A 50,343-nucleotide genomic window follows, 5' to 3' on the forward strand; every position below is an offset into this window, starting at 1 on the left:
TAGACAGCGCATCCAGGCTGATTCCCGGCTTGAAGAAAGGTATCGAATATAAAGACGCCGCAACTCCGCTGACTTATGAAAGATTCACCCATAATACAGATGGAGCGAGCTCCGCATGGAGTTGGAATCCTAAGAAGAAGTTCTATAAAAACACCATGAGCGTGAATATAGAAACACCTGTGAAAAACCTTTATATCGGCTCCTGTTGGGCGATGCAGATCGGTGGTGTACCCGGCGCCCTTGCAGCAGCTTACCAGTGTACCAAAAAGATAAAGTGAAACCGATAAATTTAGTAGCAAGTGTAAAATTTCAAAACTCTTGCTACTTTCTTGGTTTAGACTCAGTAAAAGTATCATGTTGATTTTCTGCTGTTTGGGTAAATAAATCTTAGACTATATAATAAACTATTAGACAGTAAAATAAAGTTCCAGGCTGAAAGAGTAGAGTTATTCTGCTCTTCCCCTTTTTTTTATTGCCATTTGCTATTCATCATTAAAAGAGAAAGGAAGTGAAATGTTATGAATAATTTAGTAATAGATTTATTATTAACAAAAACGTAACAAATATTTAATATGAATATTACAATCTTCAACTTGGCAACAAGTTATGATGTTATTGTAGGGGAAACATAAGGGAAGGTTATTAGATGAAAAGAAAAAAGAGAACCGAGATATTGCTCAAAGGATCAATTGAAGTTACAACAAAGTTGGCACAAGAAATATTGAATAAATATGATATCAAGACTATTGCGGAACCGAATTATGGTTTAGTAATGGTCAAAGTGAGGGAAACCTCCAGGAGAAGCCAGTTCTATTTGGGTGAAGTTTTTGTTACGGAATGCAAGGTACTGATCGACAGGCGCTTTGGAATTGGCATTGTCAAGGGGCAAGCGCCGGAGCTTGCCTACTATCTGGCTGTTATAGACGCAGCTTATAATGCCGGTCTGCCGGAGACGAAAGATTGGACTGCTGCCTTGTTGCTTGAGGAAGAGAGAATCAAACAGCGCCATGAAGTTTTTAAAAACAAGGTCTTAAAGACAAAAGTCAGTTTTCAAACTATGGATGTCTAAAACGGGAGAGGTATAAACCATGCCATTGAATTTGGTTCACGACCTGCAAAGAGCCTATAGAAAGACGGTAGATGCCATGTCCAGGCCCGGGTTGATCAGCAGTATTAAAGCCCAGGCGGACAAGGTTGATCTGGAGATAGGTTGCTTTAAATCTACAATAGTACTGGCGCTGATGTTGTTTGATAATGAAGTAACATTTAAAGTGATTTCTGAACGTGAAGCTGAAATTACCAAACTATTAAACCAGCTGACATACGGTAAAGCCACGGAAGCACAAATCGCCGATTTCATTTTCGTTTTGCATGACGCCGGACCGTTGGATTTCGAGAAAGCGCTTATTGCGGCGCATCCCGGAAATTTGATGGACCCCCACAAATCAGCAACTATTATCGTGGAAGCTAATGCTCTGAGCAATGAGCGTGATTTAGCCCTGACTGGTCCCGGGATAGACCGGGAAAGTCACGTAAAAGTGCAGGTAAAAGGCAACTGGGTCGATCTGCGGGCTGAAAAAAACTCTGAATATCCGTTGGGAATCGATCTTATCTTTACAGATCCTGACCATAACCTTTTGTGTATTCCAAGAACAACTCAAATTGCGAAACAGGTGGTTGGATAGATGGGTTATGTTGCCGTAAAGGGCGGGACTGTCGCCATTGAAGAATCAATTAAACGATTAAAGTATGAGCGATTGAAAAAGGCCCAAATATTGGATATTAATAAAATTGAAGGCGGTATGCGCTGCCTGATCGATCAGGTTATGTCGGAGAGCAGCATCTACAGTGAAACCCTTGCGGCGATCTCGATCAAGCAGGCGGAAGGAAGCCCTGAGGAAGCAGTTTTTTTGATGAGGGCTTACCGTTCAACTTTACCCAGAAAACATTATTCGCGTACGGTTCACTCAGAAAACATGCTGGTCGAACGAAGAATCTCGGCAAGTTTTAAAGACATTCCCGGCGGGCAGATTCTAGGGGCTGCCTACGATTATACCCATCGCTTGATAGATTTTGAGCTGAATGATGAAACAGAAGAAGATGTCGTTAACTGGCTCGATGATTTTGCCAGGGACCATGGAAATAGCAATGACAGTACCGATTTGGCCAATCTTCCCAAGGTACTCGATTACTTGCGGGAGGAAGGCCTGATTGCGGCTTGTGAAAACAACGATAGTGAACCGGATGATATTACCAGGGAAAGTGTGCATTTTCCGGCCAGCCGCAGCGCCAGGCTGCAGATTTTAACCAGGGGGCAGACAGGCGCCGTTACATCATTGGGGTATGCGGCCCTGCGTAGCTATGGAGCTCTGCATCCAACGGTCGGAGAATTGCGTATTGGAAATTTACCTGTATATGTGGATAACCCGTTCAACGAAGCAAATGAGGACGATGACGCTTATTTTATCGGCGATATAAAAGTCACGGAAGTAGAGACCTTGTTCCCGGAACCCGCCCAAAAAGAAAATGGCTTTAAAGGTATTCAATTCGGTATAGGCTATGGCATCTGTTACGGACAAAATGAAACCAAAGCAATTGCCATGAGTATTCTCGACCGTTGTCTGGAAACAGGTAATTCAGAGTATCCTACCCATAACGAGGAGTTTGTCCTGTTGCATATCGATTCAGTTGAATCCACAGGATTTATCTCCCACCTGAAATTACCGCACTATGTAACTTTCCAGTCAGAGCTTGACAGTGTCCGGAAGTCTAAAAAGGTAAGAGAAAACAATGAGGGGCTCAAACCATGAAAATTAATTATAATTTTGCTTTTTTTGATGAAGGCTCCAAAAGAGAGATTAGAAGAGCCACCCTCAAAGCGATTGCCATTCCAGGGTACCAGGTACCCTTTGCTTCCCGTGAGATGCCGATCGCCAGAGGCTGGGGAACAGGCGGCCTGCAGTTGACTCTTTCCCTGGTGGGGAAGGAAGACGTGGTGAAAGTAATCGACCAGGGCTCCGATGAATCAGTCAATGCCGTTAACATTAAAAAGTTAATCACAGCTACCACCGGTATCACTGTAACTGACGCCACAGAGGAGGCAACTATCATTCAATCAAGGCACCGGATTCCGGAAATTCCCCTGCGGGAAGGTCAGATTCTGGTCCTTCAGGTACCGCTGCCGGAACCATTGAGATACTATGAACCGAGTGAATATGAGACCAAAAAGCTGCATGCGGAAAAAGAATACAGCGGGGCCTGGCTCATGCTGTTTGAGCAAATCATGAACCACGGCCATATGTCGACAGGGGCGGATCACCCGGTTATGGTGCATGACAGGTATGTTATGGCTCCCAGCCCCATCCCGAGATTTGACAATCACAAGATGAATAATTCCAAAGCTTTAATTCTGCTGGGGGCAGGCCGCGAAAAGAAAGTTTACGCCGTACCTCCGTACACCAGGGTGAGGTCGCTGGCTTTTGAAGATTTCCCTTTCGTGGCGGAATCTTTTCAGGGTAAGTCTTGCCGGTTATGCGGGGCAAAGGGAGTATACCTGGATGAAATACCGGATGATGCGACGGGAAAAACCTTATATCAATGCAACGATACCAGCTTTTGTATAAAGAGATTAAATGGAAAGACTTGCTGAGGTAAGTGAAATGATAGCTTTTGAACAACCTGCCTTGTCGGTCAGCCTTTTAAACAAACGATATGGAAACGGCTGTGCCAAATGCAGGAGCAGCCATGGGGAGGGCCTGATTAAAAATTTTTGTCCTGTCTGCGGTACGGTGTATGCGTGCCGGGATATCACCCTTGAGGTGTACGCGGGAGAAGTATTAGGAGTGGTCGGGGAAAGCGGCAGTGGCAAATCGACCTTGATGCAGTGCCTGTATTTCGATCAGGATGTCAGTGGCGGCGAGGCTTATATCAGTGCTTACAAGAACGGCCGGGTTAATATCTTTACAGAATCGTCCCAGCAGAAAAGGTATATCCGCAACCATATCATGGGGAAAGTCTATCAGAATCCGGTGATGGGCTTAAAAATGAATTTTTCAACGGTTGGCAATATCGCCGAGAAACTAATTGCAGCCGGCAATCGAAACGTGGGCAAGATGGAAGTTGGCGGGATGCAACTGCTGGAGCACGTCAATATACCGGTACACCGGGTCAAAGAAGCACCGAAGAATTTCTCGGGAGGCATGCGGCAGCGGGTGCAAATTGCCAAAGCCTTATCAAACAATCCGCCGCTCCTGCTGCTGGATGAAGTAACCACGGGGTTGGATCTGTCGGTGCAGGCCAGTGTCCTGGACCTGATCAAAAATATTCAGCGCGAGCTGAAAATCAGCGTGGTCATAGTTTCCCACGATTTGGGCGTGATCCGGATGTTGGCAGATCGAACTGTAGTGATGCTGGATGGCCGGATTGTTGAACATGGCTTGACTGATCAAATCCTGGAAGATCCGCAACACAGCTATACGCAACAGTTAGTTCAATCCTTGCTGGTTTAAGGAAAGGTTGATTAGGAGAAGATGAACAAGAGACTTGGTAAAGAACCGTATATCCATGAAAACTGCCGGCTGATCAATACGGAACTGGGAGAATATACCGAGGTCGGGATTTACAACTATCTGGAAAACGTATTCCTCCATGATTATTCCTATACAGGCGAGTTTTGCATCATCCAAAATACTGTCATCGGCAAGTTTGCCAACATTGCGGCCATGGCCCGCATCGGCCCGACCGACCATCCGATGGACAGGCCAAGTTTGCACCACTTTACCTACCGACGGGTAATGTATGGCTTAGCTGAAACAGACGATGATAAGTTCTTCAAATGGCGGGCGGAGCAAAAATTATTCATCGGTCATGATACCTGGATTGGCCACGGAGCGATCGTCATGCCCGGTTTGACGGTAGGCAACGGTGCGGTAGTTGGCGCCGGCGCAGTTGTGACCAAAGACGTCGAGCCCTATACCATTGTTGTTGGTGTGCCGGCTAAACCAATAAAGCAAAGATTTCCGGCACATGTCGTCCAAAAGCTGGAGGAGATCAAATGGTGGGACTGGTCCTATGACACCATCCGGGAAAGACTTGATGACTTTCACTTGCCGATCCATGAATTCGTTGATAAATATTATCTCTCATCTGATTCAGCGGCCGGCGCTAAATGGTAAATTATCCTGTCAATGCTGTGAAAATCAATATTTAAGGTATGCGGGTGATTAAATGGAAGAGATCCTGGCAATCGAGCATTTATCGAAATCCTTTACTATACATAATTTGGACAAACACATCGAAGCTCTTCACGATATTAATATTGTTATAAAAGAAGGTGAATTTGTAGGTATAACAGGGAAGAGCGGCAGCGGGAAATCAACTGTCTTTAAGTGTATTTACCGTACGTATGCCCCGCAGAAAGGAGGGATCTGGTACAATTCCAAAGAGTTCGGGCCAATTAACTTAATGGAAGCATCTGATAGAGAGGTCATTTATTTAAGGAAACATGAGATTGGCTATGTATCACAGTTTTTAAACGTCATGCCCCGGATTACCGCCCGTGAACTGATAAAACATGCGGTTTTGGAAAAGGGATATGAAGAAGATTATGCAGAGCGGGAAGCTGAAAAAATGCTGGAGCATTTTGAATTGGGCAGAGGGTTATGGGACAGTTATCCGGTTACCTTTTCCGGCGGTGAAAAATTACGTCTAAATATTGCCAGGGCCATGGTCAAGCGCCCCAGGTTGTTGCTTCTGGATGAACCAACTGCGAGTTTGGATTATGAATCCAAGTTAAAAGTAAAAGAATTGATTGAACAATTGATCAGAGAGGGAACAACAATGCTGGGAATCTTTCACGATCTTGAATTCATGGCAAACTTGTGCAACCGGAAATATACGATGCAGAATGGTAAATTAGTTGACACCAAATATTGTAGCCAAATTTAACCTTGTTTTCCTGAGATTTAACGGTTGTCTAATATGGACCTAACCATTATCAGGTAAGATGGATATTGAGATTATTTGCATTGATCCCATCATAAAGGTTTATCCCTTTATATTGAAATTCAATGTAAGTAATAAAAAATCAGAATGAAAAGGAGTTTTAAAATGAAAAAAGTCTCTTTTATTGCACTCGCCGTTGCTCTTGTATCATTATTTCTAGCGGGTTGCTCATCCACTTCCAATACCTCATCGGTCAAAGAGCCTGATACCATCACCATGGCCTGGTTGCCGAATAACGCGTCCGATGATTTTAAAGAGGCACGGGCTGAAATCAACAAGATTATTGAAAAAGCGACGGGCAAAAAAGTGGAAGACAAATTGACCACCGATTATGCCATTACTATTGAGGCCATAGCCAGCGGCAATGCGCAATTAGCCTACGTAGGAGCTCAACAATACATAGAGGCTCACAAGAAAAACGATAAGGTTCTTCCCCTGGTGGTTAACAGCGGGAATTCAGGAACTTTAGACGATGCCTTGTATTATAGCAGGATATTGGTTAAGAAAGGCAATGAGGACCAATACAAATCCGGCGACGGATATTCCATCGACAATATTGCCGGGAAAAAAATGTCTTTCGTTTCCACCAGTTCGACCTCTGGATGTAAAGTGCCCTCATCAGCTATTATGGCAACTTTTACCAAGAAAGACCAATGGAAAAATCTGAAGCAAGAAGATCTGCTTGAAGGCGGTAATGGTAAGTTTTTCAGCCAGGTACTCTTTGGAGGTTCCCACCAGTTGTCTTTAGTGAACCTGCTTACGGATAAAGCCGACGTCGCGGCGGTTGATGATATCGACGTAGCTACCTATGTTGACCTCACTTCCGGAGTTGCCAACACGCCTGGCGCTGTCTACACGGTCAAGAAGGACGCTGACGCTCCGTTTGACAAACTGGCAGGCGCGCAATACGTGGTGATTAAGGCAGTTCCGGTCTTGAACCCTCCCTTCGTGGTCAATACCGGCGCGTTGAGCCAGAAAACCATTGATGCTTTAACGCAGGCATTTACCTCCGATGAAGTTGCCAATAATACAAAGATTTTCTTTCCCAAAGGAGGTAAAGGTTTCTTCTTTCAGCCGCAGCGTTTTGTGACAGTAGAAGATGCCTGGTATGACCCGATCAGGGACCTGAGCAAATAAGAAGTCTTGTTGGTTAATGAATGGAAGGATAGTTCTAAAACTTAGGCGAATTTGCTTCGAGCTTATCCGCCGTACCTCCGCTTTTTAAGGACGGAGCCTTACGGCGGGTTAGCGACAATAAAAAGTGAAGGAGGCTGGAGTGTGGCATTATTGGAATTGAAAAATGTCACCAAGTATTATAACGGTACGACACCGGCCCTGGCCGAGGTCAGTTTCACGGTCCGGGAAGGCGAATTTGTTTCCGTGATTGGTCCTTCCGGAGCCGGCAAGTCCACTCTTCTTCGCTGTATTAACCGCATGATTGAATTGAGCAGAGGGGAAATCTCATTCGACGGGGTCATTGTTTCAAAACTTAGAAAAAGAGATTTGAGAAAACTAAGAACTAAGATCGGCATGATCTTTCAGCATTATAACCTGGTGGACCGGCTGACTGTGATCGAGAACGTGCTCCATGGCAGGCTTGGTTACAAATCAACGCTGGCGGGCGCCCTGGGCCGGTACAGCCGGGAGGAAAAAAATCAGGCGTACCGGATTATCAAAATTTTAGGTCTGACTGACCAGGTTTATAAGAGGTGCGATCAGCTAAGTGGAGGACAAAAGCAGCGCGTGGGGATCGCCAGAGCCCTGGTACAAAATCCTAAAATGATCCTGTGTGACGAGCCGATTGCTTCGCTGGATCCCAATGCTGCGAAGATTATCATGGATCACCTGAGACTTGTTTCCACAGAATTGGGTATAACTGTGCTTGTCAATATGCACCAGGTCGATGTAGCCCTGAAGTATTCGGATCGCATTATCGGCGTCAATAAGGGGAAAGTCGTTTTTGACGGCCTGCCGGAAGACCTGACGGCTGAGCAGATCTCTGATATTTACGGATCAGAGTCTGGAGAGTTGATTATTGATCTGGGAGAGAAAAATGCAAGCTGATATTTTTGCCAAACGCAGGAACGAAGGCCTGATCTTCTTTGCCTTGTTGGCTGTTCTGACGGTAGGTTCGATCATTATTACCCGGTACGATGTGTTGAAAGGCTTTACCAGTATCGCCAAAGCTTTAGTTTGGGGAATTTCCAATTTTTATCCAGATGCCGCGTCGATGCTGAAACTGGCTGATATTTTACTTAAATTACGGGAAACGGTGCTGATGTCCATCGCTTCCACCACCGTTGCCGCTGTTCTTGCTATACCCTTAGCGTTGGCCGGTTCCCGTACGACCAGGATAAACGGTCTATTCAGTATCGTCAGCCGGGGTATTGCTTCACTCTTTCGCAACATTCCCCTGGTGGCCTGGGCCATGGTGTTGATGCTGGCTTTCAGCCAAAACCCGCTGACAGGTTTCCTGGCCCTGTTTTTTGGTTCGCTCGGGTTTCTAACCAGGGCGTTCATGGAAACCATCGACGAAGTGAGCAATAACTCGGTGGAAGCCGTACAAGCTACCGGCGCAGCTTATCTCCATGTTATATTTCAAGCGGTTATACCTTCCAGCCTGCCCCAAATGATCAGTTGGTTGTTATACATGATTGAAACCAATATCCGCAATGCCACCCTGGTGGGGATTCTCACCGGTACCGGAATCGGCTTTTCTTTTGATTTGTATTACAAAAGGCTGGACTATCATACTGCGAGCCTGGTTGTAATTTTGATCGTAATCACGGTTATTGCCATCGAATTCATATCAAACAAGATAAGAAGGGTGATTTTGTGATGCAAATCGAGGAATCGATCAAAGGATGGAAGCAATTGGGCAGCGACTACGTTGCGGAAAGGGGGCGCGCACCCAGCCGGGGAAGGGGAGCATACGGCGGAATGTCTCCGGCTTATGACGACATGGACCTAGCCGCCGTCAAACCCTTGAACCGGTCGTCTCTGGCGATGCGGACAACCCTGCTGGTTTTGGCGGTTTTGACCCTATATGCTTTATCCACCATCGATTATAAGAGTATCGACATCCCAAAGGCTTTTGCCGGTACTGTAAGCAATTTCAAAACAATATTTATGCAACCATATTCGCACCGTTTTAGCTGGTGGGAAGCTGCCTACGAAGTGGTGGTGACGATCGGGCTGGCATTTTTGACCACTTTGTTCGGCGCCGTAATCGCCCTGGTTTTGGGGCTGCTGGCCGCCCGGAATTTGGCTCCGAAACAAGTTACCGATATAATCAAAGGCTTTGTCGCCTTTATCCGGGCCGTGCCCACTATCTTATGGGTGTTGATATTTGCTGTGGCTGCCGGGCTGGGCAGTGCGGCGGCGGTTATCGGCATGACTTTTCATTCGGTCAGCTATTTGACCAAGGCCTATTCCGAGTCTTTTGAAGACCTGGACCGAAGCGTGATTGAAGCTTTAATGGCCAGCGGCGCCAATTGGTGGCAAATTGTTTTTCAGGCGGTTATACCATCCTCTGCAACCTATTTACTGTCCTGGACTTTCTTGAGGTTTGAAATCAACTTTGCCAATGCCGTTGCCATGGGCGCTGCTGCCGGCGCAGCCGGTATAGGTTTTGATTTGTTTATGGCCAGTGAATTTTATTTCGATTTACGGGAAATAGGGTTAATCACTTATCTTATTCTAGCCTTTGCCATCGTCCTGGAGGCTGTTTCCACGAATATGAAGGGGAAGATCCATAAAAGGGCTTAATGGCAAGATTGGCTGGATGAAACAATAAACTTGCTAAAACCGGGGAGAAAATGAAATGAGAACAAAGAAGACCTGCATTCATAGTGCAAATATCATTTTGCCGGAAAAAATTATCAGGGGCTATATTCTAATTGACGGCAACAGGATTTCCGAGGTGGAGGAAAGCGGTTTGGCCAGGGTTTACGCCCATCCGGACGTGAGGATGATTGATGCTGAAGGTTGTTATGTTATGCCGGGTCTGATCGACATGCACTGTGACGCCATTGAAAAAGAGATGCAGCCAAGGCCTAATACCATGTTTCCCATCAATATGGCCTTCTATGAGCTGGAAAAAAAGCTTGTCGTCAGTGGAATAACCACCATGTACCATTCCCTTTGCTTAAGTGACGAATGGGGAGTACGGGATAAAGACATGGTTTTAGGTATTATCAGCAGCATCAACAGGCTCAAAAAGACACGCACAATGCTCAACCACAAAATACACATTAGATATGAGCTGACTTTCCTCGAAGGGATAAGTATTCTCGAAAGCATGATCAGGGAAAAGAACATAGACTTTATTTCATTTATGGACCATACGCCCGGCCAAGGACAGTTTAGGGATGCGGAAACTTTGAAGAGCTTTACTATGCAAATGTATGGCAGGGAAGAAAAGGAAGTCGAAGCTTCATTAGATAAAACTATAGAGTACCAGACCATGATCAATTGGTCCAGGCTGGTTGGTTTGGCTAAATTGGCGAGAACCAAAGGGATTAGATTGGCTTCCCATGATGATGATACAAAAGAGAAAATTGAGATGCTCCTTGCCTGTGAAGGTGTCGTAAGTGAATTTCCCATTAACCTTGATACTGCCCTCTACGCCAGATCAAAAGGTGTCCAGGTATGCGTGGGAGCTCCCAATATCATCCGGGGCAAGTCGCACAGCAACAATATGAGGGCCATTGATGCTATCACCAGTCATGCGGCTGATATCGTATGTTCAGACTATCTGCCCAGCGCCATGCTTCCGGCAATTTTCCACCTCACCGGAAAAGGAGTTAAACTGACTGAATCGGTTAAGATGGCAACCTTAAATCCGGCCATGGCTTTGGGAATCGAGCAAGAAGTCGGAACTGTAGAAGTGGGAAAATATGCTGATTTAATCATAGTTGAATTGTATCAGGATTATCCCATAGTGCGTCAAACACTGGTGGGTGGGACTACGGTTTACCAATCCAATTTTCAGGTATTTAACAGCGAAAGAGTTGAAAATATATGCTGATCAGAGAGGCAAGAGAGACTGATCTCACGGAAATATTAGAGCTCTTAAAAGATATGGATGGGGAAGAGGCGCTTTCTTCCGGCGATGCGCTGTCAATATGGCGCAATATAAACAGGTATCCATACTATAAGATCTTTATAGCCGAAGACGACAAAATCATCATCGGCGCCTGCAGTCTGATCGTTATTGACAACCTGGGCCATAAAGGCGCTAAGCTTGCTGTGGCGGAGAATGTGATCGTGAGTCCGGCTCACAGGGGACGCGGCGTCGGCGCCCGGATGATGCGATTTGTCATGGAACGTGCAAAAGAAGAAAATTGTTACAAGCTTATGCTATCCAGCAACAAAAAAAGGGTTCTTGCGCACAGGTTCTATAAACAGTTGGGCTTTGAGCAACACGGGATCAGTTTTATGATCGAGGTGAACAAAAATGATTGATTTGCACGTGCGTACAAAGACATTCAATTAAATCCTAAATAAACAGAAGGTTATTGCTGATGAAGAAGATTATACAAAATGGAAGAATAGTGTCGCCAGGGGGTATTATTGAGGGTTCGATCATTCTTGATGATACTAAAATTAGCCGCATCATTGAAGGCGATAGCTCTTTATCAGGGCTAGACACGAACAGAGGCGCGGAAACTATTGATGCAGGCGGTTGTTACATTATGCCCGGCCTGGTAGACTTCCACTGCGATCTGTTGGAGTATGCCATTCAGCCAAGAAAGAAAGTATTTTTCCCCATAAACCTGGCCTTGCACTCCATCCAGGCGCAATTTCTGGCGGCCGGGATCACTACCGTTTTCCACCCGGTGTCCTTTGCCGGCGAGCCGGGTTTAAGGTCAAATGATATGGGGCAGGAAATTGTCAGGGCCATTGCCCGCTTCCGCCGGGAAGAGACTGCCATGCTTCGCCATTTCATACATGTACGCTATGAATTAAATAATAAAGCTGGGCTGCATACTGTTGGCAGAATTTTTGAGGAAGGGTTGGTAGATCTTTTTTCGGTTACGGATCACTCACCCAGGTACGCAAAGTTTAAAACTTATCATGAGTATAAGAGTTATATTGAAAAAAACAGCACTTTAACAGCCGAACAACTGGAAGCTTATACTAAAGCTCAATGGGAAATGCCGGAGGAAGTTGATAATGAGGTTGAACAACAGCTATTGATGTATGTGGCTAAACATAATGTTCCATTTGCGACCCATGACGACGATAGCCCTCAGAGGGTGGATGCCTACAGGCACAGAGGAGCGACTATCAGCGAATTTCCTTTAAATGAAGAAGCCGCAAGACACGCGCTCAATCATAAAATGTATTCAGTTGTCGGCGCCCCAAACCTCTTAAGAAATAAATCACATACCAATAATCTTTCAGCACGCTATGCGATCCATAACGGTCTGGCCAATATTATTTGTTCAGATTATTATTGTAATGCCCTACTGGCTTCAGTATTCATTCTTTTTGAGGAAGGGATAAGCCTTAATGAAGCAGTTTCCTATGCCGCGTTAAACCCGGCTAGGGCGGTTGGCCTGGGAGACAGGCTCGGTTCTTTAGAAGAAGGCAAGGAAGCGGACATTATCCTGGTCCATCATACGCACGGGGAACTTCCAGTTGTGGAAAGAGCCATGGTTGAGGGCCGATGGAGATATGGAGCATGATTAAAAAGAGCAAAATTGACGGTTTAAATGTAGTTAATGTTAACGGAAGTCCCCGGAAAATAACAATTCTCAGGTGTCGAACGTATGAATAATGAAGAGCTAGGTATGTTTGGTTTTGCTGAAGGTTTAGTGAAATCTGCAGGCTTAAAATTACTGGAAAGCCGGCATTCTGACATAAAAGTAAGGGAAAAGACATCCCAGATGGATCTTGTTACGGATCATGACCTTTTAATAGAGAGTTTTTTGGCAGAGGCTATTATAGAAAAGTATCCGGGACATGACATACTGACCGAAGAAAGCCGGGCCTGGTCAAGGGCGGCAAGTGATGGCTATACGTGGGTGATCGATCCGATTGACGGTACCGTCAATTACTATCGTTTTGGAAAGGATTATGCGATTTCTCTGGCATTGTACAGGGATGCGTACCCGGTTTGGGGTCTGGTCTATGATGTCGCAAACGGTGTAATGTATGGTGCAAGTCATGCTGAAGGGGCAAAGATCAATGGAAGAAGCTTAAGTACCCTGCCTGAACGAAAGGAAAGGTTAAGTAAAGCAGTCGTTGCCATGAGTTTGAGGACAATGGCAGAAATGGCCGGTTTGGGTATGGATGTTTTAGATATGCTGTCCAGGGTGCAGGCGCACAGATATTTAGGGTGTGCTTCCCTTGAATTGTGCAAGGTTGCAAATGGAGAATATGATTTGTTTATTTCTTCAAATGTCTATGAGTGGGATGTCGCAGCAGCCAGGATTTTTTTGGAAGAACGTGGAGGGGTTATCCTCTCCCGGGCAAAAGACAAAAATAACTCCCGTTGCGGCAAGCTTTTTATCGCTGCTTTCCGTTCCCCGTTAATTTGGAAAGAAGCTCTGACTTACTTTCCGAAATGTATCAGGAATAAGTATTGTTTTTAATTGCGGAAGGGGTTTGGGCATTGTCAGGTGAGATGTTAATAGTGGACAAATTAGTTTTTCAGATTATCTCAGGCAAATACAATGCCCATGATAAACTGCCGTCTGAAAATGTGATTGCAGACCAATACAAGGTACCAAGAATTACAGCCAGGAAAGCCTATGAAAGGCTTGAAGAATTAGGCTATATTTATAAAAAACAGGGAAAAGGAAGCTATGTAAAAGACAGGCATAAACAAATTGAGCTTGTCCTTTCCGGTGATGTAAGTTTTAGCCAAAAAATGATTGAAAAAGGTTATGATTTTCAGTCAAACAATATATTTTGCAAGGAGATTAAATACAATAAAAAGATTTATGATTTTTTAGCGGCTGATCATGATGACCGGATTTATAAAGTAGGGAGATTGAGATTTATTGATCAACAACCTATCGCCATTCACATTTCCTATGTTGCCAAATCGGTATTCAACGATATTGATACTGTGGGTATGAATATTACGTCCATGTTCAAATATTACAACAGTAAAGGTTATAATGAATTTTGTTCAAAACCCAGCATCCTAAGTGTTTCATTTCCAACGAAATCCCAACGGGAGCTGTTGGGGTGTACATATTTAATACCGCTTTTGATCTTGGAATCCGGCTGTATTGATAAAAGAAGCTGTAGAGTATTGGAGTACACCAGGATTTTATATCGAAGCGATTGCTTTTCATTCTCTATGCCAACCCAACACCAGATGCCTTAATGGTTATGCTGTGATTACTACACTTAATGCCTCCTGAAAATATTTTAGGGCAGTTTCTATTGCGATAAGAGTTGTAAGTCATTAGTATACATTATCTCGTAAATTCAAGCATCAATTTTCCCCTCTCACGCTCTTTATGTCAGAGGATTTCTAACTGGAGAAGCAAAATGTCTTTGACATGAATTCCCTTATATGGTGGCTGTTTTGCGCCGGAATATCCGAAAGCGTGCACGCTTCACGGGAATTCTGCTGTTTGGATACGGTATCGTGGGACTTTCTAAAGCGAAAGCAATCTGGAACCTGCCTAATGGAGATTATGAATATTTTAACGGTACTATAATAGATATTTTATATATTTGCAAACCATGGACGGGACGTTCTGGATTTAAATCTTAAAAAATGATATGAGCTTTAACTTTGATTTAAAATGTGCTGTGTACCTGATACAGGTAAAGGGGCTTTGGATTCGTTCAGTAAAACGGCCCATCTTTTAATCAGTTGCTCAAAACCCGTTTCCAAAGACATTTCAAGGGCATGAGCACGTGCCTGTTTCCCTAACATCTTTAGTTGTTCTCTATTTCTCAATAAGCGGATCACACCGTCGGCAAGGCTGGCAGGGTCACCCGGCGTACAGGAAATGCCGTTTTCCCCGTCAATCAAGCTATCCTGGACACCGCCGCTAAAAGCACCGACAACGGGAATTCCGGATGACATTGCCTCCAGGACCACATTGCCAAAGGTTTCCGAAGTTGAAGGAAAAACGAAGATATCTGCGTTGGCGTACATTTTAGCCAGCTTCAAGCCTGTTAAAAAGCCGGTGCAGGTCACATTGCCCGGCATACATCGTTCAATCTGCTTCAGCATTGGGCCGTCACCGACAATGAAAAGATGCACCTTGTTGTGAAATTTTGCGTTAATGATCTCCATGGCGTGCATCAACACGCCAATATTTTTTTCAGCAGCAACCCTTCCTACATAAAGTAATATGGTCTTCCCATGTATATGGTAGTAAGGCACTGACAATATTCCTTTGTACTTGGGCGAAAAGAAATCCGTATCTACGCCCCTTACCCATAATTCAAGATTTTTCATGCCGCGCTGTAAAAGCTCATCCCTGGTATATAACGAAGGGCAGAAGTTAATGTCGCACTGATTGTGAAACCAGGTAAAATACCTCCACATAACCCGGTCGATAAGACGCAGGCGGTAGTACGCCAGATAATCGCTGAAATTGGTATGGTATACGGTGGTAATGGGGATTGAATTTTTCCGTGCGTATAATAGGCCGCACAGGCCTATACTGAACTGGGTGCTGTCATGGATCAGGTCAGGCTTAAAGCGGTTTAAGATTTTCTTGATATAATAATAATTTGGTATTGAAACGCGGCATTCGGGGTAGAGAAAAAACTTCATACCGTGTATACGGTATATATTTTTATCGGTAGAAGTATCCGGACCAGGCGCGAAAACGATATATTCAAAGCCGGGAATTTTGTCAAGATACGAAAATAATTGCTGCATCGTAGTAGATACACCGTTCAACTGAGGTAGATAGGTATCTGTAAAGAAAGCTATTTTCAAGGGGAACACCAGCCTTCTTTTGAAGTTTCATCCGCAAATTAACGCCTAATTTAATTTAGTTTAAATGTTGTTTTTTAAAAACAGTGATTAATTTTTATTATTTTTTGGTTAATTCGGCAAGAAAATTTTGTTTTGCGTGTCTTGATTTTTATCCCTAACTTTTAATAGAAACGATCCAAAATGGAGCTAACGGTGGTTCCCCCCAGGGCAATGCCCCAGTCGGCAATTCATTTAGCTGCAAGTGCCAACCTGCGATTCTTTTTCATTTATTTTTGTTAATCATTCTTTCTTTTTGAATTTGGATAAATAGCAGCAAAATTTGTTTTAACCTTCGAATTTTTTTCACCCCTTATACAAAATATTTTTCTTCTGCATATATCATAGCGGGGCAGTTTTAAAAATTAATGGTTATTATGTTAACAATAATTTAAATTTTATATTTTCCGCTTTAGCTATAATCCTTTAATAAGTTTTAAACGTGCTTCAGTAGCTAACTAGCTAACAAGTGAGGGCTCACAATACCTTCGGCCAAACCAACCTGCGGTGGACCTGTTGTACCAGGAAGGCATCACGATGTGTTATGATGGATGCTGTATTATATGTAAAAAATTATTTGCCCGGCAGTGAGCCGGGCATTCCTGTTTCTGAGCTATTTAGTTTTGACAATCTTTATCCAAAGTATACCATGCAAGATAATTTATGGTAATCTTATTATGCACTACTTTATCATTCATGGTCTTAATAAAAATAATAAAAATAATTAACTTGGAGTGATATCTGTGCAAAAACAAAATCACCCGGCCAGTATGTTTAGGTGCGCCTTCCCTGCGCCTTATCCTTCGGTGCGTGTGACAGCGCCTAACAGGCAGTATGCTGAACTCTTACTTGAAGATTATGCGGGGGCTGTAAGTGAAATCACGGCCATAAATCAGTACCTGCACCATTATTTCACGCTCCATGGAATAAACGAGGAGGTGGCAGAGCTGGAGGAGTGCATTTCTTTGGTAGAGATGCACCATATGGAACTGTTGGCGGAAACAATCAGGCTGTTAGGTGTGGACCCGCGCTACCGGGTGATTAGAGATAACCAGGAAATATATTGGAATGCCGCTTATGTCTACTATGGTTACAGTGTGTGCGATAAGTTGGCAGCCGATATCGCGGCTGAATGGGCCGCCATTGCAGCCTACCGCGATCATCAACAGCGGATTGGCGATCCATTTATTAAGGAGCTATTGGAAAGAATAATCCAGGATGAATATCACCACATCCGTTTATTTAACGAGGCTATGCAGAAATATTGTAAGTGATCTAATTTGGGATATCACCTTATATTACAAAAGCCGCAATAGCCACCTCGAAATTAAGACAAACACTGTTTCAGGTTTTAGCCGTTGTTTTATTCTCTGTTGCGCCGGCGGGAACAGGATTTAGACTGCAATGTTATCCAATTTGTTTTTTCGTTTTTCCACGGTAGGATATTTCTCGCCGTTGGCGAATATTTCCACTGTGGTAATCATTCCTTGCACTGATCGAAATTAAGGAGATAATTCAACATGGCCCGAGAATGGAGAAAGGCACTTATTAGAGCCGCCATAATAAGTAGCCTGGTTTTTATTTTTTTAGCATTGAACATCTCGATCTGGGGTTATTTTTATGCTAACAATGTTTTTTCCACTTTGTCCGGTATAAGTCCTGTTGCAGCTCTATTCGACCAGACCTCCTTTATATACGGCAACAATGGGACTTTGTTAAAAGTAATTCACGGTGAAATAAACCGGATCCCTGTTCCGGTTGAGAAAATTCCCAAACACGTTCAACAGGCCTTTGTGGCAATTGAAGATGAAAGGTTCTACAAGCATCATGGGGTAGATCCAAAAGCAATCATACGCGCGCTTTATAACTACTCCAAGGAAGGCCGGATCACGGAGGGCGCCAGCACTATCACCCAGCAAACCATGAAGCTGTATTTCTTAACCCCGGAGCAAAGCCTGTGGCGAAAAATTAAAGAGGCCGTCCTGGCTGTAGAGTTTGAACGTCGTTACTCAAAAGATACAGTATTGGAATTATATTTAAACCGCGCATATTTCGGGGAAGGCGCTTACGGAATACAAGCTGCGGCAAAGGTATATTTTAATAAGGATTCTGCACAACTCACTGTCGCCGAGGGGACGCTGCTCGCTGCCCTGATCCAGGCGCCCAGCAGTTATGACCCATATATAAACCCGGCTTTTGCCACCCAGCGGCGCAATATTGTTATCGAAAAAATGATTGCGCAGGGTTTTATTACTACAGAACAAGGTGATGAAGCTCTTAAAGCGCCTATTAGTTTAAATGACGGCCGGGAAATTGAAAGCAACGACTCATATTTTACTGATTATATAATTGACGAAGCTATCAGCGCTGTTGGCGAGGAAAAAGTGCTGAAAGGCGGCCTAAAAATCTACTCAACAATGGATCCCGAAATACAACATAAGGCTGAGAAAGTATTCGAACAGTCTGATTTATTTCCTTCTGCAAAAGTGGAGGCTGCGGCGGCCCTGCTGGAAAACGGCACGGGAGAAATAAAGGCTTTGGTTGGGGGGAGAAAGTATGTGGCAAGGCACGGTTTCAACCGGGCGACTCAACTTGCCAGGCAGCCCGGCTCGGCCTTTAAGCCGGTTGCAGTCTATGTCCCGGCATTTGAAGCGGGTTACGGCCCTGATTCAATAGTTTCCGATACCCCATTTAAAGTTGGTAACTACGAACCGAAAAACTCAGATGAGGGTTTTTACGGGCAGATAAGTATACGGACAGCCGTGCAATGGTCGCGCAATGTCGCCGCGGTACGGCTGTTGAACCAGATTGGGATCGATAAAGGTTATGAGATGGCCGGTAAACTGGGTTTTAATTTAACAGATGATGACCGTTGCCTGCCGCTGGCCCTGGGAGGCTTAACCAGAGGGGTTTCCCCGCTGCAAATGGCCGGGGCTTATGCAGCGTTTGCAAATCAGGGCGTATATATAAAACCGCATGCCATCAAATATATACAAGATCCGGAGGGTAAAATTATTTACAGCCACCCGGAGGGAACTGCCGTTATGAAAGCTTCCACGGCCAACGCTATCAGAGATGTTTTGCGCACGGCCGTGGAGTCGGGTACCGGCTGCAGGGCAGGGATTCGCGGCGCTGAGGTTGCCGGCAAGACGGGTACCACCGAATTGCCTGACACGCCAGTATTTAAAGGGCTTAGCGGCAATAAAGACGCCTGGTTTGTAGGTTTTACCCCCCGTTACACCGCCGCGGTATGGATGGGCTACGATGAGAAAGACATGGACAGGTATCACTATCTGACCTCCTACGGCGGCAATCAGCCGGCGGATATATTCAGAACGATAATGGCCGGCGCCATGGGGCTCAGTGCGGAACCGGCCGTAAGGCTTCAAGATGTCCAGGCGCAGGAAGACGAACAGAAACAGGAGGCTTTAAACAAGCAGGTCGACACGCAGGGAAAAGAAAAACAAGAGCCGAAAAAAGATGACCAACAGGAGCAGATTAAGGAGCAGGAAGAGAAAACGCCAGAAAATACTGAAACACCAAAAGGTGACGAAAAAAAGCAGGAGACACCAAAAGGTGAAGTACAAGAGCAGGATAAACCAGAAGAAGTTCCGGCAAAACCGCCGATACGGGAAAACAATGAAGAGCATAAAAACTGATAAAGATTTAATATTTTCCTGATAATACCGCCGCGCTCTTTTGTTCCCGGTATGGTATGGTTTATGTATTTGGGGAAATGTTTATATTATTTCAGAGATAAGCATCCAGGTTTACAAAAAGATTTTCTGGTAATCAATTCTTATAAAGGACAGGGGCTGCTAAAAAATGGCGGTAATTGCTGGTTTACTTATATTTGGATCAATGGCGCTTTCTTTTATGCTCTCCTGGCAGGTCAAACATGTCCCGGCGGAGTTCTACCCGGTGGTCCGTTACAATGTCCTGATGCTGCCCTTGATCCTGGCCGCCAATATCGCCCTGGCCACCGCCTTTATCCGCGCCAACGATGTCGTCAAAAACCTGCCGCTGGTTGCTGCGGTCCAGTCTTTCACGTATTATTTTTTCATTGTGGTTTTCACCATCTTTCTGGTCGGCGAAAAGCTTTCGGTGGGTAGGGCGGTGGTAGGTTTTAGCTTGATGGCCGCAGGAATATGGATTTTGAAGAAATAGCTGTGAAGTTCTTACGGAGATGCTTGCCTACAATGTTCAAGGGGCAATAGGCTAAGAATGTATAAAAACTCTGACTTGAATCCGCGATTAAATTTTATGCAACGCTAGTGATATAATATGGTATAATATGTCCATAGTATGGGGAAAATTGAATTTAAATATGATTGAATGGGAAAACCTTGTGTAAAAGCATCACAAGATACTTGCATTAACAAAATGATGAGGGAGGCCTATAGGGTGAAGATGCAGCACTAACGTTGGAGAAGGAGATTGTGTATGATTAAACTAAACGATGTGGAGCTTGAATTTGAAACATATCCTAATGGGGAAACTAGAGTTAATGGTAAACAAATATACAACAATATAAAACAAGGCATTAATAAAATTGCTTTCAAATATGAGAATGACGATGATCTAATTAAATTGTTATTTGTCAAAAGTTACTTGGATGAATACAAGCAATTAACTTCTCTTCTGATTTATTACATGCCTTATAGCAGGATGGATAGGACTGAGAATAGGTCAGTATTTACTTTGAAATATGTTTGTAATTTGATTAATTCTTTGGAGTTTTCTGGTGTTGATGTGGTTGAACCACACTCAGATGTTACCCCAGCATTGCTGGATAGGTGCACATCGTTTTATCCTACTATTAATTTGCTTGGACAAGTAATGGTTGAAATAGACTTTGATGCAAATAAAGATTTTATATTCTTTCCTGATGCAGGAGCTTCAAAACGCTATAGTAAGGAGTTAGATTTGCATCAGTTAGTAGGCTACAAAAAACGGGATTTTGATACGGGTGAAATAACACAGCTTGAAGTGATGGGTGATATTCGAGAAAAAGGATTTAAAGCTATTATCATTGATGATCTCTGTAGCTATGGTGGAACATTTATACGGAGCGCCAAGAAATTAAAGGGGCTTGGTGCGTCAGAGATTTATTTGCTTGTAGCTCATTGTGAAGAATCAATATTTAAGGGAGATCTATTTAATAGTGGATTAATAGCAAAAGTATTTACTACAAATTCGATAATCCGAAATTCTTCGGTGAGTGAGTATTATAGAGAAAAGATAAAGATATATGACATAGAAGAGAGTATTTATAACAAATAATCAAAAAAATAATGGCATTACTGTTTGAAGGCTTCAACTGGAAGTGCCATTTTCGTCAAAAATATACTAAGCAGATTGATGTGAGAATGGTATAATGTACATGCTATGTATGCTAGAACGAAAACTCTTACCAACAAAGATGGTTCTAAAAGGACCTACATACAAATCGTAGAGTCTGTACGGACTTTGATCCCGGGTTGAAGTTTATACGGATGATGATGTGGCAAACAAAACATTCATAACCCTTAGGATCTCATACTTAATAGAAATCCCAGATAGCAAATTACTTGAAGTCTAACAACAGAATTTTCCCAAGGCGCAGATTGTTACTGTGTAATATTTTCTAATAAACATAACACAATAATGGGGACGTCTTTTCTATAAGGGGAGTCCTCTCTTGGGAGAATCGGTTAAAGCAATCTGGGCGGCCTTGGTCGTTAATATTGTTATTTGCTTGGTGAAATTAGCTGCGGCGCTGATTACCGGGAGTTCGGCCATGCTGGCAGAGTCTTTTCACTCTCTGGCCGACAGCGGCAATCAGCTGCTTCTTTTAATAGGCCAGCGCCTGAGCATGCGCCCCCCGGACGTCCAGCATCCTTTTGGTTATGGCAAGGAGCGTTTTTTTTGGGCCTTTGTGGTGGCAATCTCCATGTTTGCAGTGGGAGCTACCTTTTCTGTTTATGAGGGTGCGAAGGGGTTTCTTCAGCCGCACCGGATTACAAACCCAACCATAAATTACATTATACTCGGGCTGGGCATATTCCTGGAAAGTATAGCTCTGCGTATTGCCTACAAGCAGTTTTCTGCTACGCGTAAGTTTGGTATCTGGCGTTCGCTGCGTGAGGCCAAGGACCCGGCCTTGCTTACAGTCATTTTTGAGGATTCCGCCGCCATGGTGGGAATTGTACTTGCTTTACTGGGATTTTTTTAACCCAGATCACAGGGAATGCCTTCTATGATTCCGCCGCCTCGATGGTAATCGGTCTGATGCTGGCGGGCATTGCGTTTTTCCTGGCGAGGGAGTCCAAGGACCTCCTAATTGGCGAAAGCGCCTGCGAAGCGGACCGGAGCAAAATCTTGACGGCTGTGCACAGCATACCGGAAGTTTCAGAGTGCATGGAGTTGTTGACGATGCACATCAGCCCCGAAGAAATCCTGGTTAATATCAATGTGCATTTTGTAGACGGGCTGGAAACCGACCAGATCGAGCAGGCTATAGACAGCATTGAAAGGAGCATCAAAACTGCAGTACCGGCAGTGGGCCGCATTTTTATCGAGGCGGATACCTTGTTGCGGCCAAGGCGGCAGGGAGGATCCGTTGGACAGCCTGGTTCCGCCGCGACTGATTCGTGAGGGAGCGGTCAGATCTGGCGCACAATTCCTCGTCTTCATCCTGTCCTCGTGCTCCAGGCAGTATTCGAGGAAAGGGCGCCTGTCCTCCAGATTTGTTTAAAAGTAACTTCAAGGGATGGTCTGGCCGGGATCCAGGGACAAAGGTTCCTGAAAATCACAGTTCATGTGGGTTACGGCACGGTTCAGTTTGCAGGCTAGAGCATCTTCCTCGTGGCTGTCAAAGGTATCATAGTGCTGGCAATTAAAACAAGGCCATTGTTCCATTTTTATCACCTCAAAAATAGAATCCCCATCGGGTATAAATTCATACACCTTGAAGAGATTAAGGTTATATCGATAATGGATGGAAAGTACTATATTGCACTAAAAGATTCAAATAAAACAGGAGGGCTACCAGTGGTTATACAAGAAAAAATCCCCACCCGGGCGGAAGTACCGGAGCAGTATAAATGGCGTTTGGAAGATATTTATGCTTCAGACGCGGAATGGGAGCGGGATTTCCAAAAGCTGCGGATAATGGTCAAGGAAATCCAGGCTTTTAAAGGCCGTCTGGGTGAGTCGCCCGGAGTCTTACTGGAAACCTTGCGGGCTGAGGAACGCCTCCAGCAGCTCAATGAAAAGATCTATGCTTATGCTCGTATGCGGCGGGATGAGGACAATACCAACTCTATTTACCAGGCGATGACCGACCGGGCCGACAGCCTCAGCACCGAGGCGCAGACGGCAGTGTCATTTATTCTGCCTGAAATACTGGCCCTGCCGGAAGAGACTCTGGCCGGTTTTCGGCGGGCGGAACGCGGCCTGGACCTGTACGAATTTGCTTTTGAAGAAATTATGCGGCAAAAGGACCACACTCTTTCTCCGGCCGAGGAGAGAATCATAGCACAGGCGGGAGAGGTGACGGAGGCTCCGTCCAACATATTTAAAATGGTCAATAACGCGGACATCACCTTTGAGCCCATTGAAGACGAAAAGGGCGCGCGGGTGGAGGTCACGCACGGCCGCTATACCCGTCTCATGGAAAGCAGGGACAGGAGGGTGCGCCGCGATGCCTTTACTTCCATGTATAGTTCTTATCATAAGCTTCGCAATACCCTTGCCGCCACGCTTAGCTCCAGTGTGAGGCGTGATATTTTTTACGCCCGTGTGCGCCGGCACCCGTCAGCTTTGCAGGCGTCCCTGTTTGAAGATAACATCCAGCCGCAGGTTTACGATAACCTCATCGAAACGGTGCGCCGCAATAACGGGGCCATGCAACGTTACGTTGACCTGCGCCGGAGGAGGTTGGGCCTGGATCAACTGCACATGTATGATCTGTATGTATCCCTGGCCGGGGAGGTAGACTGGGATATATCCTATGCGGAGTCTGTGGAAATTATCAAACAAGCGCTGGCGCCCCTGGGAAGCTTTTACGGGGAAATCATGGCCAGGGGACTTGCAGCCGGCTGGGTGGATATTTACGAAAACAAGGGCAAGTCAAGCGGCGCTTATTCCTGGGGGCCCTACGGGACCCACCCGTACATCCTGATGAACTACCAGAATAACCTGAGCAACCTTTTTACCCTGGCTCATGAGTTGGGGCACGCCATGCATTCGTATTTCGCCTTTAATGCACAGCCTTATATCTACGCCCATTATAAAATATTCACAGCAGAGGTAGCTTCTACCGTCAACGAGTGCCTGCTCATGGATTACCTGCTCAAGACCGTGACCGACAGGGACAAAAAACTCTACCTGCTCAACCACTACCTGGAGCAGTTTCGTGGGACGGTCTTCCGGCAGACCATGTTTGCCGAGTTTGAGAAAATCATTCACGCCAGGGTGGAAGCAGGAGAAGCCCTTACGCCTGACCTGCTGGGTGAGATCTATCACCAGCTTAACCTTGATTATTACGGACCCGGCATAGTTGTCGACCGGGACATAGATATGGAATGGGCGCGCATTCCGCACTTTTATGAAGCCTTTTACGTTTACAAGTACGCTACCGGGTTTTCTGCGGCGGTTGCCTTAAGCAGGCAAATCCTGACAGAGGGTGAACCGGCGGTGGCTCGCTACCTTGACTTTTTAAGAAGCGGTGGCTCCGGCTACCCGCTAGACCTGCTTAAAGCGGCCGGGGTGGACCTTTCAGCGCCTCTTCCGGTACAGGAGGGACTGGATTTGTTTACCATCCTTCTGGACCAGGTGGAAGCCTTTATGTAAATTTTACCTGCGCCTCTTTTGTTCATACATCGACTGGTCGGCCCGGATTAGCAACTCGTTAAGGGAGCGGGGATTTTCCGGACTGTTATATTCTTTGCCGACACTAAGTGAAAGTTTATACTGGTGATCTTTCTCAGAGTTAAAGGCCTGAAGGTTTTCATGAAGCCGGTCCAAAAAAACGTCGTAGTCTATATTACCGGCGCCGGTAACAAAAACAGCGAACTCGTCTCCACCAATACGCCCTATAATATCAGACTCACGAAAACTCTTTTTGATAATATTTGCAGCTTCAATAATGGCCTTGTCTCCAACATCGTGACCGAGGGTGTCGTTAATCTGTTTGAAGTCATCCATATCAATATACAGTAGTCCGCCGTCCCTGGCGTTAACCGTATCCTGGTATTGCTGGACATGGGTAAAAAAGCCTCTCCGGTTGTACAGGCCGGTGAGTTCATCGGTTAACGACAGCATTCTCAGCTTTTCTCTTAACTTAACGTTATCGGTAACATCCCGGAGTGTAGCAAGGTAGGCGTTTTCACCCTCCCAGTTGGTTTCCACCACGCGTACTTCAGCAGTAAGGACAGCTCCATTGCTGTCGGTTAAGTTAATTTCCTTGATTTCACCAGCAACTATGGGATAATCGAACTTTTCGCCGGGGAATGTCTCTGCGTTGCGACTGAATAAAGCTGCCGCCGCAGGATTAACATAACGGATTATACCGTCCTTGTTTACTACCACCATGGCGTCAGCGTTGCTTTCGAGAATGGTGCGATAGTTTTTTTCTAAAATTTTAATGGTTTCGTGAGCTTTCTGAAGTTGCAGGTATGATTGCTCAAGTTCGGATTTCTGTTGCACGGCATTTTCATATGTACAGAGGAGAAGGTCAATAATCTGCAAGCGTTCTGAAGTAAGCAAATACTTCTGATCGGCAAAATAAAACTCTGTAACCATTTCCGCCGCATGGTTTTTTCGCAGCTCAAAGTTGATCAGAACATGGCGGATGCGGGAGAGTAAGAACTCTTCATTATATGGCTTGATAATAAAGTTGTCAGCCTTGCACTTTAAGCCCTTTATAACATCTGTGGGCTCGGAAAGGGACGTTAACAGTATAACCGGTATGTTTTTTAGCCGTTCGTCTTCCTTGACTTTCTCGCAGAACTGGTAGCCGTCCATCTCAGGCATAATAATATCGCTGATAATAACGAGGGGCATTTGCAGTTTAACCTTCGCAAGCGCCTCTTTGCCGTTGTGGGCAATTTCGACTTTGTAATCATGCTTTTCAAGAGTGGCCTTAAGTTGTTCAGCCTGGGTGGGGCTGTCCTCGACAATCAATATTTTTATATCTTGACTCATATCTAAGTTTTACCCCCCTGCATTACAGAATGGTTAGCCATGATTTAGGGTAAACCCTAACTAGTGTTTTACTTTTTACCTGCCAGCCTCAACAGGGTTGAGGCGATCTCGTCTGGCGGGAGAATATATGAAGCGGCGCCTATTTTGACAGCTTCACCCGGCATGCCGTGTACAACGGAGCTTTCCTTGTCCTGGACGATGGTTGCAGCTCCGTTTTCTTTCATTAACCTCAGTTCAACCGCGCCGTCTTTACCCATCCCGGAAAGCAGCACACCGGCAGCGTTTGGTCCGAAAACCTCTGCAACCGAGCGGAAAAGATAGGACACGGCCGGTCGCAGGCCATGTTCCGGTTCTTTCTTGCTCAAAAAAATACGCCCGGTGTTATCGACTCCCAGATGAGAACTGTCAGGGGCAAAATACACATGCCCCGGAAGCGGGTAGGTACCCTGTGTTGCAATACTGACAGAAAGTCCTGTGGAATTAGCCAACCATTCTACCATGCCCTGAAGAAAGCCCTTTGTGATATGTTGGACAACTAATAATGGAGCTGGAAAATCGCTGGTAATCCCGGCTAGTAGTGTTTGAAGCGCCATTGGTCCGCCGGTAGAAGCGCCAACAGCAACGCAATTGATTTCCGCTGGATTTTTTTCAAAAACAACAGGAGGATGTGTTGCGGCTAAGCTTGCCGGCCGGAACCTGGCCCATCTTCTAACAACCTTCACTTCGGACATCGACTTTACTGTCTGGATCAGTACCCTGGCCATATGATCAAAATCAGGGTGTGTAGTCCCTGCAGGCTTTTCCAAAACAGCGACCGCTCCGGCTCCGAGAGCCTGGAATGTCTGTTCAACATCCACGTGATCCCAACTGGCGCTTAAAATAATAATAGGGACAGGATGAGTCTCCATGATCTTCCTTGTGGCTTCAAAACCATTCATTTTTGGCATGTGCATATCCATGGTAACGACATCCGGCTTATAAGTTTTTACGTAATAAAGCGCCTCTTCACCGTTGTTTGCGGCGCCGGCTATGTTTATTTCCGGATCCGAGCTGAGAATATGTATCAGCAAGGCCTGTACTACGGGAGAGTCATCAACTACCAGGACTTTAATCATTTTATACTCCGCTAATTAAATAATCTTTTGGATGGTTTCCAGCAGGTTGCTGTGATCGAAACTGCTTTTGGCAATGTATGCGTTGGCTCCTACATCAATGCCCCGCTCCCTGTCCTCGCGGGATTCCAGACCAGTTACCAGCACAACGGGCAGATGAGATAACTGATCATCCGACCGGATTTTTGCCGTTAAATCAAACCCATTCATTCTAGGCATTTCGATATCCGATACGACCAAATCAAATTGACCGGTTCTTAAGTTGGTATAAGCGTCAATTCCGTCAACAGCAGTTTTCACCCTGTACCCTGAGGATTCAAGAATATTTTTTAAAAGTACCCTTGCGGTGATTGAGTCTTCAACAACCAGAACAGAACGTTTTTTTGGCTTGTTTTCCTGTGTTGATACGGTCATGGCGCTTGTTTTGGCATTGATATTTACTGCGGATTTTATCAAATCGCTGACATTCAGTACAGGGATCACTTTGCCCGAGCCAAGTATCGTGGCGCCGGCAATGTTGCGCACCCGCAAAAGCGGCTTGCCAAGACTTTTTAATAGGATTTCCTGTTCCCTGAGTATTTCGTCGACCTGAAAGGCAATACTCTTCCCTGCGTAACAAAGAATCAAAAGCCTGATGTAATCAGATTTTTCATCTTCATTGTTTTCCCCGTCCAGTCCAAGGACATCACTAAGCCCTACCAGGGAGATGACTCTGCCGTCAACTAAGACAGTTTTCATGTTTTCGACCGTCTTAATCTGATCTCGCCGCGTCCTTACCACCCGTTCCACATCTGAGGTGGGTAATGCAAATATTTGTCCGGCTGCCCTGATCATGATACCTCTCAAGGCCGTAAGGGTAACGGGAAGAAGTATCCGTATTGATGTGCCGTTCCCGGGACTGGTTTCCACAGACATGCTGCCGCGCAGCTTGTTAACTTTTTCCTGGGCAATAGCAAGGCCGAGCCCCCTGCCGGAGATTTCCGTGACAATCTGGTTGGTGGAAACTTCCGATTTGAAGATAAGCGCCAGGGACTCTTGCACGCCAATGTTTTCTGCCTGTTTGTGGGTTATGACGCCTCGTTTGACGGCAGCTTCTATTACCTTTTCAACATGAATACCGGCGCCGTCATCTGTAACGGCTATTTCGACTTTGGTCCCTTCAACTTGCGTAACGGCTATCGTTATTCTACCGCGACGCGGCTTTTGGCTTAGCTCCCGTATATCCGGCTTCTCAATTCCGTGGTCGACACAATTGCGCACCAAGTGGATCAGCGGGTCTTTGATCTCTTCGAGAATTCGTTTGTCTATCTCGACCTCTTTACCATGCAACTGCAAGTCCACTTCTTTGCCCTCTCTGGAAGTGAGGTCGCGGACCATTTTGGGGTATGTCTCCAGGACAGTTGAGAAGGGAAGCATTAGCGCCTTCTTCATGTCTTCAAGGAGCGTGTTTACCTTGCCGTCAAGAGTCAGCCGGTCGGCTTCGGCAGTTTTTACCTGCTCGTTAAACTTGTTCTGAAGTGATTTTGCAAAAGCATAATTCCAGTCGATGAAATCAAGCACTTTGGCCAAGAGCAAACCCGCCTGCTTCATTTCTATGGGTTTCCCCGCATTTTCCAGGTACTTTCTGAGCAGCAGTAGTTCCGGTTGAATTTTTGCTCCTTCTCTTTCCCACAGGTCGATACCGGCCTTAAAATCCAATAAATTCTCCGCGCTTTGTTTTGCTGCAAGCTTTACCGAAAGCAATTCCTCAATTTGCAGTAAGAGCGAATCAAGTTTAGACGTCGCAATTCTTACTGTTTCCGTAGAAGGCGGGATTTCTTGCACAGGCGCCATGCTCTTCCCCGAGATGCCCTTTACACTCCCGCTGCTGTTCATTTTTCCGGGCGTATCTTCTGCCGGAATTTCATGGCAGGTTTTCACTTGCGGGCAGCCTGCCGGGTCGGTTTGGGGCTTGTGTCCCTCCTTTATTTCTGACGAAGTGCAAGACTGATATCCAGTACTGCTTACATCTTTACAGCTTTCAAGCGATTCAAGCTGCTTTAGCAATACCTCAGCTTCACCGGGATTTTTATCGGGCGAAAAAAGCAGCATGCCCACAGTGTCGACAGCTTGGTGAAAAATGTTTAAAAGATTGGATGAAAGCATTATTTTTCCATGCTTCAAACGTGCCAGGGCGCCCTCAAGTGACTGGCAGACCGTCTCTATTTCCTGCATGTTGACAGCCCTTGCAGCGCCTTTTAAACTGTGCGCTTCACGAAAAACAGTCTCAATTATCTTTGCCTGCGTGTCGGAAGAAAGTTCTTTCTCCAGTTCCATAAGCCCTGAGGTAATTGCCTTGAGTCGTTCACCCGCTTCAACTTTGAACATCGTCCGAAGCCTGATCAGCAAATCCTCATCTTTTTTCCCCATCTCGCTGCTCCCTTTATACCTTTAGACGCTGTAACGCTCCGCCAACTGCCTGAGATTTTTACCCAAATCGTCCAAATTTCTTGCCGCTGTTTCTATTTTCCTTGATCCTTCAACGTTCTGATTGCTTGCCAGGCGGATGTTTTCCATCGCCATGGCGGTTTGCTCCGTGCCGGCAAACTGCTGCTGGGCGGATGCTGCAATCTGGGTCACCGCTTGTAACGCTTCATAAATGCTGCGGGCCATCTCCTTGATCGACTCGCCTGCCCCGGTGGACTGCGTCACTCCCAATTCAACCATTTTACTACCCTGTTCCGTGGCCATAACAGCAGAACTGGTGGCTTTTTGAATATCGTTTAAGATTGTTCGCACCTGAGCCGTGGCCCGTTTGGACTGCTTGGCGAGGCTTTTGATTTCTTGCGCCACTACGGCAAACCCTTTTCCTTCTTCGCCGGCCTTTGCTGCTTCGATGGATGCGTTAACAGCCAGAAGGTTTGACTGTTCAGCTATATCGTCCACGGAGGATATAATTTCTCCAATAGCTTGGCTTTGCTCGCTTTGTCTCACGACACTTTCGGCGATAGACTCCATCTGCTGGCGTATCCGGTACATTTCTTCGAGTGTTTGCTCCACTTTTTTTTGACCCTCTTGGGAAGCTTGCACCGCCTTATGGGTAACTTCAGAGATATAATTTGCCTTCTGTGTGGATAACTTCGCAGTCTGTCTAAGTTCTTCAATAGTAGTAGTTGTTTCACTCACGGCTGCGGCTGTTTCTGTGGCGCTGGCCGTAAACTGTATGGTAGAAGCGGATATTTCACTGGCGGAAGATACCAGCACATCCACTCCGCCGAAAATTTGCTTGATTTCACCCCGTAAATTTTCCGCCATTTTAAGAAAAGCCTGGATCATCAAGCCCGCCTCGTCACGCCCATAGTTTATTGGAACTTCGACTTTGAGATCACGCATGGAGATTTGGTCTGCAATCATCACCGCAGTTTTTAAGGGACGTGTAATCCGGCGGGTGATCAGGATGCCCAGCCCCAGAGACAGGGTTAGGCCTATAACCAGCATGAAAAACATCGCTATTGCAGCTTGTTTTCCCTCAGCCAGGTTCGCCTCAGCTTTCTGTTTAGCCTGGGTTTCAACAAGGTCATGCGTATGCCTTAACATTTCAATTATTCTAGTCGCATAGGGAGTGTTGCTGAAAAACGTGGACCGTGCTTCGTTCATCCGGCCTGCCAGTATAAGGTCAACAAGGTTATCATTTAACAGTTTCAGATTAGCTGTTGCTGTTTTAATTTGTGCAATCTCCCGTTTAATATCCTCGTTATTGTTTATATTTTCAAGATTTATCAATATTTCATTGATTTTTTCATCATTTTTGCTGATATCAGCCAAATTAATATCACCGGTTTTTTTGTCCCCATCTATAAGACTGACAGCCAAAAAAATACTGGTTTCATTGAATTTGTCTATTGCATCATCTATGTATATCTGAGAGAGCGTATTGACCTCGTATAGCTCCTGGTTCATCCTGCTAATTTTATTTATACTTTGTAAACCTATATAGCATGTTACTATAGCAATAATGCCTACAAATACATAGCCGGTCATAATCTTTGCGCCTATTTTTGCGTTAAAAAACCATTTCACAGATTGCTCCTCCTGTTTTATTAAAAATCCTGCAACCCTAATCTACTTCTTCGTGTACTATTATCCGTTTATCCGACAGGAGCTTTTCCAGATCCAGAACAGCCAGCCGCTCGCCGGTTAGGCCTTTGATATATTCACCCCTAATACCGGTCATGGCGGGAAGCGGCGGTTGGAGTTCGTTAACAGGAATAGATTTGATACCATGAATTGTATCTGCCAGGATACCGATTTTTGTCTCTGACGCCTGTACTATAATAACCTTGTTCAGGCCGGTAAGACCCTTTTGCGGCAGGTTGAAAAAATACCTCAGGTCAATGACTGTCAGGATATGACCTCGAAAGTTGATAATCCCAAGAATAAACGGCGGCGTGCCCGGCAATGCCGTAAGTTCTTTCAACGGGCTGATCTCTTGAACATACCTGGACTCCACAGCATAGTTTTCGTGAGCCAGCAAAAACTCAACAACTTCCACCTGCGCTAAATTTATGGCGCCGGTTTCTTCCTTCCGGGCAAGCTCTTTTGCTCTTGCTTTGAGAATTGTTTTCTTTTCCTCTTTTGAAATTATCTTAACCCCCCCTTAGCCTTTTAGCGTTTCAGGCAAGTGCGTGCAAGCTTCCGGACTTCATGGAAATGATCATTTCCGAAAGTCTTCCGGCGGTCATGCCGTCTGAATTCGGCAATAGATCGCCTGGAGCATAAGAGCCCAGAATTATTAAAGCATGGTCAAAATGCTTGTCTGATTCCTCCAGTTTCCCAATCTGCCTTTTAATATTGCCAAGCGCATAGTGTGCCAGCAAATAATCCCGGTCCAGGTAAAGCGTTCTGTTCAAAGCGGAGATAGCTTCCTCAAGTTGGTTTTGCTCCTGTAAAATAGTTGCCAGCAGGTAGTGAAGGGAGGGGTCAAGCTTATTAAAGGCAATTGCTCTCTCACACCAATCTTTGGCGTCATGGAGTTTTCCAAGATTGGCGTTGGCCCGGGCCATGAGGGCCAAGGACTTTTCCACATAAGACGTTTCGCCTGCGGAAATTGAGGATAAAGCAACGGCTAATTTTTCGGCGGCATCTGTATAACGGCAGCGCTCAAACATAGCAAACGCTGTTTTGAATAAGCGGTCTGCATCTTCAAAAACCTGTTCCTCTAATTGGGGACTTTTATGGTTTGCAGACGACTGTGCTGTTAAACCGGCTTCCTGCCCTTTGTTTGTATTGGTGAGACCATGTTTTATAAAAGCCGCCGGGTCAAGTGAAATACCGCCGGTTGCCCGGCAAACCGGTGAGGTGGACTGATGCCGGTCTTTCTTGTATACAACCGTACCTGACGGGTTAACCGTGCTAAACTGTGAAAACAGATCCGGTGACATTTCACTTGGACTTACGGCCAGCCAACCGCCCTCCGCAAGACAACTGTGCAGCCGTTGAACCACGAGATTTCTTCTAGCGGCTCCAAAATACATGAGTACGTTGCGGCACAGAATTACATCAACCTCGCAGGTGTTGTTAATATATGATGGATAACTATCTTCTACCAGGTTCAGGTAGGAAAAATCAACCATTTGTTTAACGGAAGGCTGTATTTCGAAAAGGCCGCTTTCTTTTTTTATGAAATATTTTTGTTTGACCCACTCTGGAGTTCCCCTGAATGACCACTCGCCGTACAGTCCGTGGACGGCTTTTCTGAGAGACAGCGGGTTGATGTCTGTGGCCAGAATTGTGACGTTCCAGTCTTTCATGAAATGACTGAATTTGCTGAGCAGGATAGCGATGGAATAGGGTTCCTCTCCTGTACTGCAGCCCGCGCTCCAGATTTTTAAACGCTTTCCTTCCGGCGGTGGAGATTGCCGTAAAGTTTCAAGGATATGTTCTTCCAGGGTTCGGAAACAGTTTTCATCCCTGAAAAAGTACGTTTCGCCCACGGTAAGGTGGCTTGCCAAAACTTCAACTTTTTTTCTTGTCGCTGGTGTGGTTATCAGCCAGCGGGTGAATGTTAACGTATTATCAAAACCGAGCTCAATACCGGCGGCGGCGAGTCCCCGTTTCAGGTCGTGCCGGCGTTCCTTGGGAAAATGCAAGCCAAGGTTTATTGACAGGTAATCATTAAGCTGCGAAAAAGGAAGATTGTCAGGAATGTTGGTCACGTCCTTTGTCATAAGAAAGGATGTTATCATGGTTTAGCCAATAGATGATGCTGTCTGCCAGCTTGATTATGCCTTCCACATTTTCAATGTCTGGAAAAACATCTTTGGCAAGGAGCACGTCCCCCGCGGCGGTTTCTATAATACCGGTTACGTCGTCTACGACTATAGCAGCGATTCGTTTTGAATCTGATAAGATTACAAACTTATCTTTCGGGTCTAATTCCCTTACAGGCAGGTTAAAGCGTTTGCGTGTATTGATAACGGTAATTAAACGCCCGTGTATATTAACAACACCAAGTACCATATCGGGAGCTCCCGGCAAAGGTGTTACTTCAGCAGCACAAACAGCTCTTTCAACAACATTAAGGTTTAAAGCATAACCCTGGTTGTCAATTGTAAAAACCACGTAGCTTTCCGGCTTGTCCATCACTCAATCCTTCAACTTAAGAATTTTCCTAAAAAAAGATCATAAAAAATTGTAGCAGACAAATATAGTATAATTCCAGCAATTTATGACAAAATCCTCTATTGGCTGGCAAAGTTTTCTTTTTTGGAAAGCCAAACAATAGGGCATAGGGAAATTAAGATAACTTATTAACTCCAGAGAATTGTTACAGAAGAGACTAAATTAAATAAATGACAAATATGCTTTTCTCATACCGCCAATTCCAGGCTGGTTGTAAGGCCTGTGTATATTTAATATAATGGAAAGAAAATGTTGCGGGAGTGGGTGTGAGTGGCAGTCGTTGATGTTACTGTGGTGCCTGTCGGCACACAGTCTGCCGGCTTGAGTGAGTATGTGGCGGGATGTGTGAAAGTGCTGCAGGAGGCGAAAGGGATTTCCTACCAACTGACGCCCATGTCCACCATCATTGAGGGTGAACTGGGGCTTGTTCTGGAACTGGTCCGGGAAATGCACGAACAGCCCTTTTTAAAAGGCGCGGTAAGGGTCGTAACTACCGTACGCATCGATGACCGGAGGGATAAAAAGCTGACCATGTCCGGAAAGGTTGCGGCAGTGGAGGCCAGGCTTCATGTCTAGGGGCGCGGTGAACCCGTTTATGGAGTTTGACGCCAGCCTGAAACGGGGGGTTGTTGCGCCGGTTTACCTGTTTTACGGTCAGGAAACCTATCTTCGCGATCTTGCTCTGGCGCGTTTAAAGGAACATTTCGAACAGGGCGGCCAGGCTGGCCTGGATGTTGACCTGATTGAGGGAGAGGCGACGGACCCGTCGGAAGTTGCTGCCCGGGCTGAAACACTCCCTTTTTTTGCTGCCAGGCGGTTGGTTGTGGTTAAAAACCCTTCCTTCTTCAAGGCCTCCAAGCGGCGGGAAGAAACTGGTGAGGGGGAAGGCCCCAAGCCATCCGGTCGGGAAACGCCGCTGCTGCAGTATATTAAAGATCCATCTCCTTCAACCTGCCTGGTTTTTAGCACGGGGGAGAATGTTGATAAAAGAAAACGGCTCTTTCAGGCCATTAAAAAATACGGCCGCGAAATGGAATTTGTCTATCTTAGCCCTGGGGACTTGAGCCGCTGGGTGACCAAGCGGGCGGGACAGGGGGGCAGGAGGTTTGCACCGGGGGCGGTAAACGCCTTGTTGAACGCAGCCGGCCCATCCCTGCAGGCGCTTTCCTTGGAAATTGAAAAACTGATTCATTACACGGCCGGGCGTGATGCTATCACAACAGAGGAAGTACACCTGTTGTGCCCGCCCAGAGTGGAGGAAAATATCTTTGCGGTGGTGGACGCGGTAGGAAACAGGCGCTGCCGGGAAGCTCTGGCTGGCATTAAGGATATGCTGGCGGCAAAGGAGCCTCCGCTCAAGATACTTTCGATGATTGCCAGGCAGTTTCGCATTCTGTTAATGGTACGTGATTTGAACGAAAGGGGTTGCCCGGCCAGGGAGATTCCTGAGAGGCTTAAAATTCACCCCTTTGCAGCCCAGAAGGCGGCGGCCCAGAGCAGGAATTTCAGCAAACCCCTCTTAACCGGCGCCCTGGCAGCGCTTTCGGAGCTGGATGTGGGGGTAAAGACGGGAAAAATGGAGTTTTACCCGGCCATGGAGACCTTCCTGCTCACCCTCAGTGGCAGGAGAAAGAGCGGTTGACTGCGAGTGGAGTCAGTATAGTGTGTACGGACCAGAAAGCCGTTCCTTTGCAACATGCTGTACACCACATCAAGATAACTCTTTGAGTCAGTTTTTTAATGCGGTGTGATTAAGCAAGCTATTTTAATATTAATTTTTTCAATTCAAGTTTATTTGGGAGATATTCAAAATGGCAGACAGTGTACCACAGCGGAGCGAAAACCTTTTGTACGGACTGGATGAACGTCCACCGCTGAACCGTACCCTGGCTTATGCCGCGCAGTGGCTCATCTTCACTCTGGCCAATTCAGCCGTGGTACCGGTTGTAGTCGGTAATGCCCTGGGTCTGGACCAGGCCGGTATTGCCTCACTGGCGCAACGGACCTTTTTTTTGCAGGCCCTGGCATCTGTTCTCCAGGTCTCTTTTGGCCACAGGTTGCCTATTATTGAAGGACCTTCCGGGATGTGGTGGGGTATTTTTATCACCCTTGCCGCTATGGCCCCCGGCCTGGGTAAGCCCATGGCTGTCTTGCGCACAGATCTGGAATTTGGTGTCATCATAACAGGGCTGATCCTGGTTGTAATTGGTCTCAGCGGGCTCATCGGCCGTGCTTTGAAGCTTTTCACGCCTGCTGTTACCGGGTCAGTGCTGGTTTTGCTGGGGCTGCAGCTTAGCGGCACTTTCGTAAGGGGCATGCTGGGTATTACTACAAGCCACGGCCAGGTCGATTTGAAGTCCAGTATCATCTCACTTGTTGTGGTGGTCATTGTTGTTGGGTTCAGCCTGAAAGCAAAGGGTTTTCTCGGCAGCATCGCCATCCTGGCCGGTATCGCCGGCGGTTGGATTTTGGCGGCGCTGGCCGGAGTCAGTCACGGGGTTGCATGGGGATATGGTTCTATGGTAGCCCTACCGCAAATCTTTGCCTGGGGGCGCCCCACTTTTGACCTTGGCATCGTTCTGACCTGTGTTCTGACGGGACTCCTGGTCCTTTCCAATCTGGTGGCGAGCATCCTGGCTATGGAGCGGGTACTGGAGACTGAGCTGCCTAAACGCAGTTATGACCGTGGAGTCGCCCTGACCGGCTTTTCCGATATCCTGTCCGGGCTGGGGGCAACGGTTGGGTTCGTTCCCTACTCGGCGGGGGCGGGGATGGTCAGCCTGACCAAAGTGGCCTCGCGCCTTCCTTTCATTATATTTACGGCTGCTTTGCTGGTTATGGGCCTCCTGCCGCCGGTCGGTGTTTTTCTGGCTTCGATCCCCGAGCCGGTAGGGTATTCGGCCTTGCTGGCTTCCTTCTGCCAGATGGTTGGTTTTGGTTTAAAAGATTATGCCAGGATGAAACTCACGTCCCGAGATTATTTTGTGGTTGGTCTGCCGCTGCTTTTTGGGACCGGCTTAATGTTTCTCCCTACCGGGGCTTTCGAGGGGGCGCCGGCCCTGGTCCGCTACATTTTAGGCAACGGCTTCATTGCCGGGATGCTGTTGTGTATGCTGCTGGAGCATGTGCTTCTGCCGAAGCGGTACTTTACTTAACAGGCTAAAGCAACAAAAAAACCACCCCCTTGTCTTTCGGGTGGTTTTGGTGGTTTAGCCCGTAATCTTGTTGAACCGCCTGGTCAGGCGGGATTTCTTCCGGGACGCTGCATTTTTATGTAAAATGCCTTTGGTCACGGCCTTATCCAGTACCCGCACCGCATTGCGCAGCTTGAGACTGGCGTCCTCGCGGTCGGCCGTTTTCAGGGCCTCTTCAAATTTCCTAATGGTGGTTTTCAGCGCCGATTTAATCCTGGCGTTGCGTAATGTCCGTAACCGGGTAATCTCAACCCTTTTGACAGCTGATTTTATGTTCGGCATGTTATTCTCACCTCCCAACGGCAACAATTTTACCATGTGCAAAAAAAAAATGCAAGGGCCAGCAGTATATACTTACCTTTTTTGGTGAAAGCTATTTCTAGATCAAAAGACAGGAGGTGATACTTATGCAATGGCTAGGACTGGTTATCCGTTTTGTAGTTTCAGCACTCGTTCTTATTGTTGTCAGCTGGCTTTCACCAGGCTTCGTTTTGAGGGGAGGCCTGGTAGGCGCGCTTATTGCCGCCCTTGTGATTGCCGTGTTGGGGTACGTTGCGGAAGCTCTGCTGGGTGATCGCGTATCACCGCAGAGCAGGGGGCTGGTTGGGTTCATTGCCGCCGCGGTGGTGATTTACCTGGCCCAGTTCATAATTCCCAGCCTGCTCAGCGTATCGCTTGTAGGAGCGCTGATATCGGCATTTGTTATCGGACTCATTGATGCTTTTGTGCCAACCGTCCTGCGCTGACGGAAATTCCTCATAAACCCTTCCTGCCGGGCATAAAGATTTAGGAACAAGCCTGGTAAGGAGGGGTTTTTATTGTACCCTGCTCCCGCCTTTCGCCAAAGGGGTATGTTATTAGCTGCCATGCGTCAGCTTATCGCTGTCGTCTCAGGTGTTTTTATTTTGTTCTTTTCCATAAAGATATTTCCCCATTTACCTGCCTGTCCCGCATTCTCCCATGTTTTCAAAATAGCTTCGGATTGGACGGAGAATTTCTATGAGTGGGATGCCATAAGAATAATGGAAATAGGCATGCCGGTCCTCAATAGAAGCGATTTTGAAGGTGACACCGGCGACCTGACAGCCTGGCAAATCATTTTGGATGGGGTGGGGGCTGTATCCAGGGCTAACCTGCGTAACCCGGCCGGTGTCATGCAGTCAGAGATACCGCTCCTGGCGCGCCTTGAAACTCCTGCCGTGAAGGTCACAGCAGTCCCGGCCCAGCCGCCCGGGACTGCTGCGGTCCTTTCTGACGATTGTCTGGTAGCTATTTACAACACACATACCGGTGAAACTTACAGTCTAACCGACGGGGTGGAACGGCTTGATGGCCGGAAGGGTGGTGTGGTGACGGTTGCGGCTGCACTCCAGGAGGAATTGGAAAGCAAGTACGGGATTAAAACTGCCAGGTCGGAGCGAATCAACGACGCTGACTATAACACTTCCTACCTGGAATCGGAAAAAACGGCGCGGGAGCTTTTGGCCGCTAACCCCAAAACCATGGTAATCCTGGATATTCACCGTGACTCCGGTAAAACAAGGGAACAAAGTATAGTCAATATCAACGGGCAGGAAGTAGCCACCCTTCTCTTTATTGTAGGCTCGGACGCCCGGCGCTCTTTCCCCAACTGGCGTCAGAACCATGCCTTTGCCCAGGAGCTTTCCGACAAAATTAATAGTATGTACCCTGGCCTCTCGCTGGGGGTAAGAGTGAAAGATGGTATCTATAATCAATCCCTCCACCCCCAGGCCTTGCTGGTTGAGGTGGGAACAACCAAAAACTCGACTGAAGAGGCGGCCCGCTCGGTCAGGCTCATGGCCGCCGCGCTGGCCGCAATAATAAGACAACAGTGAAAAAGTTTTTTTGTTCTGAGCATTGTACTGGTGTGATGTAGCTATTTCTTTTAAGGTAAAGCATTTTGGGTTGGGCGTAGGGCGTAGGTCGTAAGGCGTAAAATTTGACGGGGGACGTGAGACGTTAGTCGTTAGACGTGGGTCTGCGTGATATTCTCAAGGGTTTAACAACGACCAATAGAAAATCAGGATAAGCTACGGCCTACGCCTTACGCCCTGCGACGCTAACCATACTATCCCAAACAGCGTATAGTTGCCGGTCTTTTTTACCCATAATATTAAGGAAGGAATAAGTATCTGTAAATTAAAAGTGACACTATTGCGGGAGCAGACTTGTGAATGGGTTTAAATATCTGGCGGGTACAGCTGTATGTATGGTTGCTGTGCTGCTCGGCTTTATCGTTGTTCTGGGGCAGTTTAACTTGATGGTTTACCCGGCTCGTATCGCTGCTTTCAGCTTCAATGCAGGTGAAAAGGGGATTTGCCGGATTGAATTCCTGGGGGAAAAAGCCCAACTGCCAATGCCGGATCTTGAGCTGTGGAACAAGTGGGAGACGCAAAGCCGTCAAGTCCTCATGGAGAACGCATACCAGGCTCTGGAGAGGGGGGGTAGGGTAGCCATGCAGGCTTGGGACGCCAGGATTAAGGACTTGGCCCTGGAAAGCAAATTTGCACAGCTTCTGAACACTTTTGAGACAGGCGTGCAGATTCCCTTGAAGGAGCAGCTGCAAAGGTGCAGGGGTGACGGGCGTTAGGAATTGATACGCTTGTATTGGGGTGTTATAATTATATAGTTGTTTTAGGAAGCAAGGAGGAACACCCCAAAATGGAGTGGGAGAAGGATAGAATCCGTAATTTTTGTATTATTGCTCATATCGACCATGGCAAATCAACCCTGGCGGACAGGCTTCTGGAGTATACCGGCGCCTTGAGCAGCCGTGAAATGACTGAGCAAGTGCTGGACAAGATGGACCTGGAGCGCGAGCGTGGCATTACGATTAAAATGCAGGCCGTACGCCTTAAATACAAGGCCGGAGATGGTCATGAATATCAACTGAACCTGATTGACACTCCGGGCCATGTAGATTTCTCCTACGAGGTGTCGCGCAGTCTGGCTGCTTGCGAGGGAGCGCTGCTGGTAGTTGACGCCGCCCAGGGGATAGAAGCGCAGACTTTGGCCAACGTCTACCTGGCGCTTGAGCACAACCTCGAAATAATAACAGTAATCAATAAAATCGACTTACCCAGCGCCGAGCCGGAAAGGGTCAAACAGGAAATTGAGGACATCATCGGCTTGGACACCTCGGAGGCCATCATGGCTTCGGCCAAAAGCGGTATCGGAATTGAAGAAATCCTGGAACAGATTGTGACCAAGATCCCGCCGCCCGGTGGTCAGGAGCAGGCGCCCTTGCGGGCGCTTATCTTTGATTCGCACTATGACCCCTATAAGGGCGTCATAGCCTATGTGAGAGTTGTTGACGGTACGGTTGCAAACGGGACGCAGGTTAAGATGGTAGCCACCGGCAAGGAATTTGAGGTCAACGAGGTCGGTATATTTAGGCCGGCGCCTGTCTCCATTGGTGAGTTGCGTTCGGGCGAAGTTGGTTTTATCGCCGCAAGCATTAAAAACGTCAAGGACTGCCAGGTGGGAGACACTGTGACCGACGCTAAACGCCCGGCCCCGGTATCTTTACCGGGCTACCGCAAGGTTACACCGATGGTCTATTGCGGCCTCTATCCGGTTGATACCGTTGACTATGAAAATTTGAGAGATGCCCTGGAAAAACTCAGGCTTAACGATGCCTCTCTGATTTATGAACCCGAAACCTCGGAGGCGCTTGGTTTTGGCTTCCGTTGCGGTTTTCTGGGTTTACTGCACATGGAAATTGTGCAGGAGCGGCTCGAGCGTGAGTATAACTTAAGTCTAATTACAACGGCTCCCAACGTCGTGTACCGGGTGACCACCACGGCTGATACCGTGGTTGAAATAGAAAATCCCAGCAAGCTCCCGCCGATTGGCAATCTTGTTTTTATTGAAGAGCCCTTTGTCAGGGCCTTAATCATGGCGCCTAAAGATTATGTCGGTCCGGTGATGGAACTGTGCCAGGAGCGGCGCGGGATCTTTGTCAACATGGAATATATCAGCATCAGCCGGGTGATGCTTACCTACGATCTGCCGCTCAGCGAAATTATCTATGATTTTTTTGACCAGTTGAAGTCTCGCTCCAGGGGGTATGCTTCCCTTGACTACGAGTTGGCCGGCTATAAACAGTCTGATCTGGTCAAGCTTGATATTATGATTGCCGGGGAAGTCCTGGACGCTCTTTCGATTATCGTGCACCGGGACAAAGCCTATCACCGGGGGCGTAGCTTTGTTGAAAAACTGCGTGGTCTAATCCCCCGCCAGCTCTTTGAAATACCGATTCAGGCTTCAATCGGCAGCAGGATCATTGCCAGGGAGACGGTAAAGGCGGTACGTAAGGATGTGCTGGCCAAATGCTACGGTGGTGACATCACCCGCAAGCGCAAGCTGCTGGAAAAGCAAAAAGAAGGGAAAAAGCGGATGAAGCAGGTGGGCAGCGTAGAAATCCCGCAAGAAGCCTTCATGGCCGTCTTAAGTGTGGGAGACAAGTAATATGGAAAAATTCCTTTTTCACTCTAAGCTACATCAACACAAGCGCAGAGAAGTATTACCAAAAATGCGGGTGCAAATTCATTGGCACAAATTCCCCAAAGAAATACAGCAAAATTCCCTTAGACTGCTTCACAGTGCAAGGGCGATTGAAACCGCACCCGCATAAAACAATCTGACGCGAATAAAACCTTAATATACAATGCACATATTATCATGCTTTTCTCTTGGGCCTTTTAAACCCTTGAGAATACCATGCAAACCCACGTCTCACGTCCAATTTTTACGCCCTACGCCTTACGCCCTACGACATTTACTACAGTGCGCGGTGCGAATTTATTCAAACTTAGCTGCCTTTAACTACCGTAACTAGGGAGGAATCATTTTATGAGCTGCTACCTTCGACATCTGAAGCCGGTTCTGGGTGAACTGGGTATTGAGCCAAAAACTAAGGAAGAGCGCAAGCAAATAGATTTGGCCATAAGGTCGATAGTTGGCAAGAGCAACACCGACAGGTGCGGTGAGGTGTGGCAGGAGGTTAAAGTCCGGCTTCAGGACGATGTGAAAAAGCGCTCGTTGTTAGATGCGCTGAAGAATCTGGCCTGATTGGAAAAACCGGGTTATTTCACTTTTGTTGCATACGAAATGCTCACCCACATTCTTTTGGGCGGCTTCTTAGTAAGCCGGGCTTTATTTTCACGGTAAGGGGGCGGAGCATGGCAATAGGTCTGTATATTCATGTGCCTTTTTGCCTTAAAAAGTGTCGTTACTGCGATTTCATCTCTTACCCCTACAGCCGGACAGCGGCAAAGGACTACTTGGCAGCTCTGATCAGAGAAATCCAGCTATACGGATCTTTCCTGGACGAAGTTGAGAAAGAAACAGCCAGCCTTTTTATCGGGGGTGGCACGCCCACCTGCTTGCCCATGGGAGACCTGAGGGAGATCCTTGGATGTATAAGGTCAATTTTTCGCCTGACACCGGATTGTGAGATTACGGTTGAGGCCAATCCGGGTACTATTGATGCCGGAGGTCTTTACGAATTAAGGCGGACAGGGGTAAACCGCCTCAGTATCGGGGTGCAGTCCCTGGCAGACGGTTTACTAAAGACGCTTGGCCGTGTCCACAACGCCGCGCAGGCGGGCGCCGCGGTGCGGCTGGCCAGGCAGGCGGGTTTTGACAACATTAATATCGATTTGATTTACGGTATACCGGGCCAGACCCTCGCGGTTTGGCAGGAAACGCTCGACCGGACAGTAGCTTTTGAACCGGAGCATGTTGCAGCTTACGGCTTGCAACTGGAGGAGGGAACTCCTCTGGAGCGTTCAGTTGCCATTGGTGATATGAGGGCTTGTCCGGAAGAACTGGAACTATCCATGTACCACACCGCCATAATTTCACTAAAAAAGAGCGGTTATCATCACTACGAAATCTCCAATTTTGCCAGGCCCGGGCGCGAGTGTGTTCACAACCTGGTTTACTGGCTAAACCTGCCCTTCCTGGGGCTGGGACCGGCTGCGCACTCCTGTTTCCGGGGGGAACGTTTTGCCAACGAACGCGAGCCGGAAAAGTACCGGTCCAGGCTCCGGCGGGGAGAACTCAGGGTTGCTGACAGGGAAACCCTTACCGTGGAAACTGAAATGTCGGAGACCATGTTCCTGGGTTTGAGGCTTTTGCAGGGGGTTAGCCTCGCGGCCTTCCGGCAGCGTTTTGGCCGGCGCTTGGAGGATGTCTACCGGTCTGAAATTAAGAGGCTTACAAAGGACGGGCTTACTGAGATTGACGGGGATTATTTAAGGCTGACCGAAAGGGGGCTTCCCCTGGCCAACCGGGTATTCCTGGAATTTGTGTGATTTCAGCGGGAAGGCGTGTTAAACGACCGGGTTATATGAATTATTGAATGCTTTTACGCTATATTCCTTGACAAGTGGATGGAGTTGGTGCTATTTTTTATTTAGCGGGTTTTTAGCACTCAGTAGGTTAGAGTGCTAACAAAAGGGGGGGGTAATGCATGAAAATGGATGACCGCAAGCAAAAGGTGCTTCTGGCCATCGTTCACGATTATATTGCTACCGCTGAACCCGTTGGTTCCCGCACCATAGCTAAAAAGTTCAGGCTTGGCGTCAGCCCTGCCACCATTCGTAACGAAATGGCTGATTTAGAAGAGCAGGGTTATATTGAACAACCTCATACTTCCGCGGGGCGAGTGCCCTCCGAGCAGGGCTACCGCTACTACGTGGACTATTTGATGCAAAAGCACGACTTATCAGCGGAAGAGGAAGATCTAATTCGCAGTGAGTTTGACATCAAGGTGAAAGATATCGGCCAGGTTATACAGAAAACGGGCCAACTTCTCTCACAACTCACCCATTATACCGCCATGGTGCTTACCCCAAGCATTGGTACCAGCCGGTTTAAGCATATCCAGCTGGTTTCGATGAACCCTACCCAGGCCATGGTTGTGGTGGTAATGGACAACGGAACTCTGCACCACAGATTGATTGATATTCCTGAAAGCATCAGCACTGATGACATGGAAACCATATCCCGGATTTTAAACGCCAAGCTGCGGGGCCTTACCAATGAAAACATCAAGCTTACTTTGGTAAAGGAAATTTATTTTGAACTGGCCAGGCACAAACATATTCTCGACCTTGCCATGGAGCTGTTAGAGGACAGTCTAACCATGAAATCCGAGGATAAAATTTACCTGGGTGGGGTATTTAATATGTTAAACCAACCAGAATTCCACAACGTGGAAAAGGTTAAAACCCTGCTCAGCATCCTGGAGCAAGAAAAGCTTCTTTACGGGTTAATGACCGGTGAGGAGCAGGATGTGGGCGTTACCGTGCGCATTGGCGGTGAGATAAAGAACAAGAAAATCAAGGAGTGCAGCATGGTCACAGCCGCCTACTCGGTAGCGGGCCGGAAGATGGGCTCCATGGGAGTGCTGGGGCCGACCAGGATGGAGTATGCCAAAGTAATCAGTGTAGTTGATTTTATGACGAAGAACCTTTCACAAGCTCTGGAGCGCATGATGAAGGGCATGGGAAAGTGAGGGGGTACCGTATTTGAGCTTGAAAAAGGAAGCGACTCAAGGGGCCGAGGTGGACGAGAGACTGGCCGCTTTGCTGACCAATTCCAACGCCATCCGGGCTATAACCAGCGCCGTCGAGGGGACTTTGGGTCCCAAAGGACTGGACACGATGCTGGTTGATAAATTCGGCGAGGTCGTGATTACCAACGACGGGGTTACCATCCTGACCTTGATGGAGGCCAACCACCCTGCTGCCAGAATGCTCATCAACATAGCCAAGGCACAGCAGGAGGAAGTCGGCGACGGGACAACCACGGCTACGGTGATGGCCGGCGCCCTGGTCGGCTTCGGAGTGGAGCAGGTTATAAAGGGAGTCCCTGTCGCGCGAGTCATTGAGGGGATGCGCGTGGGGCTAAAGAAGGCGCTGGCAGTGATGGAGAGTCAGGCTCAACAGATCAACGGGCTGCATGACCAGTTTGTGCGCCAGGTGGCGCTCGTTTCGGGCCGCGGCCACGAGGACATTGCCGACCTGGTGAAGCAGGCTGCGGTGTTGATTGGGGAGGAGAAGCTAAAGGACAGTTCTTTTAAGTTTTCAGATACTGTTGTAGCTGAAGAGGGCGCTTTAAACCAGGTTTTCATGGGCGTAATTATTAATAAGGAGCGGATGAACCGCCAGATGCCCGGGGAACTGGGTGAGGTCAAGGTCTTGATTATCGACGACGCCTTGGAGCCGGAGGAAATTGATGACGAAGCCCTCGGGACCGAGTCCGGGTTTGCGCGTTACCTGCAGCTGCAGGCCGAATTCAAGGAAAACGTCCAAAAAATTACCAGCCTGGGAGTGGAACTGGTACTGGCCGACCGCGGCGTAAACGATGCGGCTGAGGAGATTTTAACGGATGCAGGCGTTATGGTGGTCCAGCGGGTGGCCAACAAGGAACTGCGTAAGGCCGCCGAACATACGGGAGCCAGGATGATCAAGCGGACCGGGCTGAAAAGAACTACAGAGGAACTCCTAAAATACCTTGGATTCGCAGACCGGGTCTATAACGACGAAAAACTTGAACAGGTCTGGGTCCAGGGAGGAAGAGGCAAGCCGATGGCCACTGTGCTGGTAGGCGCCGCTACTTCCGAGGTGGTTGGCGAGCGTGAGCGTATCGCCAAGGATGCGTCTGCCTCCGTGCAGTCGGCGGTCAGGGGCGGGGTGGTGCCTGGCGGCGGCTCGCTGGAACTTGCGGTAGCCCGCGAGGTGGAAAAAGTGCGGGAAGGTATCCGCGGCATGGCTGCGTACGGGGTGGACTGTGTGGTGGAGGCGCTCAAGCGTCCTATGTCCCAGATTATCGCCAATGCTGGTTTCAATCCCCTGGAAAAACTGGGGGATGTGATTGCCGCACAAGTTGAAACAGGAAAAAATTCTCTGGCCGTCGACTGTGACAGCGGGCAGGTAGCCGACATGCTGGAAATGGGTATTGTCGATCCGGCCGAAGTAAAAATATACGCGCTTAAGGCCGCCGGTGAGGTAGCCGAAGCAATCTTAAGAATCGATACTATAATTAAGAAACGGGAAGAAGACTTAAAGCCAAAAGATTCCAGCTTATCTGGTCTGTGAGGTGAACAATGTTGGTAAAAGATGAAAAGAAAGAGAAAGATGTTCAGGAAATTTCCGACGAGGGAAAAGAGCAAAGTGTTATGGAGAAAAATCTCACAACAAGCGCGGTAGAGGATAACGGGCCCCAGGAAGCGGAAGGGGTTCCTGCTGAGGGCAGTGATCCGGCCGAACTGCAAAGGTTATTGGCCGAACAGACGACACGGGCACAAGATTATTATGACCGGCTGCTTCGTTTGCAGGCCGACTTTGAAAATTTTCGGCGTCGCACCAGGCAGGAAAAGGATGATTACTATAAATATGCCTCTGAGCAGCTGGTGGTCGCTCTCCTGCCGGTGCTTGACAACTTCGGTCTGGCTTTGGCGGCGGAGGGTGACTCGATAGAGGGCTTTAAAGCTGGGGTGGAGATGATTTATAAGCAGCTGTTGGATGTGCTGGCAACCGAAGGTGTCACCCCCATCCAGGCAGTTGGGGAGCCTTTTGATCCTACCAGGCACGAGGCGGTGGCCCAGGACGATTCCGGTGAGCACCCTGCCAATACAGTTGTTGAAGAGTTCCGCCGGGGTTATTCCCTGAGAGAAAAAGTAATCCGGCCGTCCATGGTTAAAGTTGCTGTAGCTTTATAATAATTTGGAAACAGATTCTAGGAGGTAGAATACAATGTCTAAGGTTATCGGAATAGACCTGGGTACCACCAACTCCTGCGTTGCTGTAATGGAAGGCGGCGAAGCGGTTGTTATTCCCAACGCGGAAGGCGCCAGGACCACCCCTTCCGTAGTGGGATTTTCAAAAACCGGTGAAAGGCTGGTCGGGCAGGTAGCTAAAAGGCAGGCTGTCAGCAACCCGGATCGCACTATCAGTTCGATTAAACGCTACATGGGCACCGATCATAAAGAAAATATTGACGGCAAGAATTACACGCCACAAGAAATATCCGCTATGATTTTGCAGAAACTTAAGGCCGACGCGGAAGCCTACCTGGGTGGAAAGGTGGATAAGGCGGTTATCACGGTGCCGGCCTATTTCAGTGACTCACAACGCCAGGCCACCAAGGACGCCGGTAAAATAGCGGGCTTGGAAGTTTTGCGTATTATCAATGAGCCTACCGCGGCAGCCCTGGCCTACGGGCTGGATAAGGAAGACGAACAGACTATTTTGGTTTTCGACCTGGGCGGCGGCACCTTCGATGTATCTATCCTTGAACTGGGAGACGGAGTCTTTGAAGTTAAAGCTACCAGCGGCAACAACCGCCTTGGTGGAGATGACTTTGACCAGAGGGTAATCGACTACCTTGCGGCCGAGTTTAAAAAAGATACAGGGATTGATCTGCGCAACGACAGAATGGCCATGCAGCGCCTCAAGGAAGCTGCCGAAAAAGCAAAGATAGAGCTTTCCGGGGTAGCCACCAGCAATATCAACCTGCCGTTTATCTCTGCGGACGCCAGCGGGCCGAAGCACTTAGACATAACTCTTTCCAGAGCCAAGTTTGAGGAAATGACGGCAGACCTGGTTGAAAAGACCATGGGGCCGACCCGCCAGGCTCTTTCAGACGCCGGGCTGCAGCCCAAGGATATCCACAAAATCTTGCTGGTTGGCGGCTCAACCAGGATTCCCGCCGTCCAGGAAGCCATCCGTAAGTTCCTGGGCAAGGAAGCGCACAAGGGCATCAACCCGGACGAGTGTGTTGCCGTTGGCGCGGCGATCCAGGCCGGGGTCCTGGCCGGTGAGGTTAAAGATGTGCTGTTGCTTGATGTGACTCCGCTGTCCCTGGGCATTGAGACCCTGGGTGGTGTTTCTACCAGGTTGATTGAGCGCAACACCACCATTCCAACCTCAAAAAGCCAGATCTTTTCCACTGCCGCGGATGGCCAGACCACTGTGGAAATCCACGTGCTGCAGGGCGAGCGCTCGATGGCTGCGGACAACAAGACGCTGGGTCGCTTTACCCTGACCGGTATTCCACCCGCTCCCAGGGGAGTGCCGCAAATTGAGGTCAAATTTGACATCGACGTCAACGGTATCGTCAATGTCTCGGCCAAGGACATGGGCACCGGCAAGGAACAAAGCATGACCATCACTGCTTCTACCAAACTCAACGACCAGGAAATCAATAATATGGTCAAAGAGGCAGAAATACATGCCGCCGAGGATGCCAGGCGCAAGGAAGAGATCGATACCCGCAACCAGGCCGACAGCATGGTTTACCAGGCGGAAAAATCCATCAAGGACTTCAAGGATAAGGCCGACGCGGCTTCTATTGAAAAGCTGCAGAAGGCTGCCGATGACCTCAAAGAAGCGCTTAAAGGCAATAATATTGATGACATCAAGGCTAAGCTGGAAGCGCTGACCGGGCCGCTGTACGAACTGACCTCGGCCATGTATCAAAAAACCGGACAGCCGGGGGGTGACGGCGCAGCCGGTGGAGGTCAGGAAGGCACAGCCGCCCAGGAGCCTAAAGATAATGTTGTTGACGCTGACTTCGAAGTAAAAGAGGATAAATAAACCCCCTAAAAATATTGTCTCATTTATGGTAGAATGGATTTGCATTTCAAACTAATAAACCCGAAAGTAACCTTTGTTAAGGGGAATTACGGTTCCCCTTTCCTTTGTTGTAGTTAGAAGAGGTGGTGCAGATGGCAAAACGAGATTATTACGAGGTCCTGGGCGTATCCAAAAATGCGTCTGCGGATGAGATTAAAAAAGCATACCGCAAGCTGGCGCGCCAGCATCACCCCGATGCCAATCCCGGTAATAAGGAAGAAGCCGAGGCCAAATTCAAGGAAATCAGTGAGGCCTATGTTGTTTTAAGCGACCCGGAAAAAAGGGCCGGCTATGACCGTTTTGGCCATGCCGGGGCTGACGGACAGGGCTTTGGTGGTTTTGAGGGCTTTGGTGATTTTGGCGGTCTCGGGGACATTTTTGAGATGTTCTTCGGTGGTGGCGGCGGCAGGCGGCGTAGCGGCCCCGAAAGGGGCAACGACATCAGGGCTGACCTGGAGCTGAACTTGAAAGAGGCTGCCTTCGGGCTCGAGCGTGAAATCAAGGTGCCCCGCACCGAGACCTGCGGCACCTGCGGTGGAAATGGCGCGGCCCCCGGCAGTAAGCCCAAGACCTGCCTGGCCTGCGCCGGCACCGGACAGATGCAGTTTACCCAGAGTACTCCTTTTGGACGTATTGTCCAGTCCCGTACCTGTGACCGCTGCCGCGGCACCGGCAAGATTGTTGACAAGCCATGCCCGACCTGCCGTGGAGAGGGCCAGGTCCGCAAGACCCGGAGCATCAAAGTCAAGGTGCCGCCCGGGGTGGATAACGGATCGCGGCTGCGTCTGTCCGGTGAAGGTGAAGCCGGGGCAAAGGGCGGGCCGCCCGGTGACCTCTATGTCTACATCCATGTCAAGCCCCATCGTGTTTTCAAGCGGGAAGGCGATGACCTGATCTGCGAAGTCCCTGTTTCTTTTACCCAGGCAGCCCTGGGCGACGAGTTGGAGGTCCCTACCCTGGAAGGGAATGAAAGGCTTAAAATACCGGAGGGAACCCAGTCGGGCACTGTTTTCCGGATTAAGGGCAAGGGCGTTCCGCACGTCAACGGCTATGGACGCGGTGACCAGCATGTGCTGGTCAAAGTGGTGACGCCAGGCAAGCTGACCGAGAAGCAAAAAGAATTATTGAGGGAATTTGCCCGATTGGGCGCAGACAACCCGCAAGCTGCAACAGGCGCCGACAAAGGCTTCTTTGGAAAAATGAGAGACGCGTTTATGGGGTAGTTGTATGGGGTAGTTGATGGTGTGAATTCTTTCAAATAAAGATACTCATGTGGTTTCAGATTTTCTTAGTTTAATTGATGTCGCAGGTCGCAAGGCGTAAGGCGTAAAAAAGAATCTGTTTCTTTTGACGTCGGCTCAGGTGTATAAAAGACCTGGAAGGAATGCAGTATAATTTACGTCCAACGCCTTACGCCCTACGCCTGACACAGAATAGGTGATGCACGTTGGATTGGTTGGAAGTGGCTGTACAGGTTCCACCCGAAGGGGTGGAATTGGTTGCTGATATTTTTCAAGAGATGGGAACAGGCGGGATCCTCGATAACAACCCCGCCT

48 protein-coding genes and 1 pseudogene are annotated in these 50,343 nt (G+C 47.5%); 39 read left to right on the forward strand and 10 right to left on the reverse strand.

Annotation, left to right across the window (positions count from 1 at the left end; translation table 11 throughout):
- The 18 genes and pseudogenes from Psfp_RS21315 to Psfp_RS21320 form a co-directional block, all read left to right on the forward strand.
- Positions 1-278 (forward strand): annotated as a pseudogene (locus Psfp_RS21315) (hypothetical protein); the annotation flags it as partial.
- A 368-nt stretch (positions 279-646) separates the two neighbouring features.
- On the forward strand, positions 647-1,069 hold the full coding sequence (gene phnG, locus Psfp_RS12495; RefSeq protein WP_134218877.1) for a phosphonate C-P lyase system protein PhnG: 423 nt from the start codon (positions 647-649) through the stop codon (positions 1,067-1,069).
- A 19-nt stretch (positions 1,070-1,088) separates the two neighbouring features.
- Positions 1,089-1,685 carry a phosphonate C-P lyase system protein PhnH gene (gene phnH / locus Psfp_RS12500; protein WP_134218878.1) on the forward strand — a complete coding sequence of 199 codons (597 nt, stop codon included), beginning with the start codon at positions 1,089-1,091 and terminating at the stop codon, positions 1,683-1,685.
- On the forward strand, positions 1,686-2,810 hold the full coding sequence (locus Psfp_RS12505) for a carbon-phosphorus lyase complex subunit PhnI (protein ID WP_134218879.1): 1,125 nt from the start codon (positions 1,686-1,688) through the stop codon (positions 2,808-2,810). It begins immediately after the preceding gene.
- Positions 2,807-3,649: an alpha-D-ribose 1-methylphosphonate 5-phosphate C-P-lyase PhnJ gene (locus Psfp_RS12510; protein ID WP_134218880.1), complete on the forward strand. Its 843-nt coding sequence runs from the start codon at positions 2,807-2,809 to the stop codon at positions 3,647-3,649. The genes Psfp_RS12505 and Psfp_RS12510 overlap by 4 nt, the downstream gene beginning before the upstream one ends.
- Positions 3,650-3,659: 10 nt before the next feature.
- Positions 3,660-4,508 (forward strand): ATP-binding cassette domain-containing protein, encoded by an 849-nt coding sequence (locus Psfp_RS12515; RefSeq protein WP_134218919.1) that lies wholly within the window; start codon positions 3,660-3,662, stop codon positions 4,506-4,508.
- Between the two features lie 21 nt (positions 4,509-4,529).
- The gene (locus tag Psfp_RS12520) at positions 4,530-5,174 is read left to right on the forward strand and encodes a DapH/DapD/GlmU-related protein (RefSeq protein ID WP_134218881.1); all 645 of its coding nucleotides are present in this window, start codon (positions 4,530-4,532) and stop codon (positions 5,172-5,174) included.
- Between the two features lie 52 nt (positions 5,175-5,226).
- Positions 5,227-5,946 (forward strand): ATP-binding cassette domain-containing protein, encoded by a 720-nt coding sequence (locus Psfp_RS12525; RefSeq protein ID WP_134218882.1) that lies wholly within the window; start codon positions 5,227-5,229, stop codon positions 5,944-5,946.
- Between the two features lie 162 nt (positions 5,947-6,108).
- Positions 6,109-7,140 (forward strand): PhnD/SsuA/transferrin family substrate-binding protein, encoded by a 1,032-nt coding sequence (locus Psfp_RS12530; RefSeq protein ID WP_134218883.1) that lies wholly within the window; start codon positions 6,109-6,111, stop codon positions 7,138-7,140.
- A gap of 141 nt (positions 7,141-7,281) precedes the next feature.
- Positions 7,282-8,067 (forward strand): phosphonate ABC transporter ATP-binding protein, encoded by a 786-nt coding sequence (gene phnC, locus Psfp_RS12535; protein WP_134218884.1) that lies wholly within the window; start codon positions 7,282-7,284, stop codon positions 8,065-8,067.
- Positions 8,057-8,842 (forward strand): ABC transporter permease subunit, encoded by a 786-nt coding sequence (locus Psfp_RS12540; RefSeq protein ID WP_134218885.1) that lies wholly within the window; start codon positions 8,057-8,059, stop codon positions 8,840-8,842. Before phnC ends, Psfp_RS12540 begins: the two co-directional genes overlap by 11 nt.
- On the forward strand, positions 8,842-9,771 hold the full coding sequence (locus tag Psfp_RS12545; RefSeq protein WP_134218920.1) for an ABC transporter permease subunit: 930 nt from the start codon (positions 8,842-8,844) through the stop codon (positions 9,769-9,771). Before Psfp_RS12540 ends, Psfp_RS12545 begins: the two co-directional genes overlap by 1 nt.
- A gap of 55 nt (positions 9,772-9,826) precedes the next feature.
- Complete coding sequence (locus Psfp_RS12550; protein ID WP_134218886.1) at positions 9,827-11,032, forward strand: alpha-D-ribose 1-methylphosphonate 5-triphosphate diphosphatase; 1,206 nt, start codon at positions 9,827-9,829, stop codon at positions 11,030-11,032.
- Positions 11,026-11,469 carry a GNAT family N-acetyltransferase gene (locus tag Psfp_RS12555; protein WP_134218887.1) on the forward strand — a complete coding sequence of 148 codons (444 nt, stop codon included), beginning with the start codon at positions 11,026-11,028 and terminating at the stop codon, positions 11,467-11,469. Before Psfp_RS12550 ends, Psfp_RS12555 begins: the two co-directional genes overlap by 7 nt.
- A gap of 59 nt (positions 11,470-11,528) precedes the next feature.
- A complete protein-coding gene (locus Psfp_RS12560) occupies positions 11,529-12,695 on the forward strand; it encodes an alpha-D-ribose 1-methylphosphonate 5-triphosphate diphosphatase (protein ID WP_134218888.1) in 1,167 nt (388 codons plus the stop codon).
- Between the two features lie 84 nt (positions 12,696-12,779).
- On the forward strand, positions 12,780-13,604 hold the full coding sequence (locus Psfp_RS12565; RefSeq protein ID WP_134218889.1) for an inositol monophosphatase family protein: 825 nt from the start codon (positions 12,780-12,782) through the stop codon (positions 13,602-13,604).
- Positions 13,595-14,347 carry a GntR family transcriptional regulator gene (locus Psfp_RS12570; protein WP_243120622.1) on the forward strand — a complete coding sequence of 251 codons (753 nt, stop codon included), beginning with the start codon at positions 13,595-13,597 and terminating at the stop codon, positions 14,345-14,347. The genes Psfp_RS12565 and Psfp_RS12570 overlap by 10 nt, the downstream gene beginning before the upstream one ends.
- Before the next feature lie 192 nt (positions 14,348-14,539).
- The gene (locus tag Psfp_RS21320; RefSeq protein WP_153189531.1) at positions 14,540-14,743 is read left to right on the forward strand and encodes a hypothetical protein; all 204 of its coding nucleotides are present in this window, start codon (positions 14,540-14,542) and stop codon (positions 14,741-14,743) included.
- 15 nt (positions 14,744-14,758) lie between these two features.
- Here the strand turns inward: Psfp_RS21320 and Psfp_RS12575 are convergent, their stop codons facing one another.
- Complete coding sequence (locus tag Psfp_RS12575; RefSeq protein ID WP_134218890.1) at positions 14,759-15,928, reverse strand: glycosyltransferase family 1 protein; 1,170 nt, start codon at positions 15,926-15,928, stop codon at positions 14,759-14,761.
- A gap of 779 nt (positions 15,929-16,707) precedes the next feature.
- Here Psfp_RS12575 and Psfp_RS12580 point away from each other — a divergent pair.
- The 6 genes from Psfp_RS12580 to Psfp_RS12605 all read left to right on the forward strand — a co-directional run bounded on the left by Psfp_RS12580 (position 16,708) and on the right by Psfp_RS12605 (position 22,600).
- On the forward strand, positions 16,708-17,238 hold the full coding sequence (locus tag Psfp_RS12580) for a manganese catalase family protein (RefSeq protein WP_243120623.1): 531 nt from the start codon (positions 16,708-16,710) through the stop codon (positions 17,236-17,238).
- 246 nt (positions 17,239-17,484) lie between these two features.
- Positions 17,485-19,623 carry a PBP1A family penicillin-binding protein gene (locus Psfp_RS12585; protein ID WP_134218891.1) on the forward strand — a complete coding sequence of 713 codons (2,139 nt, stop codon included), beginning with the start codon at positions 17,485-17,487 and terminating at the stop codon, positions 19,621-19,623.
- A 202-nt stretch (positions 19,624-19,825) separates the two neighbouring features.
- Complete coding sequence (locus Psfp_RS12590; RefSeq protein WP_192895418.1) at positions 19,826-20,131, forward strand: hypothetical protein; 306 nt, start codon at positions 19,826-19,828, stop codon at positions 20,129-20,131.
- 276 nt (positions 20,132-20,407) lie between these two features.
- Complete coding sequence (locus tag Psfp_RS12595) at positions 20,408-21,247, forward strand: ribose-phosphate pyrophosphokinase (RefSeq protein ID WP_134218893.1); 840 nt, start codon at positions 20,408-20,410, stop codon at positions 21,245-21,247.
- 397 nt (positions 21,248-21,644) lie between these two features.
- Positions 21,645-22,178, forward strand: a complete 534-nt coding sequence (locus tag Psfp_RS12600; protein WP_134218894.1) for a cation diffusion facilitator family transporter — start codon at positions 21,645-21,647, stop codon at positions 22,176-22,178.
- Positions 22,179-22,219: 41 nt separating this feature from the next.
- On the forward strand, positions 22,220-22,600 hold the full coding sequence (locus tag Psfp_RS12605; RefSeq protein WP_134218895.1) for a hypothetical protein: 381 nt from the start codon (positions 22,220-22,222) through the stop codon (positions 22,598-22,600).
- Between the two features lie 108 nt (positions 22,601-22,708).
- Here the strand turns inward: Psfp_RS12605 and Psfp_RS21725 are convergent, their stop codons facing one another.
- Positions 22,709-22,864: a hypothetical protein gene (locus Psfp_RS21725; protein WP_190239197.1), complete on the reverse strand. Its 156-nt coding sequence runs from the start codon at positions 22,862-22,864 to the stop codon at positions 22,709-22,711.
- A gap of 75 nt (positions 22,865-22,939) precedes the next feature.
- Here Psfp_RS21725 and pepF point away from each other — a divergent pair, with 75 nt between their 5' ends.
- The gene (gene pepF, locus Psfp_RS12610) at positions 22,940-24,799 is read left to right on the forward strand and encodes an oligoendopeptidase F (RefSeq protein WP_205079564.1); all 1,860 of its coding nucleotides are present in this window, start codon (positions 22,940-22,942) and stop codon (positions 24,797-24,799) included.
- 3 nt (positions 24,800-24,802) lie between these two features.
- Here the strand turns inward: pepF and Psfp_RS12615 are convergent, their stop codons facing one another.
- The 7 genes from Psfp_RS12615 to Psfp_RS12645 all read right to left on the reverse strand — a co-directional run bounded on the left by Psfp_RS12615 (position 24,803) and on the right by Psfp_RS12645 (position 33,885).
- Positions 24,803-26,152, reverse strand: coding sequence for a diguanylate cyclase (locus Psfp_RS12615; RefSeq protein WP_134218897.1), 1,350 nt, complete (start codon positions 26,150-26,152; stop codon positions 24,803-24,805).
- A gap of 68 nt (positions 26,153-26,220) precedes the next feature.
- Positions 26,221-27,267 carry a chemotaxis-specific protein-glutamate methyltransferase CheB gene (gene cheB / locus Psfp_RS12620; RefSeq protein ID WP_134218898.1) on the reverse strand — a complete coding sequence of 349 codons (1,047 nt, stop codon included), beginning with the start codon at positions 27,265-27,267 and terminating at the stop codon, positions 26,221-26,223.
- A gap of 15 nt (positions 27,268-27,282) precedes the next feature.
- Positions 27,283-29,673 carry a response regulator gene (locus Psfp_RS12625; RefSeq protein WP_134218899.1) on the reverse strand — a complete coding sequence of 797 codons (2,391 nt, stop codon included), beginning with the start codon at positions 29,671-29,673 and terminating at the stop codon, positions 27,283-27,285.
- Between the two features lie 21 nt (positions 29,674-29,694).
- Positions 29,695-31,323, reverse strand: coding sequence for a methyl-accepting chemotaxis protein (locus Psfp_RS12630; protein WP_134218900.1), 1,629 nt, complete (start codon positions 31,321-31,323; stop codon positions 29,695-29,697).
- 37 nt (positions 31,324-31,360) lie between these two features.
- Positions 31,361-31,795: a chemotaxis protein CheW gene (locus Psfp_RS12635; RefSeq protein WP_205079566.1), complete on the reverse strand. Its 435-nt coding sequence runs from the start codon at positions 31,793-31,795 to the stop codon at positions 31,361-31,363.
- A gap of 121 nt (positions 31,796-31,916) precedes the next feature.
- The gene (locus Psfp_RS12640; RefSeq protein ID WP_192895419.1) at positions 31,917-33,470 is read right to left on the reverse strand and encodes a protein-glutamate O-methyltransferase CheR; all 1,554 of its coding nucleotides are present in this window, start codon (positions 33,468-33,470) and stop codon (positions 31,917-31,919) included.
- On the reverse strand, positions 33,442-33,885 hold the full coding sequence (locus Psfp_RS12645) for a chemotaxis protein CheW (protein ID WP_134218903.1): 444 nt from the start codon (positions 33,883-33,885) through the stop codon (positions 33,442-33,444). The genes Psfp_RS12640 and Psfp_RS12645 overlap by 29 nt, the downstream gene beginning before the upstream one ends.
- A gap of 309 nt (positions 33,886-34,194) precedes the next feature.
- Between Psfp_RS12645 and Psfp_RS12650 the strand changes: the two genes are divergently transcribed.
- From Psfp_RS12650 to Psfp_RS12660, 3 genes are all read left to right on the forward strand, one after another.
- Positions 34,195-34,500, forward strand: coding sequence for an MTH1187 family thiamine-binding protein (locus tag Psfp_RS12650; protein ID WP_134218904.1), 306 nt, complete (start codon positions 34,195-34,197; stop codon positions 34,498-34,500).
- Positions 34,493-35,566 (forward strand): DNA polymerase III subunit delta, encoded by a 1,074-nt coding sequence (gene holA, locus Psfp_RS12655; protein ID WP_134218905.1) that lies wholly within the window; start codon positions 34,493-34,495, stop codon positions 35,564-35,566. The genes Psfp_RS12650 and holA overlap by 8 nt, the downstream gene beginning before the upstream one ends.
- Before the next feature lie 169 nt (positions 35,567-35,735).
- Complete coding sequence (locus Psfp_RS12660; protein ID WP_134218906.1) at positions 35,736-37,079, forward strand: purine/pyrimidine permease; 1,344 nt, start codon at positions 35,736-35,738, stop codon at positions 37,077-37,079.
- 54 nt (positions 37,080-37,133) lie between these two features.
- Here Psfp_RS12660 and rpsT read toward each other — a convergent pair whose 3' ends face one another.
- Positions 37,134-37,400 (reverse strand): 30S ribosomal protein S20, encoded by a 267-nt coding sequence (gene rpsT / locus Psfp_RS12665; RefSeq protein ID WP_134218907.1) that lies wholly within the window; start codon positions 37,398-37,400, stop codon positions 37,134-37,136.
- A 125-nt stretch (positions 37,401-37,525) separates the two neighbouring features.
- Here rpsT and Psfp_RS12670 point away from each other — a divergent pair, with 125 nt between their 5' ends.
- From Psfp_RS12670 to dnaJ, 11 genes are all read left to right on the forward strand, one after another.
- Positions 37,526-37,864 (forward strand): phage holin family protein, encoded by a 339-nt coding sequence (locus Psfp_RS12670; RefSeq protein ID WP_134218908.1) that lies wholly within the window; start codon positions 37,526-37,528, stop codon positions 37,862-37,864.
- 72 nt (positions 37,865-37,936) lie between these two features.
- Entirely contained in the window at positions 37,937-38,974 is a 1,038-nt protein-coding gene (spoIIP, locus tag Psfp_RS12675) for a stage II sporulation protein P (RefSeq protein ID WP_134218909.1), read from the forward strand.
- 335 nt (positions 38,975-39,309) lie between these two features.
- On the forward strand, positions 39,310-39,729 hold the full coding sequence (locus Psfp_RS12680; protein ID WP_134218910.1) for a hypothetical protein: 420 nt from the start codon (positions 39,310-39,312) through the stop codon (positions 39,727-39,729).
- A 71-nt stretch (positions 39,730-39,800) separates the two neighbouring features.
- The gene (gene lepA / locus Psfp_RS12685; protein WP_134218911.1) at positions 39,801-41,609 is read left to right on the forward strand and encodes a translation elongation factor 4; all 1,809 of its coding nucleotides are present in this window, start codon (positions 39,801-39,803) and stop codon (positions 41,607-41,609) included.
- A gap of 384 nt (positions 41,610-41,993) precedes the next feature.
- Positions 41,994-42,212 (forward strand): hypothetical protein, encoded by a 219-nt coding sequence (locus tag Psfp_RS12690; protein WP_134218912.1) that lies wholly within the window; start codon positions 41,994-41,996, stop codon positions 42,210-42,212.
- A gap of 110 nt (positions 42,213-42,322) precedes the next feature.
- Entirely contained in the window at positions 42,323-43,459 is a 1,137-nt protein-coding gene (gene hemW / locus Psfp_RS12695; RefSeq protein ID WP_134218913.1) for a radical SAM family heme chaperone HemW, read from the forward strand.
- A gap of 158 nt (positions 43,460-43,617) precedes the next feature.
- Positions 43,618-44,664 carry a heat-inducible transcriptional repressor HrcA gene (gene hrcA, locus Psfp_RS12700; RefSeq protein ID WP_134218914.1) on the forward strand — a complete coding sequence of 349 codons (1,047 nt, stop codon included), beginning with the start codon at positions 43,618-43,620 and terminating at the stop codon, positions 44,662-44,664.
- Between the two features lie 13 nt (positions 44,665-44,677).
- Complete coding sequence (locus Psfp_RS12705; RefSeq protein ID WP_134218915.1) at positions 44,678-46,249, forward strand: TCP-1/cpn60 chaperonin family protein; 1,572 nt, start codon at positions 44,678-44,680, stop codon at positions 46,247-46,249.
- Positions 46,250-46,257: 8 nt separating this feature from the next.
- On the forward strand, positions 46,258-46,872 hold the full coding sequence (gene grpE, locus Psfp_RS12710; RefSeq protein WP_134218916.1) for a nucleotide exchange factor GrpE: 615 nt from the start codon (positions 46,258-46,260) through the stop codon (positions 46,870-46,872).
- A gap of 34 nt (positions 46,873-46,906) precedes the next feature.
- Complete coding sequence (gene dnaK, locus Psfp_RS12715) at positions 46,907-48,748, forward strand: molecular chaperone DnaK (protein ID WP_134218917.1); 1,842 nt, start codon at positions 46,907-46,909, stop codon at positions 48,746-48,748.
- 131 nt (positions 48,749-48,879) lie between these two features.
- Positions 48,880-50,010 carry a molecular chaperone DnaJ gene (dnaJ, locus tag Psfp_RS12720; RefSeq protein ID WP_134218918.1) on the forward strand — a complete coding sequence of 377 codons (1,131 nt, stop codon included), beginning with the start codon at positions 48,880-48,882 and terminating at the stop codon, positions 50,008-50,010.
- Positions 50,011-50,343 lie beyond the last annotated feature (333 nt).

Source organism: Pelotomaculum sp. FP (assembly GCF_004369245.1).
GTDB classification, from domain to species: Bacteria; Bacillota; Desulfotomaculia; order Desulfotomaculales; family Pelotomaculaceae; genus Pelotomaculum_C; species Pelotomaculum_C schinkii.

What these genes read in the sequence shown, in the direction of transcription:
- phnH (WP_134218878.1), top strand. Translation starts at nt 1,089, where the DNA reads ATGCCATTGAATTTGGTTCACGACCTGCAAAGAGCCTATAGAAAGACG.
- Psfp_RS12605 (WP_134218895.1), top strand. Translation starts at nt 22,220, where the DNA reads ATGGTAATCGGTCTGATGCTGGCGGGCATTGCGTTTTTCCTGGCGAGG.
- Psfp_RS12540 (WP_134218885.1), top strand. Translation starts at nt 8,057, where the DNA reads ATGCAAGCTGATATTTTTGCCAAACGCAGGAACGAAGGCCTGATCTTC.
- grpE (WP_134218916.1), top strand. Translation starts at nt 46,258, where the DNA reads ATGTTGGTAAAAGATGAAAAGAAAGAGAAAGATGTTCAGGAAATTTCC.
- rpsT (WP_134218907.1), bottom strand. Translation starts at nt 37,400, where the DNA reads ATGCCGAACATAAAATCAGCTGTCAAAAGGGTTGAGATTACCCGGTTA.
- lepA (WP_134218911.1), top strand. Translation starts at nt 39,801, where the DNA reads ATGGAGTGGGAGAAGGATAGAATCCGTAATTTTTGTATTATTGCTCAT.
- phnG (WP_134218877.1), top strand. Translation starts at nt 647, where the DNA reads ATGAAAAGAAAAAAGAGAACCGAGATATTGCTCAAAGGATCAATTGAA.
- Psfp_RS21725 (WP_190239197.1), bottom strand. Translation starts at nt 22,864, where the DNA reads ATGGAACAATGGCCTTGTTTTAATTGCCAGCACTATGATACCTTTGAC.
- Psfp_RS12510 (WP_134218880.1), top strand. Translation starts at nt 2,807, where the DNA reads ATGAAAATTAATTATAATTTTGCTTTTTTTGATGAAGGCTCCAAAAGA.
- Psfp_RS12590 (WP_192895418.1), top strand. Translation starts at nt 19,826, where the DNA reads ATGGCGCTTTCTTTTATGCTCTCCTGGCAGGTCAAACATGTCCCGGCG.
- holA (WP_134218905.1), top strand. Translation starts at nt 34,493, where the DNA reads ATGTCTAGGGGCGCGGTGAACCCGTTTATGGAGTTTGACGCCAGCCTG.
- Psfp_RS21320 (WP_153189531.1), top strand. Translation starts at nt 14,540, where the DNA reads ATGGTGGCTGTTTTGCGCCGGAATATCCGAAAGCGTGCACGCTTCACG.
- dnaJ (WP_134218918.1), top strand. Translation starts at nt 48,880, where the DNA reads ATGGCAAAACGAGATTATTACGAGGTCCTGGGCGTATCCAAAAATGCG.
- Psfp_RS12690 (WP_134218912.1), top strand. Translation starts at nt 41,994, where the DNA reads ATGAGCTGCTACCTTCGACATCTGAAGCCGGTTCTGGGTGAACTGGGT.
- hrcA (WP_134218914.1), top strand. Translation starts at nt 43,618, where the DNA reads ATGAAAATGGATGACCGCAAGCAAAAGGTGCTTCTGGCCATCGTTCAC.
- cheB (WP_134218898.1), bottom strand. Translation starts at nt 27,267, where the DNA reads ATGATTAAAGTCCTGGTAGTTGATGACTCTCCCGTAGTACAGGCCTTG.
- Psfp_RS12520 (WP_134218881.1), top strand. Translation starts at nt 4,530, where the DNA reads ATGAACAAGAGACTTGGTAAAGAACCGTATATCCATGAAAACTGCCGG.
- hemW (WP_134218913.1), top strand. Translation starts at nt 42,323, where the DNA reads ATGGCAATAGGTCTGTATATTCATGTGCCTTTTTGCCTTAAAAAGTGT.
- Psfp_RS12615 (WP_134218897.1), bottom strand. Translation starts at nt 26,152, where the DNA reads ATGAGTCAAGATATAAAAATATTGATTGTCGAGGACAGCCCCACCCAG.
- Psfp_RS12530 (WP_134218883.1), top strand. Translation starts at nt 6,109, where the DNA reads ATGAAAAAAGTCTCTTTTATTGCACTCGCCGTTGCTCTTGTATCATTA.
- Psfp_RS12515 (WP_134218919.1), top strand. Translation starts at nt 3,660, where the DNA reads ATGATAGCTTTTGAACAACCTGCCTTGTCGGTCAGCCTTTTAAACAAA.
- Psfp_RS12565 (WP_134218889.1), top strand. Translation starts at nt 12,780, where the DNA reads ATGAATAATGAAGAGCTAGGTATGTTTGGTTTTGCTGAAGGTTTAGTG.
- Psfp_RS12555 (WP_134218887.1), top strand. Translation starts at nt 11,026, where the DNA reads ATGCTGATCAGAGAGGCAAGAGAGACTGATCTCACGGAAATATTAGAG.
- Psfp_RS12645 (WP_134218903.1), bottom strand. Translation starts at nt 33,885, where the DNA reads ATGGACAAGCCGGAAAGCTACGTGGTTTTTACAATTGACAACCAGGGT.
- Psfp_RS12545 (WP_134218920.1), top strand. Translation starts at nt 8,842, where the DNA reads ATGCAAATCGAGGAATCGATCAAAGGATGGAAGCAATTGGGCAGCGAC.
- Psfp_RS12525 (WP_134218882.1), top strand. Translation starts at nt 5,227, where the DNA reads ATGGAAGAGATCCTGGCAATCGAGCATTTATCGAAATCCTTTACTATA.
- pepF (WP_205079564.1), top strand. Translation starts at nt 22,940, where the DNA reads ATGGATGGAAAGTACTATATTGCACTAAAAGATTCAAATAAAACAGGA.
- Psfp_RS12550 (WP_134218886.1), top strand. Translation starts at nt 9,827, where the DNA reads ATGAGAACAAAGAAGACCTGCATTCATAGTGCAAATATCATTTTGCCG.
- Psfp_RS12640 (WP_192895419.1), bottom strand. Translation starts at nt 33,470, where the DNA reads ATGACAAAGGACGTGACCAACATTCCTGACAATCTTCCTTTTTCGCAG.
- Psfp_RS12585 (WP_134218891.1), top strand. Translation starts at nt 17,485, where the DNA reads ATGGCCCGAGAATGGAGAAAGGCACTTATTAGAGCCGCCATAATAAGT.
- Psfp_RS12670 (WP_134218908.1), top strand. Translation starts at nt 37,526, where the DNA reads ATGCAATGGCTAGGACTGGTTATCCGTTTTGTAGTTTCAGCACTCGTT.
- dnaK (WP_134218917.1), top strand. Translation starts at nt 46,907, where the DNA reads ATGTCTAAGGTTATCGGAATAGACCTGGGTACCACCAACTCCTGCGTT.
- Psfp_RS12625 (WP_134218899.1), bottom strand. Translation starts at nt 29,673, where the DNA reads ATGGGGAAAAAAGATGAGGATTTGCTGATCAGGCTTCGGACGATGTTC.
- Psfp_RS12660 (WP_134218906.1), top strand. Translation starts at nt 35,736, where the DNA reads ATGGCAGACAGTGTACCACAGCGGAGCGAAAACCTTTTGTACGGACTG.
- Psfp_RS12560 (WP_134218888.1), top strand. Translation starts at nt 11,529, where the DNA reads ATGAAGAAGATTATACAAAATGGAAGAATAGTGTCGCCAGGGGGTATT.
- Psfp_RS12595 (WP_134218893.1), top strand. Translation starts at nt 20,408, where the DNA reads ATGATTAAACTAAACGATGTGGAGCTTGAATTTGAAACATATCCTAAT.
- Psfp_RS12505 (WP_134218879.1), top strand. Translation starts at nt 1,686, where the DNA reads ATGGGTTATGTTGCCGTAAAGGGCGGGACTGTCGCCATTGAAGAATCA.